Raw genomic sequence first — 57,671 nt, forward strand, 5'->3', positions numbered from 1 at the left:
GAAATCCCTGCGCATTCAGATCCAATTAAATATGAAGTGGATAAAGACACAGGTGCTATTTTTGTGGATCGCTTCATGGCGACCTGCATGCATTACCCCACTAACTACGGCTATATTAATCAAACATTGTCAGAAGATGGTGATCCAGCTGACGTACTAGTGATGACACCGTTTCCACTTCTAGCGGGTTGTGTTATCAAATGTCGCCCTGTTGGCGTACTAAAAATGACTGATGAATCAGGTACCGATGCTAAAATTTTGGCGGTGCCGGTTGATAAATTATCTACGATTTATCGTGGTATCAAAGACATTGGCGACGTTGATGAGTTGACGCTAAATCAAATTGAGCATTTCTTCTCACATTACAAAGATTTAGAGCCTGGTAAATGGGTGAAAATCGACGGTTGGGAAAATGCTGAATCCGCTAAAGCTGAAATCGTCAGCAGCGTTGAGCGCTATAAAACAGAAGGTTAATTTTCATATTCTCAGAATATGACTCTGCACCAAAAAAAGCCGACTTTATGTCGGCTTTTCTAATATTCACTCTCTGGTCCCTGTGAGATACTTCCCATCTCCTTTTTCTAGTTGAAAGCCATGAAATCGTTACGCGCCCTAACAGCAAACCCGCAATTCTTTCTATTGGCCATGGCATTTGTTATGCCACTGGTTTTTTCCGTATGGAATGCCCTGTTAAACAACTTTGTGGTAGAAAAAGCCAGTTTTGACGGGGCACAAATTGGTATGCTGCAAAGCTTGCGTGAAGTGCCGGGCTTCTTAGCTTTCACCGCTGTATTCGTGCTGTTAGTGCTCAAAGAGCAAACCTTTGCGTTAGTCTCATTAGCGGTGATGTGTGTCGGTGTAGCATTAACCGGTTGGTTGCCGTTTGAACTTGGCTTGTATTGCACCACGGTGTTGATGTCTATCGGTTTTCATTATTTTGAAACCATCAATCAGTCGTTAACATTACAATGGCTTGATAAAGACAAAAGTGCGCATTTTATGGGGCAACAGCTTGCGGTAAAGAGTTTTGCCTCGTTGCTGGCCTACGGTGCTATTTGGTTACTGATGGAGTGGGTTGGTATTTCCTATAGGGCAATGTACATGCTTGCTGGTGGCGTAGGGTTACTGATCGTGATTTGGTTATGGTTCGCGTTTGATAAATTCAATCAAACGTCTGTCCAACACAAGCATATGTTTTTACGCAAACGTTATTGGTTGTATTATGGTTTAGTGTTTTTCAGTGGTGCTCGGCGGCAAATCTTCATGGTGTTTGCCTCCTTTATGATGGTAGAAAAATTTGGTTATTCGGTAGGGGATATCAGCCTACTGTATATGCTCAACTATGTATTTAACTTATTCTTTGCCCCTAAAATTGGACGCTGGATCCACAAAATCGGCGAGCAGCGCGCGCTGTGCATTGAATATCTAGGCCTGCTGTGTGTGTTTGTTGGTTATGCCTTGGCAGAAAACAGCCAATTAGCCGCAGGGTTATATGTCATCGACCACTTATTCTTTGCCATGGCAATTGCCGTCAAAACCTATTTCCAGAAAATTGCCGACCACAGGGACATTGCTTCAACCGCGGGTGTCAGTTTTACTATCAATCATATCGCGGCTGTTGTGATCCCGGCATTGTTGGGTATTGTATGGTTAACCTCTCCTTCCTTGGTATTTTATATTGGCGCAGGGTTTGCGATTTGTTCTTTAATTTTGGCGTTAAACATTCCTTTGCAGCCTACCAGTGGTAAAGAAGTCAGAGTTAATTTATTACGTTGGGCTAACATGCCCGTTGGAATTTCGCCTAAGGAGCGTTCATGAAGTATCTAGTGTTATTGCTGACGTTGAGTTCGTTTGCAGCTTTTAGCCAAGAACCTGAAGAGTTATATTGGGAAGATATGATCCCGAAAAACTATATTGCACCTCAAGAAGACGTTAATCATAACGGCTCAATGGTGCAACAGAGTTTGAATGCGCCTGTGGTCAAAGAATTAGACGGCAAAGTGGTGAAAATCCCCGGCTTTGTGGTGCCACTTGAAGGCAGTAGTGATACCACCACTGAATTCCTATTAGTCCCGTATTTTGGGGCGTGTATACATGTTCCGCCCCCGCCGCCGAATCAAATAGTTTATGTGAAGTTTTCAAGTGGCGTGCCGATAGACAACATATACGATGCAGTTTGGGTTACCGGTAAATTAGCCACCCAAGTATGGGAAGGCGATATCGCGACTGTTGGTTACACATTGCAAGGGATTGAAGTGACTCCATACGACGGATAGTCAAAGATTTTCCTGATGTCGGCTAATCACATCGGTCATAAGCTACACTTGCATTGATCCTCGAAAAAATTAAAAGGTAACTTAATGAGTTTCTTAACGAAAATGTCGATAGCGCAAAAGTTGTACTTGATTCCGATCATTGGCTCCATTGGCTTTTTAGTCTACTTGTGGGTCACAACTCACACTGCAATGAACAACATTGAACTGCTCGAAGACGCAGACAAGGTGCAGTATCCTGCATTAGAAGCGACCAGTAGTGCCTTGGTCAAAATGGAAAAGGTCAAAGAAACCCTCAGTAGCGCTGTTACCACTGGCGATGAAGAGACACTGGCTGTTGCTAAAGTGCAGGCGGCGGATACTAAGGTTTTGTTAGATAAGATTATTTCTATCGAGCCTAGCTTGAGCGTGGAGGCGAATCGTATTAAGCAATCTTTTAATAACTATTTTAATCTTGCTTACAAAGTGTCTGAGTCAATGGTGAACAACACGGCTGATTTCTCAAAGATCGGCGAGTTATCCACCAGAATGAACAAAAGCTATGATGATGCCACTACAGCGTTAGGTGCTTTTCGTGATGCACGCGTAAATGGCTTCAAGCAAGCGATAACGGAATCTAACGACGCGTTAAAAAATATGCTGTCATTTGGTGCCATTATGGCTGGGGTGACGATTGTGTTGTTGTTTGCCACAGCCATTCCTATCGTCATGGGGATCCGCGGCAGTATTGACCAAGTTGTTAACTCATTAAAAGACATAGCCCAGGAAGATGGGGATCTTACGGTGCGCATTCAAAGCCGGAATCAAGACGAAATTGGTGATTTGGTGCATTGGTTTAACCAGTTTATGGAAAAGCTACAAGGTGTGGTCAAAGACATAGTGAATGCATCCATGCCTTTATCTCAGTTGGCCCAAAACTTAAATCAACTTACCGATGATACTAACCGCACAATCGATGTTCAGCAAAGCGCCGCTAGTCAAGCTAAGTCAGCGGTTGATGATATGACACGCAGTGTAAATGCGGTTGCTGAAAGTGCCGCTGAAGCGGCTAATGCAGCAGGTGATGCATCCGCTGCAGCAGATGATGGCCAAGCAGTGGTTAATCATACGGTACAAAGTATTCGTGAGCTGGCAGCCAACGTGGATAGTTCTGCTGAGGTTATCAAGCAACTTGAAGCAGATTCAAAACAAGTCGGGGTGGTGCTTGATGTAATTAAAGGTATTGCTGAGCAAACCAACTTGTTAGCGCTAAACGCCGCTATTGAAGCCGCACGAGCGGGTGAGCATGGTAGAGGGTTTGCGGTCGTGGCGGATGAAGTTCGCACGCTAGCGTCGCGTACTCAACAATCTACCGAGCAAATTCAACAAACGATTGAACAACTGCAAAATGCATCGCGCTCAGCGGTGAGTGTTATGGCAAAAGGGACAGAGCAAGCAACGAGCAGTGTAGATACGGCAAATAAAGCCGGTGCCAGTTTGACCGTTATTACCCAAACCATCAGCCGGATAACACAAATGAACGACCAAATTGCTCACGCAACAGGCGAGCAGCAGAGTGTGGCAGGTGTGATAAGCCACAACGTAGATGAGATACACCAGCGTACAGAAGAAACAGCTAATAGCTCAGGTCGCTTAGCCTCAGTGAGCGGCGAGCTTGCAGAGTTAGCTAAGCACTTAGAAGGAATTACGCAGCAGTTTAAGGTCTAGCGTCCCTGACGCTAAGCGAGAGCGCTTAGCGTTGAGCGAAAATCGCGTTACCTTGATTAAATTGCACCCATGAGGTGAGAATGTACTTGTCGTTTGAGATGGGTACATTGCCTCGGTGAGTATGAGTAAAGTAAGCCGGTGCAATCACCATAGTGCCTTTGCGGGGTTTAATACTTACATCTTGGTAGTAAAACTCGGTTTCCCCGCCTTCATCCACATCATTTAAGTAAAACATAAACAGCAATATCCGGTGCAGCGCGTCGGTACTCTTCGACTGTGGATACACCTCTGAATGCCAATAAGGGTAGCCACCTTGTTGTTTTTCGTACTTTTGCGCGTTGATGTTGCCTAACCTAAAAAGGTACGTCATCAAATTAGACAAATTTGGCAAACCTACTTCTGCAAAATTGTCATGGGTTAGTTTAACGGGCTGCCCTGTCTTTGAATGTTTCACCGTGAGGCCGATAGGGCCGATTAAGGCGAAAAAGTACTCTTCGAAATAGCGTAAAATGTGTTGCCCAAGAATAGGCAATAGTGCTTGATAGGGGACGTTAAATTCAGGGTGGGTGATAATGGATACATCACTACTGCGTTTTTTGTCTGTGTCTATACCGCCACCTGTACGCCCAGGTAGGATATTTTTACTGGAATCAAATTGAGTAACGAACTGATCACACAGTTCGTCACTGATTGCATGCTCAATAACCTTAATGAAAGTTTCTGACTTAGGCATTCACGCCCCGAGGTATGGCATGCTCGGTCAGCTGTGCACGGATTTCTTCATTAATAACCACAGATTTTTTCTCAGCGTAGTCGTACTGCACCATAGTGGTTGTGCCTGTGGCGCGTTTAGTGCCGTTTTGCCAAAGCTCTTGGTAGGCGTCAAACGAGCTGCCACCAATACGACTGATGTAAGTGCGTACTTGAACAGGATGGCCATAGTGCATTTGGTCCAGAAAATCGACTTTGTAGCTGGCTAAAATAAGCGGCCAATTTTTTAAATCTAATTCAGGGCTAAATATTTTAAAAATAGGCTCACGAGCCATTTCAAACCAGTCCACCAACACAGTATTACTTACATGTGCTAGGGCATCCGTTTCACAAAAACGCACATTAAAATCTTCAATAAACATAAATTAAATTCCTTGTTTAAACTGATAGCAAAGGTTTAAGAAAGCGCGCCGTATGAGATATTTCTACTTCGCAAACTTGTTCTGGTGTGCCCTGAGCGATGATTTGCCCGCCGCCTGAGCCGCCTTCTGGTCCTAAATCAATCACCCAATCAGCTGTTTTGATCACATCTAAGTTGTGCTCAATAACCACCACAGTATTGCCGTGATCGCGTAGGCGATGCAATACCTGTAGAAGTTGTTTTATATCGTGGAAATGCAAACCAGTGGTGGGCTCATCCAAAATGTACAGGGTTTGGCCGGTGTCTCGTTTAGATAATTCTTTGGCCAGTTTGACTCGCTGGGCTTCACCACCTGACAAGGTAGTGGCGGCTTGTCCTAAACGTACGTACGATAAACCGACATCCATCAGCGTTTGTAATTTGCGGGCAATCGCAGGAATAACATCAAAGAATTTGCGCGCGTCTTCAACGGTTAAATCCAGTACTTCATGGATGTTTAAACCCTTATACTGAATTTCTAATGTTTCGCGGTTGTAACGCTCACCTTTACATACGTCGCAGGGTACGTATACGTCAGGTAAGAAGTGCATTTCGACCTTAATCACACCGTCACCCTGACAGGCTTCACAACGGCCGCCTTTGACGTTGAAGCTGAATCGACCTGGCTTGTAGCCACGTGAACGCGCCTCTTGCGTACCAGCGAACAGCTCTCGCACTGGGGTGAAAATACCCGCATACGTCGCTGGGTTTGAACGTGGTGTGCGCCCAATCGGGCTTTGGTCAATATCAACCACCTTATCGAGCATGTCCATGCCAGTGATCGTTTTGTATGGTGCGGGCTCACCGGTTGTCGCGCCATTTAGCTCACGATGAGCAATACGATAAAAGGTATCATTAATAAGGGTAGATTTACCTGAACCGGACACGCCGGTTACGCAGGTCATCAAACCAAATGGAATGCGTAAATCTACGTCCTGTAAGTTATTGCCCGTGGCGCCGCACATTTCAATCCATTTATCTTGGTCGATTTCAGTGCGTTTCTCAGGAATAGCGATTGCTTCACGCCCAGATAAATACTTACCTGTTAATGAATGCTCGCTTTTCATGATGTCGTCAATAGTGCCTTGGGCCACAATTTCGCCGCCGTGCACACCGGCTCCAGGACCAATATCGAGTACAAAATCAGCGGCGCGAATAGCATCCTCATCATGCTCTACCACGATGACGGTATTACCCAAGTCGCGTAAATGCTCTAACGTGGTCAGTAGGCGTTCATTGTCTCTTTGATGCAGTCCAATCGATGGCTCATCCAGTACGTACATTACCCCAACTAAGCCGGCACCAATTTGACTGGCAAGGCGGATACGCTGAGCTTCACCGCCGGATAATGTGTCGGCACTGCGTGAAAGTGACAAGTAATTTAAACCAACATTGACCAAGAAATTCAGACGGTCGTTGATCTCTTTGAAAATCTTATCGGCGATTTTTTCTCGTTTACCTGTCAGCTCAATGTCAGTGAAAAACTGCAATGACTCGGCAATCGACATATCGGTAATGGTCGGCAGTGGCGTGTCGCCAATAAATACGTTGCGTGCTTCAAGGCGCAAACGCGTGCCATTACAGCTACTACAATGTTGCTGGCTTAAATATTTCGATAATTCGTCGCGAACAGCATTCGATTCTGTTTCACGGTATCTGCGCTCCATATTTGGAATAATCCCTTCAAAGGGATGCTTACGTTCCATAATATCGCCGCGATCGTTTATGTACTTGAAGTTGATTGAGGTGCCTTTGCTACCGTGTAGCACGATGTCTTTGGCTTTTTCGTCAAGTTCAGAGAAAGGCGTAGTCAGATCAAATTTATAGTGATCGGCCACAGCTTGCAGCATTTGGAAGTAGTAATAACTGCGCTTATCCCAACCACGTATCGCCCCGCCCGACAAGCTTAGCTCGTCGTTACTGATAATTCGGTGCGGGTCGAAAAACTGTCTTGTGCCTAAGCCGTCACAAGTTTGGCAAGCGCCTGCCGGGTTATTAAACGAAAAGAGTCTTGGTTCAAGTTCGGCCATTGAATAGCCGCAGTGCGGGCAGGCAAAATTAGATGAAAACACCACTTCTTCTTTGTGCGGGTCATCCATAAAGGCTATTTTCGCAGTGCCGGCGGACAAGTTCAGCGCGGTTTCAAATGACTCTGCCAAGCGAAGTGCTAAGTCTTCACGCACCTTGAAGCGGTCAACCACCACCTCGATATTGTGTTTTTTATGCAAATCGAGCTCAGGGGGATCTGACAAGTCACACACTTCGCCATCAATACGAGCGCGAATAAAACCTTGGGCTGCAAGGCTTTCCAATGTTTTAACATGTTCGCCTTTGCGGTCTTGAACTACAGGCGCTAACAGCATGAGTTTTTCATCTGCAGGCATGGTTAGTACGCGGTCAACCATCTGGCTAACAGTTTGCGCATCTAACGGTACATGGTGAGTTGGGCAACGCGGCTCACCCACACGAGCGTAAAGCAAACGCAAATAATCGTAAATTTCAGTGATGGTACCCACAGTTGAGCGTGGGTTGTGAGAGGTGGACTTCTGCTCGATAGAAATTGCTGGAGATAGGCCTTCGATGTGATCAACGTCGGGCTTTTCCATCATGGATAAAAATTGTCTTGCGTAGGCAGACAAGGACTCAACATAGCGACGTTGCCCCTCGGCGTAAAGGGTGTCGAATGCCAATGAAGACTTACCAGAGCCAGACAAGCCGGTGATGACAGTAAGTTTGTCTCGAGGAATATCTAAATCGATGTTCTTTAGATTGTGAGTGCGCGCGCCACGTACAGCTATCTTATCCATTATTGACCAAAGTCGTCCTCAAAAGAGTGAGTATTACATACTTGATATAAGAGCTCTATGTGGTTGAACAATTATACTTTCAATACCCAGATGATTAATGATTAGAAAGATACGCGTCATGGCGCTGATTAGATCGCCGCTGAAATATGTAAGTGGATGTTTTAAACTCGGGCATATCATTGAACTTATGCTATTTTCCCCCTCGTTAGCTGCAATGTTGCTGTCGTTTAGGGCGATAATTTTGTGGTAAACTTCGCCGCCTTGATAACCTCAAACTGATTAGTTGCTCATTTGAATAGAACCGAAATTCGCGCCTCTTTGGCTTTGGCCGCTGTTTATGTCTTGCGTATGCTGGGATTGTTTATGGTGATGCCAGTACTGGCCATACTCGCGGTACATTACCCAGATTATTCAGCCCTAATGCTTGGTTTAGCTATTGGTGGCTATGGTTTGACCCAAGCTATTTTGCAAATCCCCATGGGGGTGTTGTCCGATAAGATTGGCCGCAAACCTGTCATCGTTGGCGGGTTACTGATGTTTGCTATTGGTAGCGGTGTTGCCGCCACCGCAGATAGCATGTTATGGATTGTGATCGGCCGATTTTTGCAAGGTGCTGGGGCAATTGCCGGTGCCATTATGGCATTAGCTGGAGACGTGAGTCGCGAGCAGCAGCGGCCAAAAGTGATGGCGATTATCGGCATTGCTATTGGTTTTTCATTTTATATAGCCTTGCTAATAGGCCCTGTCATTGCGGATAATTACGGTCTGCACGGTATATTTTCTATTACAGGTATACTCGCTATTTCATGCATACCTTTGGTCATTTGGGTGGTGCCCAGCGCAATAAACTACGCGCCCAAAGGCGATACTCTACCTGTTCTTACCGATGTGAAAATCTTGTTCTTTGACCCACAGTTACGTCGTTTGAACATCAGCGTGATGTTACTGCATATGATGATCACGGTTTTGTTTGTACAAATGCCCATTCTACTCAGTGCTTTAGGCTGGCAGCTAGAAAGTCATTGGCAACTATATTTACCCATACTAGCAGCTTCTGTCGTTGGCTTAGTCGCGTTGATGATGTTAACCAAAAGGATGAGCCAAGCGGGCGTGATTCGTTTGTGCATATTATTACTAGGTGGCGCATTACTCGGTTTGCACTTTTCCCACAGTACCGTGCTTGCGGTAATGGTATTTGGCTGGCTATTTTTTACCGGCTTTAATTTCTTAGAAGCAAGTTTTCCGGCTATGGTGTCAAGCATTGCCCCAGCGGGTAAAAAAGGCTCTGCCATGGGTATTTACGCCAGCTTTCAGTTTTTAGGGGCATTTTTAGGCGGTACATTATCTGGCTTAGCCAGTCAGTATATTGGCCCTCAATGGGTGTTCGTTATTGCTGGCGGTGCCTGTGGTATTTGGTGGCTTGGTTTACGTAAGCTAGGTACCAGTGAACGCTTGAAACGCTTTACACTAAAACCAGATTTTACCCGTTATTCAGCCGATACCATTGGTGAGCAGTTAGCCACACTCGAAGGAGTGGTAGATGTGACGGTAGTGCCAGATGAGGGTGTGGTTTATATCAAGGCCGATGGTAAGCAATTCTCACTGGAAAAGGCTCATATTTTAGTCAACGGCTAAGCAGCTTTTTACGTTAATCAAGGCTAAATTTTTAAGAAATAATCTGTGAAATCACGTTATAATAACCGGCACAGTGAAAATCAATTTTGGTCGAGCTTTCGTTTAGCGGGCGAACCTTTTGGTGGTGATGGGCTCATATTTCTTCTAATGCGGAACAATAGCGAAACAATGGCGAAATTAACGCGAGTTAGCGTGAATGCGGTAAAATTGATCACTAATTAATTGAAAAATAGACATATTCATACTTAAAACCAAGTGATATTTAAACTGTAAGTGTTTAAGACCTTAGGTTTTAGGGCAGATAATAGGAGTTAAAATGGCGAGCAAAGGCGTAAATAAAGTCATATTGGTGGGCAACTTAGGGCAAGATCCTGAAGTACGTTATATGCCAAATGGTAATGCGGTAGCGAATTTAAGCATCGCGACCAGTGAAAGCTGGAAAGACCAACAAGGGCAAATGCAAGAGCGCACCGAATGGCATCGCCTGACTATGTATCGCCGTTTAGCTGAAGTGGCTGGCGAATACTTGCGTAAAGGCTCACAAATTTACGTAGAAGGTAAATTGCAAACCCGTAAATGGCAAGATCAGCAAGGCCAAGACAAATACACCACAGAAGTGATTGTCGACCAAATGCAAATGTTAGGTGGCAAAGGCGGCGGTCAATCTGAAGGCGGCTTCCAAGGGCAGCAGCGTCAACCTGCACAGCGTCCTGCACAAGGCGGTCAAAATGCTGGCGGCCAGCGCTCTGGCGGTCAAAATTCAGGCGGTTTTCAACAATCTCCTAACCAAGGTTACAACCAAGCCCCTCAAGGTGGCCAAGGCAATCAAGGTTTCAACCAAGCCCCGCAAGGCGGCCAAAATAAGCCAGCACCTATGGCTGAACCTGACTTTGATTTCGACGATGATATTCCGTTTTAATTAATACTAAAGAGTGTAGATGTTAGTTATTTAAAGCCCTGTTTTTACAGGGCTTTTTTGTATCGGTTTGATTTTTCCCAAAATACGTTGGAACGAAGATGGCGGTTTTACTGTGATTTCCCAGCGGTGGGCCAGCCGCTAAATGCTGATTTATACCCTGCCTACACGCGTTGCTCTTAGGCTTACTCATCTAGTGAGTTGGTGAGTAAAAATGATAGATAAAGACACTTATTTGTCTTCCCACAGCTTTAATTATGCAAAATCTGTTATCTCCAAACGGTCTTTCACTCATTCTCTGACGCCTTACTACAGCACTGCATAAATCGATTTAAAGCGCTCTGGTCGGCTTTCACAGCAATGAAACTTGCTTTATATACTCATGCGCAAACCCCAGGTTTGAGTTTTTTATTCTGGGTTTGGTCAGCAATACTTACAAAAATAACAACATATCGTCGGTAAGCAGTAGAAATGCCCAACTTTTTTTGCCACATTACACGACGGTTATTAACAAAAAAACAACAATCAATCTGGATGGACAAATGTTGAAACTAAACACACAAAAATTTCGCCTATGCGCAATAAGTGCTGCGGTGATGGGACTGATCAGTACAGGGGCGATTGCACAGCAAACAAGCGCTGCTCAAAACAAAAACAACGCTCAAGAAGAAGATGTTGAGCAAATCATTGTCACGGCGACAAAGCGCGCAGAGTCAATCGGCGATATTCCATTTTCAATCAACGCGCAAACCCAGAAGGACTTTGAACGAAGTGGTGCTAGTAATTTAGAAGATATTGCTCGTAACGTCGCGAGTGTGGCAATTCAAAATCTTGGCCCCGGACAAAGCCAAGTATCCATGCGCGGTGTATCTGCAGGGCAAATCGTACGTGACCAGCCGGGCGTGAAAGAGCAGGTGGGGGTTTATTTGGATGAAAGTGTTATTTCTCTATCGTTATTTACCCCTGACTTAGACTTATTTGATTTAAATCGTATAGAGACGCTGCGCGGCCCGCAAGGTACGCTATTTGGCTCAGGCTCAATAGGTGGAACGTTACGTTATATTACTAATCAACCTGAACTAGACACGTTCGAGGGGAAATTTGAAGCGAACCTGAATTCAGTATCAGACGGTGGCACTGGCGGCAATGTGAAAGGTATGGTAAACCTGCCTATCTCAGATTCTGTCGCTATGCGCGCGGTGGTTTATCGCACTGAATATGCGGGTTTTATTGACGCATACGGTCCTGATAATGCGTTTAAAGAAGATGTTAACGACGGAGACAGAACCGGTGGTCGAGTGGCGTTTGTTATCAGCCCAAATGACAAACTCACTATTACCCCGCGGATCATATTTCAAGAGCTCGAAATAAATGGCTTTAATAGACAAGACGCGTTCAATATTTTCGCCAACCCTTACACCACAACGTGGCCAGCGAAACAATTAAAAGATAGAGAGCAGTTCTTACTATTAGAAGAAGGCTTTTCTGACGATACGCTCATAGCTGATTTGACCGCAGAGTATCAAGCTGAGATTGCTGACTTTACCTTTGTCTACAGCTACACAGACCGAGATATTCTGGTGAGCCGAGATGCGAGCGCACTGTCTGGCTCAGTGAGTGTTGATTTAGGTTTCCCTGATGCGGCCGTCACGCTGCCATCGAACCTACTCGATCGTACAGAAGTGGAGCAAGACACGTTCGAGCTGCGCGCAGCATCAAACGATGACGGCGCGTTAGATTGGATAGTCGGCGTGTTTTATTCTTCAACTGACCGAACGTACAAACAAACACTGCCCACACCTGGATACGATAGCTTTACTGACGCAACCTTAGGTGCAGGGACTTCAGCGGCGGTAGCTAATGGGTTTGATGTCGATTCACCTTACAACGCTTTCTTGCCCTACGATCTGACACAGTTAGCTATTTTCGGTGAAGTTAATTATCAAGTGAACGACGATCTTAAAGTGACTGCGGGTTCGCGTTTTTATGATTACGAAGAAGAGCGTCAGTTTATTTCAGGCGGCTTGTTCGCCAATGGAGACAATCAAACCGATGCTACCGAATCTGATGGCTTTACGTCACGTATTCTTGGTCAATATCGCTTGAACGATAACGTGAACATTAACGCGCAGATTTCTGAAGGATTTAGGTTAGGTGGGGTAAACGATCCATTGAACAGAAGCTTGTGTTCTGATCAGGATGAGGCGATTTTTGGTTCATTCCAAGATTATGAAGATGAGCAGTTAACCAACTATGAGTTAGGCTTCAAATCTTCTGGCCGCGGCTGGAGCGCGAATGTGTCAGCGTTTTACAATGATATCGAAGACTTACAGGTGACGTTAGATGCAGGCTCTTGTTCTTCTCGAGTGTCGTTTAATGTGCCTGATGCCCACACGCAAGGCCTTGAATTTGAGCTTACACGCCAGTTCACAGATCAATTATTCTTCTCTCTTAGCGGTAGCATTATAGAAGCAGAATTTGACTCAACCGTGGTTGATGGCTCTGGTGCGGTACTTGGTGGGGTAGAAGATGGTAACCGTTTGGCGTCAGTGCCTGAAGAAAGTTTCTCGATTTCGTTTACTTACGATCTCGCTTCGCCTTTGTTCTCTTCAAACAGCACTTATTTCCAAGGCTCATACCAGTACGTTGGTGATCGAATCACTCAACCTAGCGACCAAGTCGCCGGTGCGGGCACGTTTGTTTCTGGCTTGGCCTTTGGTGGAGCAACGGGTCTGGAAACCACGGAATTAGATTTGGTGCTTGATGCCTACGGCACCATGAATCTTAGCTTTGGTCTGGCCTATGATGATTACGAAATTCTGTTGTACGCCAACAATTTGTTTGATGAAAATGCGTTGTTGTCATTGGACAGAGAGCGCGGAGGTCGGGCACGACTCGGTTTTACGACCAACCAACCTAGAACAATTGGTGCTACATTCCGTTACTTCTTTGAGTAACGTTGGTTAGTCATATACTCAAAAATAATCAGCAGCTAAACATTAATCGACGTTTAGCTGCGCATTCTCCTCCCTATTTCCTGTGAAATATCAAATCGACATGCTTTGTTTCATGTTAGTTGCGTTAAGCTTGGCTAAACGAGACAGAAAAAGGCGACCTTGTTGAGCGAGAACACCTGGGTCAACGGCGTTATTAACGGCTACATATCATGAACAAAACACAGCTACCCAGCAAAATATGCCCCGTTTGCCAACGGCCCTTTTCATGGCGAAAAAAGTGGCAAAAAGACTGGGAGAATGTCAAATACTGCTCGAAGCGATGCGCGGGGAATAGAAAGACTCTCGACGATAAAAGGTAGTCAATCTTAGGTTTGCTCAAATTGTATTTTTATCGCCGAAGGTTCAGATTCTTCTAGGGCGATTTACCAGGGTGTGTTGCTTGAGAATGCGCTTACTTTCTTGTTGAACGTCATCGCGTTTCTGAAACGCCCACAAAGTATCCCTTGCTCGCTTACCGGTTTGTTCAAGATCAATCATTGGGTGCGGGTATGTTCGTCCTAATTCCACTTCATATATTTGACATTCCATGGGGGTAAGTAGCCATGGCGTGTGAATGAGTGCATCCGGCAGGTCAGAAATTTCAGGTACAAAACGGCGGATGAACTGCCCTTGAGGATCCTTGTCTTGTGATTGTTTGACCGGGTTGTACAAGCGTATAAGGTTGGTCCCCGTTACTGACGCTTGCATTTGAAATTGCGGATAATGTATCCCTGGTTCAAAGTCTAAAAAGAGCTGAGCTAAATGAATGGCTCCTTCTCGCCAATCAATATTTAAGTGGTGACACAAAAAGCTCACTAACATGGCTCGCATGCGAAAATTCAGGTAACCCGTTTGATGCAGACAGCGCATCGAAGCATCCACGACGGGAATGCCCGTTTGCCCTGTTTTCCATGCCTGTAAATTAGCGTCTTTTTGTTCACCTTGCTCATATTCGTAAGCCAGGTAGGCTTTGTTGAGCGGGCGAAACTCCATGTCTGATTCACTTTCAAATTTCTGAATAAAATGGCAATGCCAATGCAGGCGAGACCGAAAGGCGTTGATGGCCCTTTGCCACCCATCTTTGTGCTTTTTAGATGCAGTTGATTGATAAACTTGGCGAGTACTTATGTTTCCCCAAGCCAAATAGGGAGAAAGCCTAGAGCAAGCTGTTCTACTTTTTATCGGGCTAGAAACTGAATAGGCGTACGCCTTTCCGCGCTCTTTTAGAAAATGATGCAAGGTGTACCAAGCGCGTTTTTCACCCCCAAGCTGAAATGCAGGACGTTGAGTTTTGTACTCTTGTGGCAATGCTTCGCTTTCATCTAGCGTCATCAAGGTGGCAAAGGTTAGCCAATTGACTTCATGTAGAGGCGTATCTGCACATTGTGCATTCATATGCTTATCCCAATTTTGCTCCCAGTCACGTCGGTGAGTGGCGCCACGGATAACGCCGCCATGATTGTATTCGTGCCAGCTTATGCCTTCAGCATCTAACATGCGCGCGATAGCTTTATCCCGTTTGTAAGTGCAGGCAAGACCGATTTCTTGATGGCTGTACACGCCAGCAATATGAAAACGTTGCATAAGTTGAGCAAACACGCTGTGGGCTTCTTCGAACAATACAATGATGCGAGCATTGTAATCGGCGAGTTGGCTGTTTAGGTCGACTATGGATTGCCACACAAACCGCCAATGACGTACATCGTAATGCGGATCTGCTATAACTGAGGGCTCAAATAGGTACATCATGACCACCGGCAGCGGTTGCTGGGCGGCAGCGAATAAGGCTTGATGATCTCTCAAACGCAAGTCTCGCTTCAACCACACCACATTGATGTGCTCTTTACCCAAGAGGCCAGTCTGCCGCGTCTGTTTGGTCTATACCGCTAACGTACGTATCCCCAGCCCATTGGCGCACAAATTCTCCGTTCGGATCATATTGTTGCGCCTGCTTGGCTAAATCGAATCGCCTATGTCCTCTAGGGTCTACGCCTACACCTGAAAGGTACTGCCAGTTCCCCCAGTTTGATGCCACATCAAAGTCGATAAGTTGTTGTTCGAAGTAAGCTGCCCCGAAGCGCCAATCAACACCGAGCTCATTTACCAAACAACTAGCGACTAACTGGCGTCCTCGATTTGACATGTAGCCAGTATGATTTAATTGCTTCATACAGGCATTCACGATGGGATAAGGCGTTTCACCTTGGCACCACATTGCGAACCGTAAAGCGATAAAGGTGGTTAAAGGACGAGTGTCTTGTATCCCAGAAAACTGAAATAGTTTTGATTGGTACTTGAACAGGTGCCATTGAAAGTACTCTCGCCATAGCAGCTCAAAGTAAAGCCAATAGGTTGAGTCATTTTTTTCATATTCTGATTCGTAGCGCCTCAGCTCAGTGAATACTTGCCTAACAGAAAGGCACCCGTTGGCGAGCCAAGGGGATAGCTTGCTGGAATAGTCCCACCCATCCAAACCGTTACGTGTTTGTTTATAATTTTTAATGTTGTGGCTGGTAAAAAGAGTGTACTCAAGTTGCGCTAAAGCAGCGTCCTCACCTCCTGTGAAGGCAAGCCCAATTGCTTTTTTCGATGGGTTTACGTCCTTAGATGACAACCAAGCTAGATCGGGAGCGGGTGGCAGAGCTGTCGGGGCTGATAAAGCAGCTGCTACTTGCAGGTCTTCGACGCGTTTTCTAAAGGGAGTGAAGCTTGCCGGCAAATATTCTATCTCAAACGGTAGCGTATCAGGTTGAAATAAGCTGTGACCGTTTTCCTGAATAAAGAGTGTATTAGGGTTACCTTGCTTTACTCTTTGCCACTGCTGGCGCTCATACACACCAGGGTGCATACCTGAGGCGACTATATCTGGAGTATAACTACCAATAAGGGCGCCAAGTACCTCTAAGGTTTCTCCCTCAAGTACGAACAGCTGTTGGCCTTGCTCCTGCAAATGACGCTGTAATTCAAACAGACTCTGTTGCAGGAACGCCCAACGTTTATCGCCCATATGCGCCGACTGAAAATGGCTACTCTTGAACCATCGTGGGTCGATTATAAATACACATAATAGCTCATCGACTTGTTCACTAAGCGCAACAAGCGCAGGGTTATCATGTAAACGCAGATCATGACGAAACCAAAAAATGCCTCGCTTTGGGAGGGCTGAAGATAGCTTTTTCAAAAATAAACACCCGTCATCTTAGAGTCAGTCAATAGCAATAAATACGTGTGCTTAAACAGATGAGATCAGCTTAGCGCCAGGAATAAGACGCCCGTATTAATGTGTGGCAGCTTTACGATCTGATATAGTTTGGAAATTAGGTAGTCAGCCCATTAAAAATCTCACGTGAGACAAGGTAATTCCATACATAAAATGAGAAATATTAGGAAGGGGACAGGGGAGTCTCGTCGCGGTAAAGAAACCCTTTTATTGATACTGGATTCCGCTAAAACCATATTGATTGAGCAAGGCTATAGTAAGTTGTCTATGCGTAAGGTTGCTGTGGGCGCGCAAATTAGCGTGGGAAATTTACAATATTACTATCCAAGCAAGAATGACTTGCTCAAAGATATGCTCGATCACAGCATTGATGAGTTTATGGATGAATTTGAACGACTAAGATTGGGGACGAATAACGATCCTGAACTGCATCTCAAATCCATTGTCAATTTTATCGTACTTGATTTAGGCAACCCCACAACGACTACGTTTTATCCTGAGTTATGGGCCTTAGCAAATCACGATGAATATGCTGACAAATTAATGGATGAAATATACGCTCGCGTGCGGGTACCTCTTGAAGATAGCATTATGCGGCTGAACCCAAAGCTGGACTTCGAGCAGGTGCAAAAAGTGGCTTTGTTTATTTCTTCATCCATGGAAGGCATGACCATGTTCGTTGGCCACGGCAAAGTGTGGAACGATTCTATTCAACACATGGCGAACATAGCAACAATGAGCTTTCTTCAGTTGGTCGAAAATATTACGCCTGAAGATATTCAAGAGAATAGTTTTATACTTGCCGCTGACAAAGGGTAATTATTTATATTGAGTGAATGCTCTAAGCTGCTGAGTTTACGCTTAATTACACTTGGCGCTTAATTGAATTTAGCACTCAAATTCTCACTAAAACTAACGCTTAAATTTCGTTTCTAAAATAACGGACGAATTAGTTCGCTCCACTCCTTCTAGGTTACCAATATTGTCCAAAATTTGACTGAGTTGCTCAAGGGATTCGGCCTGAACAATGGCAATCAGATCATATTCTCCACTAATGGCATACAGCTCGCTGACCTCACTGACTTGGCGTAGTTCTGCATTGGTTTTGGCGGTGAGCTTTTGGCGTACTTTGATGGATACATGGGAAGACACTAAGTTGTCTTGGTATTCGCTGCCATATTGCACTGCATAGCCTTTGATGACGCCGGACTGTTCAAGTTTGATCATTCTATTTTGAACCGTGGATCGCGATAGATTTAGCACTCGCGCTAAATCCGAAATGCTGGCTCTGGCGTTGGAACGCAAGATGGATAACAGTTGTTGTTCTTGCTTAGTTATCATTTTGATACTTTATTTGGTTTATTTGCTAAATAGTGTGTTCATTTTGACCATAATGCTACTGCAATTTTAATCTGTTTACCTCGATAATAGTCAATTATCTTAACGATGCTTATTAGCAACGTCACTATTTTAGGCCTTACAGGAGCGCAACAATGCAAGTAACCAGAGAATTATTCGATGACGTCATGGTGCCCAACTATGCGCCCTCCGCGATTATTCCAGTGCGCGGTAAAGGCTCTCGCGTGTGGGACCAAAATGACAAAGAGTTTATCGACTTTGCTGGTGGCATTGCGGTGAATTGTTTGGGTCATTGTCACCCTGCTTTAGTTCAAGCTTTAACAGAGCAAGGGCAAAAATTGTGGCATCTTTCTAACGTGATGACTAACGAGCCGGCGCTGCGCCTAGCCCAAAGACTCACGCAATTAACATTCGCTGAAAAAGTGTATTTCGCCAATTCAGGTGCAGAAGCCAACGAAGCTGCACTAAAGCTTGCTCGGCGCTGGGCGTTGGATGCGTATGGGGCTCAAAAGTCACAAATTATCTCGTTCAACAAGAGCTTTCATGGACGTACGTTTTTCACTGTAACGGTGGGCGGGCAAACCGCCTATAGTGATGGTTTTGGCCCTAAGCCAGGCGATATTGCACATGCAGATTACAACGATTTAGCCGGCTTAGAAGCGCTCATTTCTGATAAAACTTGCGCTGTAATGCTAGAGCCGCTGCAAGGTGAAGGGGGTATCATTTCACCTAACGCTGATTTTATAAAAGGCGTTAGGGCGCTATGCGATAAGCACAATGCGCTGATGATTTTTGATGAGGTGCAAACGGGGGTTGGTCGTACGGGGGCTATGTACGCTTATCAAAACTTAGGGGTAACACCAGACATCTTAACCACGGCGAAAGCCCTTGGTGGCGGATTCCCTATTGGCGCCATGCTAACCACGACTGAGATTGCCAAGCATTTGAAAATCGGTACGCACGGCTCAACTTATGGTGGTAACCCACTGGCATGCGCTGTCGCAGAAGCCGTATTAGACGTGGTTAGTCACGACGACGTTTTGCAGGGGGTGGCGAAGCGTGAAACGTTGTTCCGTGACGGTTTACAGCGTATCAACGACAAATATCACGTATTCGCTGAAATTCGTGGCAAAGGGTTGTTACTCGGCGCCGCATTAAATGAAAAATATAAAGGCCAAGCAAAAGCATTTTTAGTCGCAGCTGCAGAGCATGGCTTGATGTGCCTAATTGCAGGAGCTGACGTGGTGCGCTTCACTCCGTCTTTGGTGATCCCAGAGCAAGACATTGAATTAGGCTTACAGCGCTTTGAGTTGGCCGTTGCGCAAGTGGTTAAAGGCTAACTAGCATGCTGGTTATTCGCCCTATATGCGCCGCAGATTTTGCGGCATTAAAGCAAATTGCTGTCGAGTCTGGTCACGGCTTTACCTCATTGCCTGATAATGATGAGCTATTACTAAGCAAGATTTCGCGTGCTCAAAAAAGTTTTACTGAGCAGGTGGCTTCCCCTGGCCAACAAAACTATTTGTTCGTACTCGAAGATACTCAAAGCAAAGAGATTATTGGGGTTACCGGCATTGAAGCCGCAGTTGGACTGAATGCGCCGTTTTATCATTATCACATTGCCAGTCATGTGCACTATTCAGAGCGCTTAGGGGTGAAAAAGGTCGTAGAGACACTTAACTTGTGTAACGACTACACGGGGGCGTCAGAGGTCTGTACCTTGTTTGTGCGCGAAAAGTTCCGCCGTGGTTTCGCCGGACAATTATTGTCTCGGGTACGCTACTTGTTCATGGCGAATCATCCAGAGCGTTTTTCAGATTTAGTTATCGCTGAAATGCGCGGCGTTTCTGATAAAAATGGTCACTCACCTTTTTGGGCATGGTTGGAGCCAAACTTTTTTGGTATCGACTTCCCAACTGCTGACTACCTTGTGGGAATGGGTGATAAATCATTCATCGCAGAATTGATGCCGAAGCACCCAATATATGTGGCGCTATTAAGTGAAGATGCGCAAAACGTGATTGGTCAGGTGCATGAAAAAACGGCTCCGGCACTTCGATTATTGCAAAAAGAAGGCTTTTTTCATCGTGGTTACGTGGACTTATTTGATGCGGGACCAACGGTAGAAGTCGCTCTTAAGAACATTCGTACAGTGCAACAAAGTCAGCTGGCTACTGTGCTGATAACCGATAAAAGCCAGTTACCAACGACGGATTCAGGTGCTCAGAACTATATGCTTTGCAGCACAGATGTGAGCCAGTTTCGTGCCACTATCACGCCCTGTATCAGGTATGAAAATGAAAGCAATACGTTGTTAATTAGTGCTGAGATGGCCTCTGAATTAGGCTTAATGAACGCCAGCGATGTGCGCTTTATTGGGCTGTAGCGTAAAGAACTAGGCGCAAAGGTTAAACCGCCTTTGCAAGATATTATATTGAATAGAAAGGTTTTTATTTATGCATACTAATGTGAATACATTATTTGAAAAGCTGTGGGAAAGTTACCTCGCTGTTACCCCTTCAGCGGTTACCGTTCATGACTTGTTTGGCAAAACGCAAGGGCAAGGAGTGATCAACGATCACATCGCATTACGCACTTTTAACTTACCTGGTATTGGACTTGACGCGCTGGCGGCACATTTTGAGGCGTTGGGTTACAAGGCCTGTGGTGAATACCATTTCGTAGGCAAAAAGCTGTACGCTAAACATTTTGAGCACTCAGAAAATCCAGACTTACCCAAAGTCTTTATTTCAGAGCTTTTACTTGAGCAGTGCAGCGAATCACTGCAGCAAACCATTCGAAATCTTGTTTCGAATATGAGCGTTGATGCAGTGACACAAGATAACTTTTTATATTCTGGGCGCCATTGGGACATTGATTACGCGACCTATCAGCAGTTATTGCAAGAATCCGAGTTTGCGGCTTGGGTCGCTGCGTGGGGCTACCGAGCGAATCATTTCACTGTAAGCAATAACCATCTCAGCGAATTTGATTCTATCGAACAAATCAATCAAGCCGTGAAAGCGGCAGGTCTTTCCTTGAATACTGCAGGCGGCGAAATAAAAGGTTCGGTTGAGGTCATGCTAGAGCAATCATCGACCCTGGCAGATAAGCACCCCGTGGCGTTTAGTGATGGGGAGCGAGAGATTCCTAGCTGCTTCTACGAGTTCGCTAAACGTTATCCTAAGCCTGACGGCAAATTATTTACTGGGTTTGTGGCTGAATCAGCAGATAAAATCTTCGAAAGTACTAACGCGAGATAAATTCCGTGGTACGTTTACTTACCTAAAAAAGGGGCCTTAGAGGCCTCTTTTTTTTAGCCGATTGTCTAATTGTTTACGATTCGCAATGTCGCTATTGTCACCTATACTGATGCGAAATTAAACTACAAATCCTCAATTTAACTTATTGGTATCGCTAATAAATCGTGATTAAGGTAGCGATTTATATTGCTGGTGCTTTATTCTAAATTTTGCTGTAATGGCAGAGCAATGTAACAAGATATGAATTGAACAATGCGAATTAGCTGGCGCGAGTTTATAAAGCAGTACTTTAGCAAGCCATCAAAATTTCACTCGATTGGAATTGAGATGGGCGATGCTGAATTGCACCTTAATGTTATTCAAAAAAAATCTGGTGCCTATCAGTGGATAGAGCAGCACACTTTGCCTATGCAAGATTGGGCGAAACATTTGCAAGAGTACGTAGCGAACAATAATTTAGCTCGCACCCCTTGTTATATTGCATTGGGGTTAAGTAAATATCAGCACTTTCAAGTAGATAGGCCTGAAGTGGAAGAGCAAGAAATTGCTTCCGCTCTAAAATGGCAAATCAAAGAACAGCTCACCAGTACAGATGAGCATGTCTTTGATTACTACGACCACCCAGCAGTAATTGGCGGTAAAAAAAGGGTCAATGTGGTGGCTATTAGCCGCGCTCACATTCACGGGATAATCAAAGGCATTACCCGCGCAGAGTTAAAACTCAATACCATTACCATAGAAGAGTTGGCAACCAGCGAGCTTCTGCCAACGGATGATGATGCTGTTTTGACTTTGTTCCAAGAGAATGGCGGTCAGATAAATTTAAATATCGTCAAACAAGGCAAGTTATTCTTCTCACGGCGTTTGAAAGGCTATGAAAACTTGGCTAGCTTCTCGTTAGAGGAGTTCCAAATGGGGATGGGAGATACCTTGAGTGTTGAAATTCAACGCTCCATGGACTATTTCGAGAGTCAACTGCGTCAAGCCCCCGTGCGCAAGATTGTCGTTCACCTCAATTCATCTATTCAACAAGAGCTGGCGAAGGTCATCCAAGAGCTGACCTTTATGCCTGTCACCGTCATGGCGCTGCCTTTAGCGTCGCCCCAGCCAGAGAAAATGGTCAGTTTAGCGAGCTTAGGTGCTGCGTTGTCAGATGTAAAATTGAATACTGAGGCCGCACAATGAAGTCTCGTATTAACCTCTACTTACCCGAATTACACCCTAAACTAGAAGTGTTGACGCTGTCGTTTGTACTGACTGTGTGGGCAATTTTATTCACGATTGTTGGGCTGGTTTACTATCATGACTATAGTCACGGACAAAGTGTAAAAGCGGAATTAATGGCCATTGAAGTGCAAAAGCAGCAGGCAGAGGACCGACTCGCTGAGCTAAACGAAACGTTAGCGAATCGCACGAAAGATCCCAAATTGCTTGCGGCAATTGAGAGTAAGCAATTAGAAGTGAGTTTAAAGCAGCGTGTCATTGATGAGTTATCTGGGCAAGAGCAGTTTAAATCGAACGGTTTTGCAGGTTTGATGTTGGGGCTGGCAGAGCATCATTTGGACGGGCTATGGTTAACTGGAATCCGATTAGATGAGAATCACGTGATGTTGGAAGGAGCGGCAACCGATTCATCGCTTATCCCGCAATGGATGACGCAATTGAGCTTAACAGAGCGCTTAAAAGGTCAAGAGTTCTCTACCACTAAGCTGTATCGCGATCCAAATCAACAGTTGATGTTTACCCTTGGCACTAAAACGACAAGTGACGCACAACCGGGGGAGCAGCCATGAGCCAAACACTAAAAGAAAGGTATAACACGCTTTTCGCTCAGTTTCTCGCCATTACACAACGCGAACAACTACTGATTCTACTTAGTGGCGTGGTTGTCATTGGTATGGTTGGTTACCTGTTATTTATCGAGCCCGTGAATGAAACAGTTACCCGGGATGAGCAGAATATCGCCTCTATGCGTAATCAAGTGCGCAGCGTTGAAGCACAAATCGAGGTCAGTGAACATGCATTTAGTAATGACCCCAATGAGCAATTGGTGGCCTCGCTAAATAAACTCAAGCAAAGAAGCCTTGATTTAGACACCGACTTGCAACAAGAAACGGTCAATTTGGTGCCGCCTAAACAAATGCCGTTACTACTGGAAAAAGTGTTGGCCGAAAGTCAGGGCGTTACGTTAATCAGCATGCAGTCAATCCCTCCAACGCCCGTGCTTAACATGGGGGAAAAAGGCAGTGATACTGAAAGCGTTGCCAACGAATTAGCAGATATTAATTTGTACCGCCACGGTGTGCTTTTGTCATTAAAAGGCAGTTACTTTGATATTCAACGTTATTTAACGGGCATTGAAAATCTCAGGTGGCAATTTTATTGGAAGCGTTTTAATTACGTGGTCACTGATTATCCGGACGCTTCGGTTGAAGTTGAGCTGTATACCTTAAGTACCAGCAAAGCGTTTATAGGAGTCTGATGTGTATAGAGACCTCAAATTTATGCTAGGTATTTTCGTCGTGACATTGGTTTTTACGAGTGCCGCGTTTGCTCAGGTTTTAGTCGACCCAACTCGCCCATTCGACGCCACTCCCAGCACTTCAGCAAGAGGCGAAATAGCCGATACATTGATACTCAGTGCCATATTTATTAATGGTGATCACAAGCACGCCATTATTAATGGTATGAATGTTAAAGAAGGGCAGGACGTGGCAGGGAAAACACTCATTTCGATCAGCAAGGGTCGAGTTATATTGCGCGGCGCTAAAGGTTCGCAAGAACTTTATGTCAATCACTCTCAATTTATAAAAGATGCAAATGATGGATTTTAAGCTCATTACGCTAAGCGGGTTTCTGCTGGTTTTAGTCGCCTGTCAGGCAAAGCATGATACTCAGCATTATGAAAAATCGCTGGACGCTGCAATTGCCGACACTGAAAAGACAGTTAGCCCTAAAAAGCAAGGTGTACCTGATTTACCTGATGCCGTTCATCAAACGTTAATGCCAAGGTCAGAGCAAGCTGCTGAAGCGCTTTTTGGCGAACCTAAATTTGATATTAATGCTCAGCAAATCGATGCAGTGAGCTTTTTCGCTGGAATCGTAGAAGATACGCCTTTCAGCGTGGCTATTCATCCATCCGTGTCGGGTTCGATTACCTTGAATTTGAAACAGGTCACCTTAGAGCAGATTTTCGATATCGTCACTGAGATATACGGTTACGATGTGCAGCGCAGGCAAAATATTTATCGTATTTATCCCTCGGGCATGCGTACAGAAACATTCGCCGTGAATTATTTATTAATGAAACGCGACGGGGCGACGCAAACCAGTATTACCTCTGGCGGCGTCTCACAAGCACAAAACAGCAGCAGTAGTAGTAGCTCAGGCAGTTCGCTGAACAGCTTTAGCGGCAATTCTTCTTCCGGTAGTTCAAATAACTTGAATTCAGGAAGTAATGGTAACGGCACCAGTATTTCTACCAGTACTGAAACCGATTTTTGGACAGATTTGCTAGCATCATTGCAAGTCATGATTGGCGCAGAAGAGGGTCGTAGTGTGATGGTGATGCCCCAAGCCGGGTTGGTCACCGTGCGTGCTATGCCTAATGAAATACGCTCGGTTAAAGAGTTTTTGGCGATATCAGAAGAGCATGTACAGCGCCAAGTTATTTTAGAGGCGCGTATTCTTGAGGTGTCACTGAGCGATGGTTATCAGCAAGGTATCAACTGGACAGAAGTATTAGCTAATAGTGGCAGTACTGACTTTCAATTTTCCACCACTGCAGGCAGCTTAGGGGATGCTATTTCTGCGTCACTGGGGGGCATTACAAGTTTGTCGTTCGTTAATAAAGACTTCAGCGGCGTGCTGAACTTATTACAAACCCAAGGCAATGTGCAGGTTTTGTCTAGCCCTAGAGTCACGGCGATCAACAATCAAAAAGCCGTGATTAAAGTGGGGGATGACGAGTACTTTGTGACTGACGTATCCAGTCAAAGTACCGTAACTGCTGCGACTAGCTCCACCACACCGAATATTGAACTGACACCGTTTTTTTCCGGTATCGCGTTAGACGTAACCCCGCAAATTGATGCACAAGGTGGGGTGCTATTACATGTGCACCCATCTGTGATTGAAACCGAAGAACAAGAGAAGGTTGTGACCTTAAATGAAGAGCAGTTCGTGCTGCCTCTTGCCGCAAGTAACATACGCGAATCAGACACAATTATTCATGCTCGCTCAGGTGAGATAGTCGTTATCGGCGGGTTAATGCAATCAATTATTTCTGAAACAGAGTCAAAGACACCTTTACTAGGTGATATTCCGCTACTGGGTAATTTATTTAAAAACCGTCAAGAAACAGAAACCAAAAAAGAACTGGTTATCTTGCTTCGTCCCACAGTGGTAGGCGCAGACACATGGCGCCAGCAGTTGATCCGCAGCCGTAATCAAATGGCTGACTGGCTACACGTGGACTAATCGTATGTATTTATACCACTACGGTATAAAGGAATTGCCTTTTACCTTAACCCCTAATACCAGCTATTTCTTTGGCTTGCCTAGCCATAAAGAAGCGATTGAGGTGCTTCTCACTGCCATTAAAACGGGAGAGGGATTTATTAAAGTGACCGGCGAAGTGGGTACGGGCAAAACGTTGATCTGTCGCAAATTACTTAACGAACTTCCAGAACACTTTGTCGCGGCATATATTCCGAACCCTTATTTAACGCCAAGTGAATTGCGCCGCTCTGTAGCCGCTGAACTTAATGTGACATTAAGCGAAAACGCAGATCAACAAGAGTTTACGCAGCGTATCCAACGTCGTTTGATTGAAATTAACCAGCAGAATCGCGGAGTTGTTCTTATTATTGATGAGGCTCAGGCATTGCCGGTAGAGAGTATCGAAGCATTGCGTTTAATCACTAATTTAGAAACTGAGTCGCGAAAGTTATTGCAGGTAGTGCTGTTTGGTCAGCCAGAGCTAGACGACAAACTTGCCCTACCTGAATTGCGCCAGTTAAAACAGCGGGTCACTTTTTCCTATGCGCTTAAGCTCATGAATGCTGACCAGTTGTTCCAGTATGTGCGTCATCGCATGTCTGTTGCCGGATATCGAGGGGGAGATATTTTCTCTAACCGAGCGTGCAAACTATTGTTTAAAGCCAGTAAAGGTACTCCGCGGATCGTGAATGTGTTATGCCACAAAGCGCTGATGTTGGCGTATGGTGAAGGTAAGCAACAGGTGGAAATCAAGCACGTGAAATTAGCCATAGCAGACACGGAAGCAGCTTATAAAATGGGCTTCGGTATGGGTAAATTCGTTGTCGTTACACTACTTGCTATCTGCATCGCACTGGCTGGGTATATGGCGTATCGGAGGTTTACCTTATGAGTGTGGTAAACAAAATGCTGCAAGATCTTGAGGCCAGGCAAACTGGCTCTGAAGCGGTCAGCGCGGACTATCAGCCACCACAGCGCAATACAACAAGATTGGCATGGTTGATTTTATTGATGGTGATTGCGTTGCTCTTCGCCGCTGTGACATTTATGTGGCCGACAGTGACAGATGACGTATCTAGTCAGGACACGTCCAGTAACATGATCAATCCTGCATTAAGGGATATAGCTGTAGTTGAGCCTACTGAGCCTGACACGCCGGCAAAAGGCGGCATGACTTGGCTTGAACCGGCTGATAAGGCAAACATAGATTTATCTTCAGGTCATCAAAAGCAGCCTGAAACAAACTCACAAATGCAAGCGATGCCTAAAATTGACAAGAAGCCAGAGTCGCAAGTTGCTCAGCTGCAAAGTGATGAATTAGCGGAGTCTAGTCCAGTCGCTATCGATCCTAAAAGTGCCATGAGTCCTCCCTACGCTGCTGCAGAAAAAGTGATACCGCCTAAAGCGACATTTAGTAAGAAAGCCAATCGTGCTCAAAATGCGCAGGCCGGATTAAAACAATCTATTAATCAAGCCTTACGAGATGGCAAAACACTGATCGCCATCGAAGGATTGCAACAGTTACTAAGCCAAGAGCCTGATAATCTGCGCATTCGCAAGAAGTTAGCGTCCCTGTTGTTTGCTGAAAATCGCATGTTAGAAGCACAAGCCTTGCTCAGCGAAGGGCTAGCAGACGCCCCCGAGCTTCACGATTTACGCTTAATGCTCGCCAGATTATTTGCTCAACAAAACCAACAAGCGAAAGCGTTAACCCTATTGTTGGAAGTCTCGCCCTCTTTAGTACTGCACAGTGATTACTATGCTTACAGGGGAGCGTTAGCACAACAGACTCAAAACTATGCTCAAGCACAACAAGATTATCAAAGACTCGTCAATGCTGAGCCACGCAAGGCTAAATGGTGGTTAGGATTAGGCATCGCCCAGGACAGCGCAGGTGAAAATAAACAAGCGTTAATGAGTTATCAAAAAGCAGATGACGAGCAACAGTTGTCACCGCAAGTGATTACGTTTGTACGTCAACGATTGAAAGAATTGGTTGGAATAGAATGAAGCCTAAAGCCAAAATTCGCTTAGGCGATCTTCTTGTACAAGAAGGGATTATTAGCGAAGAACAATTGATGCAGACTCTTTCTGCACAAAAGCAAAGTGGCCGTAAATTAGGTTACATGCTTATTGAACTTGGCTTTATGACCGAGAATCAGTTGCTTACCTTTTTATCTCAGCATTTGGGGGTGCCATTAATTGATGTAACCCAATATCGGGTGTCGGTAGAAGCGGTATTGCTACTGCCAGAGGTTCAGGCTCGACGTTACAGAGCGTTAGTGCTTGACGATAAAGGGGATCATTTACTGGTCGGTATGAGTGACCCGGCTGATTTAGCCGCTCTTGATATTTTATCTGGTGTGTTACCCAAACCTGTTAAAGTCGCTGTTGTTAGTGACGCGCAATTGTTCCAAGCGTACGATCGTTTCTACCGTCGAACGGAAGATATCGCTTCTTTCGCCCAAGAATTAGCGGAAGAATACCAAGATGATGAAGAGTTTGATTTCGATACAGGCGTCGACAATGAGCAGGACACTGCCGTAGCCCGTTTACTGCAATCGATTTTTGAAGATGCACTACAAACCAAAGCCTCAGATATCCATATCGAACCAGACAGCGAGATGTTACGTATTCGCTTAAGGGTGGATGGCGTACTGCAAGAAAACATCATCAAGGAAAAGAACATAGCCTCAGCTTTAGTATTGAGGTTGAAGCTAATGTCTGGGCTCGATATTTCAGAGAAACGCCTTCCACAGGATGGGCGGACGAATATGCGTATCAAAGGCCACTCCATCGATGTACGGGTCTCTACTATGCCAGTACAGAATGGTGAATCAGTGGTGATGCGATTGCTTGATCAGTCAGCCGGTGTGCTTTCTCTCGAGCAAACCGGTATGCCAGCCGCCTTACTAAAACGCTTTCGAGTGTTATTGAGACGCCCCCACGGTATGATTTTGGTTACGGGACCCACAGGCTCTGGTAAAACAACCACGCTTTACGGCGCGTTAAGTGAGTTAAATCAGCCTTCTGCTAAAATTATCACAGTAGAAGACCCCGTCGAGTACCGCTTACCACGCATCAATCAAGTGCAGACCAATAGTAAGATTGGCTTGAATTTCTCCAATGTTTTACGCACAACACTAAGGCAAGATCCTGACATCATCATGGTCGGGGAAATGCGAGACCAAGAAACGGCGGAAATTGGTCTTCGAGGCGCTTTGACGGGTCACTTAGTGTTATCAACCTTGCATACCAATGATGCTATCAGCAGTGCGGTACGTCTACTTGATATGGGAGCCCCAGGGTATTTAGTGGCGAGTTCTTTGCGCGCTGTTATCGCCCAGCGCTTGGTGCGTAAAGTGTGTGAAAGCTGCAGTGAGGCATACCAACCCACACGTGAAGAATCCCTGTGGCTGAAAAGTATCGACTCTCAAGTGGTTAATGTGACGTTTCGCCGCGGCCGTGGTTGTCAAACCTGCAACAATACAGGCTATCGCGGCCGAGTAGGTGTGTTTGAGTTATTAGAAATGACAGAGAGCATGATGAATGCATTGAAAACCAATGACTCTGTTCAGTTTGGCCAAGCGGCACTTCACAGCCCTGGCTTCGTGCCTTTGGCAAAAGTTGCATTAACGTATGCCAAAATGGGGATAACCACAGTCGATGAAGTATTGAAACTGATTGAAATGGTGGCTGATGAACAAGCGCGAGAGCCCGAGCCAGGGCTTGAAGAAAACGCTGAACTTGTTGAAATGACAGAGACTCAATCCAGCCAAGCTGCCTCGCATGAGGGGAATGCAGAGTCTGGCGCATCGCCCACTTCAGCGGCTCGCTCTGAGAATAATAAACCGACTCCATCAAGTGGTGAGTTCTCTTTCGAGCTAGAGCCTCGCGACGATGGCCCAGGCGGTAACAATGGCTAATTTCACCTACAAAGCGCGTAACGCGAGTGGTGAACTGGCCTCAGGTAGCCTAGAAGCGAGTGATGCTTCTAGTGTGGCGCAAATTTTACTTGGCCGAAAATTCACTCCAATTGAAATAAAAGAAGTGAGTGATTCTGCTAACGTGACTCTGAATTTATCCATATTCGCCCCGAACATAAAGCTCGAAGATTTGGTTATTTTCTCGCGTCAAATGTATTCGCTGACCAAATCTGGCATTCCGATAATTCGTTCAGTTAAGGGCTTGGCAGAGACCTCGAACAGCGAACGCATGACAAAAATTTTGAATGATGTGTGTGATCAATTAGAGCGAGGTCGCACGCTATCTTCGGCCCTGCATCGGCATAATAAAGTTTTCGGTCAGTTATTTGTTAGCATTGTGCACGTTGGGGAAAATACCGGTAGGCTGGATGAAGCCTTTCTTCAATTGTCAGACTATATGGAGCGCGAACAGGAAACTAGAAAACAAATCAAAGCGGCTACACGTTACCCAACATTTGTAATTTTGGCTGTCGTCGCTGCTTTAATCATTATGAATATATTTGTGATACCGGTCTTCGCCAATATGTTCTCTAGCTTTGGCGCTGAACTGCCGTTAATGACTCGCGTTTTATTAGCTACATCAGATTTTTTTATTACAAAGTGGCTGCATATGCTCATCTGCATTGGCCTAGCGATCTTTTTAGTCTTTAAATATATCAACACCCCAAAAGGCCGCTTTAATTGGGATCGCGCCAAGTTACGTTTACCCATTGTTGGGGGCATATTTGAGCGCACTTTACTCAGTCGTTTTGCCCGTAGTTTTTCTATGATGTTGCGCTCCGGGGTTCCATTAACCACTGCCCTAAATTTGGTTGCAGATGCCGTCAGCAATGCCTTCATGGCTGATAGGATCGTGAAAATGCGCAAAAACATCGAAAAAGGTGAAAGCCTTTCACGGGTAGCAAGCTCAAGTAAGATGTTTACGCCTTTGGTGCTACAGATGATCAATGTAGGTGAAGAAACAGGCCGAGTAGATGAACTGCTAGGCGAAGCGGCCGAGTTTTACGAACGCGAAGTGGATTACGATTTGAAGAGCCTGACCTCTAAAATCGAGCCTATTCTTATTATGGTGGTTGCCGCTATGGTGCTGGTACTGGCCTTGGGCATCTTTACCCCAATGTGGAACATGATGGGAGCGATCCAAGGTTAAGCTATGCGTAGAAATGAAGCCTCTGATGAACGAGAACGTAGCCTCTTTAGCAATTTGATTGTAGTGGTCGTGTTCACCTCACTTATTCTGGGGTTTATCGTTTATTTTAATGACAGCAGTCCAAGTATTCGTAAGGTAGCGCTGCAGAACTTAGTAGAGCAGTTCACTAAGAGTACCTTGAACGCGCATTGGCAGTGGCAAAATGAGGGCAGACCCAGCAGTATTTTGTTGATTGAATACGATACTCAGGGCAATGAAACAGGCAGACACCCACTGTCGATGAGCCACCTAGGTTGGCCAAAGCTAGAACCAACCAGTGAGGGATGTGCTGCTTTATGGCGAGACGTACTGGATACAGAATTAGAAGTTGAAGGGTTCAAAATGTACGCTGAATTTTATGATGGTGTGCAAATTAACAATAATGCTCTGTCTTCAATCTGTCGATATAGATTATCAACAGGGCCTTATTTTGAGTACAAAGTGTATACGGGACAGGTTTCCAAAATTATAAGTTAACCTAATGGATAAAAAATATGACGAAATTAGCTAGATCACAATACCAAACCTTTGCTAAAGGCGGCGTTCAGCGTCAGCGAGGGTTTACTTTAATTGAATTGGTCATAGTCGTAGTTATTTTAGGTTTGTTAGCTGCTACTGCTTTACCGCGCTTACTTGATGTGACGGAAGAGGCTGAAGATGCCACGGTCGAGGGGGTAGCGGGTGGCTATGCAACGGGTGTTGGCTTAGTGCGAGCTCAATGGGAAATTGAAGGGCGGCCGAAGGAGAACTTTGCCACTAATCTAAGTTTTGTGACCATCGACGATATTCGTATTGGCGTTGATCAGGATACTGGATATCCCACAGGACAACTTGATACCGACAGCAGTACTGAAGATACACAGATAAGCTTGTTAGATTGTGAGAGTATTTTTAACTTAATCATGCAAAGCGCGCCGACAATTTCATCTGATTGGAATGAGCGCCCGTTTGATGACCACCGCTATTTTACTCGCCAAAGCGAAGGAAATGGCTCTGGGGGAAATGATCTTTGTTATTATTATTTAACCCAAACGATAAAAAACGATACCAATGAGCCTGTTGACAACACTGCAGGTAATGGTTTTATATACGATCCCCGTATCGGGCAAGTGATTGTTTTTAGTAATAATTAGTCAATAATTTGACACGCTACCATTTGCTAATGGCCTGTGCCAGCTCGAGTGGTTAAAATAAAAAAAGTTTAGAATTTCAAATTCAGCAAGTGGGAGAAACATTATGCAAAGCAGCAAACAACAGGGTGGTTTTACTCTAATAGAATTGATTATTGTTATCGTTATTTTAGGTATTTTGGCGGTAACCGCTGCGCCTAAATTTCTCGATCTTCAAGGTGATGCACGCGCGTCAGTGGTAAGGGGAATGGAAGGTGCCATGCAGTCTGCGAGTGATATCATTTATGCAAAATCGTTACTTAATGGGACTAATTCATCTGCTGCGGCGACGATCACTTTAAAAAATGGTGATTCAGTACGAACCGATTTCGGCTATCCTCGTCATGAATGGTTGCTTACATGGGATGAAATGCTTGATGCTAATGTCACGGTGCGAACATCTGGATCATGCATCACAGAATTTTGTGTGGATGATAGCCAAGATATCTCGACTGACTTGACCGCTGCTGGGGTGACTGCGCCGTCTCCTACAACCGCTCTAATCATTTACCCTAATGGCACTACTAATACTGGTAGCTGCTATGCATATTATACACACGATGAAAGTGCGACTGAAGAAGGTTCAGAGCCAGTACTAGGTAGTATTACTACCGGCTGTTAATTAGCTAAGCTGCCTTTGCTCGAGTAAACACAAGTTTGCTCGATGTTTTGTTTCAGCTTTAGCTGTTTTGGGAGCAAATAAAATGAAAACGTTGCTGAGCGTAAACAAGTTTCATGTTACTGCTTTGCAACGTGGTTTTACACTGGTTGAACTTGTCGTCGTGATCCTGATTATTGGTGTACTTGCAGTATCTGCTGCAAGTCGGTTTGATAGCACCGGATACGCCGAATACAGTTACCAGTCACGTTTACTATCAGCGCTGCGAGCCATGCAGCAACGCGCTATGCAAGATACCCGAGCAGATTATTGCTTCCAAATAAACTTCAATATTTCCAATCCTGGCTTTGGCCCGCCTACGCTTAGTTATCGCAACAACACCCCTGCTGAGCATACAGCGACTTGCGCTACTGCGATTAATTACACCACACCTGAATTCCTACGCACCAGTAATGGTGAAATCGCTGCTGAGGGTATTGGCCTGAGCACGTTAGACACAGGAAATGGTGCATTTAATTGGATACGATTTGATAGCCTAGGTCGCCCATTGACAAGTGCTGGCAGTTGCCAAGCCACTTGCCGCATAACCTTTCAGGGAACGCAATCCCCGGCCATTTGCGTAGAAAGCGAAGGATATATTCGTGAGTGTTAACCGAGGTGCTATCCGGTTCGGGCTGAATCTAGGCTTTACGCTAATAGAACTCGTCATAGGTATGTTGGTCTTCGCTATCGCGATGACGTTCTTCATTGGTCTTATCGTTCCGCAAACTACCCGTAGTATTGACCCTATATTTCAAGTCAGAGCGACGGAACTTGCCCAGTCACTGCTTAACGAAATTAGCAGCAAGTCGTTCGATGAGCATTCTAGTCGCAACGCCAGTGAACGTTGTGGAGATGGTAGCGCTCCAGCTTGCACGCTGCCGAATGCTTTAGGACCAGACAGCGAAAACCGAAGTGCGTATAACGATGTGGATGACTTTAACGGCTTAGATGAAAGGGACGGTACTATTCTTAGTGCGACAGGCGGCACAATAGGTATCAATGGGCGTAACTTATATCAGGGATTTCGGGCCAACGTTTCGGTCTTTTACGATGCTGATTTAAACGGTACAAACGATGGAGCAGTGGGTGCTGCGAAACTGATCACCGTAAGAATAACAACCCCTAGTAGTGAGGAGATTGTTTTTTCGACCTACAGGTACAACTACTGATGACTTCACGACATGCATTAGGCCGACATAAGGGCTTTACTTTGGTTGAGCTGGTCACAGTGATTATTGTGCTGGGTATTGTGTCTATTGGTGTCACCAGCTTTATTCGCTCTGGTGTGCAGATTTTTAATGATGTGAGCGAGCGAGATGAACTCTTAAGTCAAAGTCGTTTTGTGATTGAGCGCTTAAATCGAGAGTTGCGCAGTTCAGTACCTAATAGCGCCCGCGTCAAACTAGAAAATAGCGCCCAGTGTTTAGAGTTTGTGCCTACAATATGGGCCACTTATTACACGCGTCTACCATTAGAACCCTCTACAGAGCGAACAGTAAATACTGTTGAATTGGGTGATGCTAATGATCAGTTTTCAATCACAAGTGGTGATATGGCGGTGGTTTATCCTACCGATAGTCAAGATGTGTATGACGTTAATGAGGAAAAGCGACGGACCGTTTTATCTTGCACTGACAGCGGTGATGGTGATTGCACGACAAATGATAGCGCTGAGCATTTAGCGACATTAACCGTCGATGGTGCATTTGCCGATGTGTCTCCTGCCTCACGATTATACGTAGTGCGAAATGCAGTAAGTTACTGCATACGCGGAGGGAGCATGTTTAGACATCAAGCCTCGATAGGACAGGATCAAACAGCGTTTACCTTGGGAGGCACCTTAATGGCTGAAAATATCGTCAATGATCTTGCCAATCCAGCAGAGCTGCCATTCACCATACAAAATGCTACCTTGAATCGAAATAGCTTAATACAAATCTTGCTCGCGTTTGAGCTAAATGATGAAACAATTAACCTCAGTAGTGATATTCATGTGCCCAATGTCCCATAAACGCCTTTGCGCTGAGCAACCTCGCGGCCTGAGAAAGCAACGCGGCAGCATGTTGGTTATCGCATTGTTTATTATCATCGTTTTGGCGATTTTAGGTTTAGCTATGCTTAGAATGCTGGCAGCCTCTGCCGATAGTGTTGTCAGTGAAGTGTATGGGCAAAGAGCATTGAACGCTGCAAGAGCAGGCGTAGAGCGTTCCATTGCCGCAGCGTTTCCCGTCGTTGGGGTAAGTAATTGCATGGCCTCTGATAATTTTACCTTCACCAGTACCCCAGGACTTGCGAACTGCGGGTATCAAAGCAGTTGTGCCGTGGTCTCGGTTTTAGACGATGGTGACAGCTACCAATATTTTAGATTTACTGCTCAAGGGCAATGCATTGCGGGCGACACAGTCGTCAGTCGCAACGTATCGGTTGATGGGATCCAGTAATGAAAGGGATAAGAGCAATACACAAACGTATCGGCCGTTTTAATTCACTTATTTTGCTCTTGATGTTGAATATGCTCAGTTGTTCGCAGGTACTCGCCGACACGCTATGTTCAGACACAGAAACATCACGTGCTCGCGGGGCGTTATTTGATTCCGGCGGGGCAAGTGGTAATTATGCCAATAATGAGGACTGTGAGTTTACTATTCGTGCTCCTCAGGGAGGGGCTATTACTCTCAGCTTTTCTGACTTTAATTACGAAGAAAACTATGACTTTTTTTCTGTATATGATGGTGAAAATGTCAGTGCGCCACTTTTAGGGACTTTCAGTGGCTCAAATCTTCCGTCTGTATTGGTGGCTACCTCAGGCACCATGTTTATCGCGCATAGCACAGATGGTTCAGCTGTAAGGCAAGGCTTAGCGGCCACTTGGTCCATCAGTAGTAATGGTTGTAGTACCGAGACCTTTAATATAGCTGATCATTTTCCATCAGTCAGTTACAGCGCTTCTTCGGGCTCTGCGCCTTGGAGCTCCGATTGGCTAGAGGCTGGAGAGTCTGATGGCCCGACACGCGGGTATTTGCGCGTCAATAATTCACTTTGTTCATCCGGTAACTGTTTGCGCTTAGGGGTTGTCGCATCTGAAAATCCACGTTCCTATAGCGCGCGATTCGTGTACCGGAGGTTGGACTTATCCGATGCCGTTACTGCTCAACTTAATTTTAATTACCGAGTCGGTCACAATGCAGGTGAATCTTTAATAAGGCTTGGTATCTCCACCAACGGTGGCAGTACTTGGACGAATTTAAAAGATTACACGGTCACCGCCAGCAACTTTTCTAGTACAGCGCAAAGTTTCGATATTAGTGCTTTTATGGGCAGTAATGTTGCTATTGGCTTTCAGGTCAGTGGTACAAATTCTGAATCGGGCTTCTATGTGGATGATATCAACGTCAGTGCGGCAAAGGCGGAAGTCTGTGACGGCCCGGCGATAGCTTTTTATCAGTTTGAACAAGAAGAGTGGGCGACAACGAACAGCGTCATTGATTCTTCAGCGTCAGGATATGATGCATCACCCTTGGGGGATGCATTTCCAACATTTCCTAGTATTCAAACGTCTTGCCAAGTGATGAGTGTTCCGAAAAATTCTGATGCAAATATTAGCGCGGGCATAGACACTGAGCTTAGAGTAGACACCGATATCGGCGACAAGGGCACAATATCGTTTTGGTATCGCAGTGCATTAGCGTGGAGCAATGGGAGGGGAAGGCAGCTTTTTGATGCTTCGACTTGGATAGGCAATGCAAACTCTAAATATTTTAATCTTAGCCTACGCAATGGGACTTTACGTTTTGGCCTAGAGGACACTACCGATAATGATGCTGCTGCCAGTGTGAGTGGGTTAACCTTTGCCCCTTATGAGTGGGTGCATATTGCAGTGACTTATGATTACAGCAAAGATAGCGCTGAAATTTTTATCAACGGCCGTCAAGCCAGTCAAACATCAGACCTGGGACTGAATGGCGACATGCCAGTCTTGGACACGTTATACATAGGAGATAACCGCAGTCTATACAATTTTGCCGATTCGCCGGCTAACTCTGCAGACGGTGAATTCGATGACGTACGTATCTACGATTACGCGCAAAGCCAAAGTCAGGTCAATACAGATCTAGACAATGTCTCACCTTGTGCTGTGGCTCCTGTTGCGATTTACGAGTTTGAGCAGATGGAATTTAATGGCAGTCAAAGCATATTAGATAGCACAAGTAACCAGCGCCATGCATCGCCTTTGGGTGAAGTGGTTTCTGTGTTATCAACCGCCCAGGTTTCCTGCCGATTTGCGGATGTGCCAATGAACACAGATGCAGCGGTAATAGATACTATTGATAGCGGATTCTCACCGAATGATATTGGCCAAGCCGGGACCATATCCTTTTGGTATCGCAGTAACGAAGATTGGTCGAGTAACAATGCACGGCAGTTATTCGACGCCTCTACCGATGCTGGAAACTCTAATTCAACCGCTAAGTATTTTTATTTAAGCCTACGTGCATCCACTTTGTATTTTGGTTTAGAGGATATTGATGATAGGGACGCCGAAGCTATTGTTTCCGGGTTAAATTTTTCTGCAGGTGAGTGGGTACATGTAGCCGTGGGCTATGACTATGCGGCGAAAACAGCCGTTATTCATATTAATGGGGCTGAAGCGGGCAGGTCGAATAGTTTGAATTTGAATAACAACATCGCCCAATTTAACACATTGTATTTTGGTGATAACCGCTCGGACTATATTGTGACGAACATGACAGCGAACTCCGCCAACGGCCAGTTTGATAATATTCGTGTGAATGCTTATGTGCAAAACAGCACAGAAATTGCACAGGACATGAACGCAATCGCCACATGCCAATCTATCCATCACTATCAATTGGAGCATGATGGTCAAGGATTAACCTGTGAAACAGAAAACATCTCTATAAAAGCCTGTGCAGACGAGAATTGCACCCAATTGTATACCGAAACAAGCAGTGTAGAGTTAGCTCCAGATGGTTGGAGGGCTGGGAACCCATTGGTGTTTACTGGCGAAATTATCAATACACCTCTGGCAGTGTTAGAGCCTAAATTAGCAACATTAGACATAGTGCGTGCTAATCCATCTGCGCCTTTGCGCTGCCTAAATACTGGGTCAGGCATAGAAAGCTGCGACATCAATTTCGTCGATGCGGGATTTGAGTTTATCGGTGAACAAGTGACGGATAAGTTTTTGCCTGATCAGTTGTCACAAGCTAATTTTGTTGGGGCAAATTTGCGCGCAGTTCAAAACGATAACGGCGTGTGCAAAGCATTATTACAAGGGCAGCAAGATGTCACTTTCGGGGTGAATTGTGTTTCGCCAAATCGTTGTTTAACTGATTTTAGCGGTATCGATGTGAGTGCTTCCCCAGATGGTGAATCCACGGGTATTGTCTCTCTTACTTTTGACGCTGACGGCGTGGCATCATTGGGAACGTTTAATTACGCGGATGCCGGGCGAGTGGCATTGCGAGCCGCCGCTGAAATAAATGGGGTTTCTATTACCTCAGGTGATACCAGTGTGGATATCGTCCCCACAAAATTAACCTTGGCGGTTGCGCCGCCAGCCCTTATTTATACCGATACTGATTTCAGTGTTTATCCGTCAAGTGCGGACACAGACGTTTACCCTGCAGGCGAAGAATTTACTTTTAATATTACCGCCTATGGGGTCTTAGGGGATATCGCGTTACCTAATTATCAGCCAAGCTCATTACAAATAGCGGTTGAGCGTATGCTGCCTTTTGAATCAAACGCAGCCGAGGGTACATTAGTCTTTGGCGACGGCGCTAGTGTGTCGGGTAATGTAAATAAGCAGTTCGCAGACACACCTGAGTTAACCTTCGTCGAGGGGCAATACAATTATCAGGCAACCTTCAGTGAAGTGGGGGTTATTCGCCTAGATATTCGGGATATCGACTACCTGAGTGATAACAACAACCCAACAAGTGTCATCAATAGCCAAGATCCTATTACTCTAGGGGAGTTCACCCCAGCATACTTTGACGTTCAGGTGTCAACCGCGCCGGAGTTAGTCAATCAATGTGGTAACTTCACTTATATGGGTCAACCGATTTCTTTTTCGCCGACCACTCAAGTTGAATTAATTGCGATGAATGCCTTGGGGGAAGTCACCAAAAACTTCATCAACGGCTATTGGCGTTATAACCCAGATACCGCAGCAGCTGTAGTGATAGACGATGCCTCGGTTCATGCTGGCGCGAGCCCAGCGGTGACGCGCATTACCGGTGCCGCTTCAGCCACGATCACCGCGCCCAGTGCGTTCACTGGCATCACCCTAATAGACGTGCCTGATGGCACATTTACCTATGAAAAAGTAGCCACGGACTTTGCCGCTTACCCTTTGATAGAGCCCTTCGTCGCCGCTGTGGACATGACGTTTTTAACAACGTTTTTAAGCGGGGATAATAATGTGTGTTATCAAAGCGATTACCCGATTTCAGGATGTGAAGGATTTCGCATTAGTGATGCAACAGGCAGTAATATTACGGGAGTAGACGTCAATGTTCGCCACGGGCGTCTGGCGCTTGGGCCTAACTTTGGCCCTGAACCGGATTTTCTAGTTACCCCTGTAAGCGCAGAGCATTATCTAAATGGCCGTTGGCAGCTTAATCAAGAAGACAATTGTACAAACATCGATTTAACCGAAAGTTCAGGGCAGATCGTACTAAGTGCCCAAGGTAGCAACGATATCACCGGGCAGATTGATTCTGTGACGAGTGCTGGAACGCTAATCGGTGGTGAACTCTTAGGTAACAGCAACTTTGCCTTAACGGGCAGTGGTGCAGGCAATGGTCCGGGGGTGGCTGGTGTGGTTGAAGTGTCTTTAGATCCCAGCGTGGGTAATCCATCTTGGGCGCAATACATGAACTTTGATTGGAGCGGTGACGGTTTTATCTGCCCAGACTTAGCATTGTGCTCAGGCGCGACCGCTGTCGATGGGCCCGCTTCCATAATAACCTTTGGTCTTTACCGCGGAAATGACCGGATTATTCATTGGCGGGAAGTGTTCCATTAACGGCTAGAAATGATTCAACAATAAATGTAAATCGGCTTGGCACTTTCTATTTATTGCGTGGTCTCATCTAGATCTATTTTTAGTAGCGAAACGTCCATATTCGTCCTTTTTTGGCGACTTGATAAAAATTTGTTAGCTAAACCTCAATTAAACTAAGGTTTCTTCACTTTTTATTGCGTCAAATGAGGTGTTTACTTGCCCAAGACGGGGGGCATTGGTAAAGTTAGCGGATTATCTCTCATATCAAACAGGTTGCGGTTTTTCAATGTTCAAAAAGCTTCGAGGAATGTTTTCCAACGACTTATCTATTGACCTCGGTACAGCAAATACGCTTATCTATATAAAGGATCAGGGAATTGTACTAAATGAGCCTTCCGTTGTTGCTATTCGGCAAGAGCGTGCAGGTGGTCCTAAAAGTGTAGCGGCTGTCGGTGGTGAAGCAAAACGGATGTTGGGACGTACTCCTGGCAACATAAAAGCCATCAGACCCATGAAAGACGGTGTTATTGCTGACTTTTATGTGACTGAGAAAATGCTACAGCATTTTATCAAGCAAGTGCACGACAACAACTTTTTGCGCCCTAGCCCTCGCGTACTCGTATGTGTACCTTGTGGTTCTACACAGGTAGAACGTCGTGCGATCCGTGAGTCGGCATTAGGTGCTGGCGCGCGTGAGGTTTATCTTATTGATGAGCCAATGGCAGCAGCGATTGGCGCGGGTTTACCCGTATCAGAAGCGACCGGCTCTATGGTAGTCGATATTGGTGGTGGTACTACTGAGGTAGCAATCATCTCATTGAACGGTATTGTTTACTCGTCATCGGTTCGTATCGGTGGTGATAAATTCGATGAAGCCATTATCAGCTATATTCGCCGTAACTTTGGTTCACTTATTGGTGAGGCCACAGCCGAGCGTATTAAGCACGAGATTGGTGCTGCTTATCCTGGTGAAGAAGTGAAAGAAATTGAAGTACGTGGCCGTAACTTAGCCGAAGGCGTACCTCGAGGTTTCACACTTAACAGCAATGAAATTCTAGAAGCGTTGCAAGAACCATTAAGTGGAATTGTTTCTGCCGTTATGGTGGCGCTTGAGCAATCTCCTCCTGAACTTGCGTCTGATATTTCAGAGCGAGGTATGGTATTAACAGGTGGTGGAGCTTTGCTCAAAGATTTAGATCGCTTGTTAATGGAAGAAACTGGCATACCAGTAGTGATTGCTGATGATCCTTTGACGTGCGTGGCACGAGGTGGTGGTAAAGCATTCGAGATGATCGATTTGCACGGTGGCGATTTATTTAGCTACGAGTAACCCCAAGTAAAGGATACTAAAAAGCGGCATTAGCCGCTTTTACATTTCATATGAACTCGATTTTTCTGCGTGGTCCATCGTTACACATTAAACTGGTTTTTGCCCTTGCGCTATCAGCCGGATTAATCGTGTTTGATCATGTCTTTGATGGTTTCGCCACAACCCGTGTTTACCTCAACTCTGTGGTCAGCCCCATTCAATATCTAGCTAACTTACCTAGCGAAATGCTCAACGCCAGTGCTAGTCGTTTGGTGTCGCATCAGCAATTACTTGAAGAAAATGCTGAGCTACAACACGATGCCGTTGTGCTTAATGGCAAGTTGCAGCGTTTTGTTTTGCTGCAAGAAGAAAACGACCGCTTACGCCGTCTTCTGAACACCCCAGTGCGCGGCGATATTCGTAAAGAAGTGGCAGAATTAATGGCGGTAGATAACAACCCTTATAGTCACCAAATCGTTATTGACCGCGGTGCCATTCAAGGGGTGTATGAAGGCCAACCCGTTATTGATGATAAAGGGATCGTAGGGCAAATCATGCAGGTCGGTTCGACCAACAGCCGCGTATTGCTGATTTCGGACGTGACTCATGCCATTCCTGTGCGTGTTGCCAGAAACAATATACGCATGATTGCTTCGGGCTCAGGGAGCTTAAACGAGTTAATCATTCAGCATGTTCCCCACAGCGCTGATATTGAAGAAGGCGATTTGCTGCTTTCATCTGGTTTGGGCAATGTATTTCCTGAAGGCTATCCGGTGGCAAGAATTACCTCGATTGTCCGTGATGAAGGACGCCCTTTTGCTCAGGTCAATGCTGAGCCAGTGGCGCTGCTGGATCGTCTGAAATACTTACTCTTGTTGTGGCCAAATAATCTTGTAGGGCCAGAGCAGTCTGTTCCGGATGCAGAACAATGAAACTAAGAAACAATACCATCGGTCTGAGTATTATAGTGGCTTTGGTGCTGCAAATTATGCCGATGCCGGCCATAGTTGAACAGTATCGTCCCGACTGGGTGTTTTTGGTCCTAGGGTATTGGGCGCTTGCCCTGCCTGAACGCGTCAATGTAGGCGTTGCTTTTATCGTTGGTTTAGTACTCGATATATTGTTAGGCACCAGTATTGGCGTACACAGTTTTGCCATGAGCTTGAGTGTGTTCGTACTTGCAGCCAATTATCAGCGTTTGCGTAATTATTCGGTTTGGCAGCAAGCGGTTGTGATCGGTATTTTATGTGCGCTTTATAATTTAGTGGTATTTTGGTTAATGCATTTATTAACCGACATCTATTTCATGCTTACTTACATGTGGCCTGTGATTACCTCTATGGTAATTTGGCCATGGATATTTTGGTTACTACGTCGGGTTCGCCGTCAGTTTCGTTTGAGCTGAGCCCCACCAGACATCAGTTATGCTTATTTTAGCTTCTCAGTCACCCCGCCGCGCTGAGTTACTTAGTCAAATCGGTGTGCCTTTTACCACCTTAAGCGCGGATATTGACGAAACATTACTCCCTGGTGAAACGCCAGAAATCTATGTGCAACGCTTAGCAAAACAAAAAGCGCAAGCGGGTTGGCAAGCAAGTGCCGATATAGCAGAAAATCGACTTGCACTAGGCGCCGACACAGTTGTGGTCATTCATGAACAAGCGTTAGGTAAACCGAAAAATTTCGATGATGCTAGGCGTATGCTTCAGCAACTTTCAGGTCAAAAACATCAAGTGTTTACCGCAGTAACCATCACTTCTGGCGATCAATGTGAGAGTATATTGGTGAAAACAGATGTGACTTTTTGTGATTTAACCACGTCTCAGATAGAAGAATATTGGCAAACAGGTGAGCCACGCGATAAAGCGGGTGGCTACGCTATTCAAGGCATAGGCGGAAAATTTGTCACCCATATAAAGGGTAGTTATAGCGCTGTTGTCGGATTACCTTTGTACGAAACGAATCAACTACTTTCTCGGATGAGCCTAGCCCATGAGTGCTGAACTATTAATTAATGTTACCCCCTCTGAGTCTCGCGTGGCCCTTATCGAAAATGGTATTTTGCAAGAGGTTCACATTGAACGTCATACCAAGCGTGGCTTGGTAGGCAATATATATCGCGGTAAAGTCAGTAGAGTCTTGCCGGGTATGCAAGCCGCTTTTGTAGATATTGGCTTAGACAAAGCTGCCTTTTTACACGCTTCGGATATCGCCATTCATAGCGAAGTAGAAGATGAAGTGTCATCAAGCCACCTAGAAAAACGTGACATACGTGAGCTTGTGCGTGATGGTCAGAATATTGTGGTGCAGGTCGTCAAAGATCAAATAGGCACGAAGGGCGCACGTTTAACCACAGATATCACTATTCCATCAAGGTATTTGGTGTTCATGCCTAGCGTTGAGCATGTGGGTGTCTCTCAGCGTATTGAAGATGAAGCCGAGCGAGAGCGTTTAAAGAGCTTGGTACAAGAATATTGCAGTGAAAATGGTGGCTTTATTTTACGTACTGCTGCCGAAGGCGTGAAAGCCCAAGAGCTGCGCCAAGACGCTGATTTTTTGCGTCGTCTATGGGAAAAGATCCGTTCACGGATGAAAAAGAAAACCCATATATTATACGAAGATTTGCCTCTAGCGCGACGGGTGTTACGTGATTTTGTCGGGACTGAGCTTGACCGAATTCGTATTGATTCTAAATTGTCTTTTCATGAGTTACAGCAGTTTACCCGTGAGTATGTGCCCGAGTTACACCGCTTATTAGAGTACTACCCGGGGGATCGTCCTATTTTCGATTTATACGACGTTGAGAACGAATCGCAGCGCTCTTTAGAGCGACGGGTGGATTTGAAATCGGGTGGTTATATTATCATCGATCAGACCGAAGCCATGACCACCATCGATATCAACACCGGAGCATTTGTTGGGCACCGTAATTTAGAAGAAACCATATTCAACACTAATATTGAGGCCACCTCTGCGATTGCGCGTCAGCTTCGTTTGCGCAACCTTGGCGGGATGATCTTAATCGACTTTATTGATATGGCTGATGCTGATCACAAGAGGCGCGTTATTCACAGCCTCGAAAGTGCAACCAGTAAAGACCGAGCTAAAATTAATATTCACGGCTTTACTGCACTGGGCTTAATCGAAATGACTCGAAAAAGAACACGGGAAAGTTTGGAACATATTCTGTGTGGTGAATGTCCAGTATGTAAGGGACGCGGTTCAGTAAAAACAGTAGAAACCGTGTGTTTTGAAATCATGCGTGAAATTGTTCGAGTGAATCGTGCCTACGATGCAGACAAATTTGTCGTTTATGCGGCACCGTCTGTGGTCGAAGCCTTGTTAGGCGAAGAATCACACATGCTCGCTGAGCTTGAAGTCTTTGTTTCTAAACAAATAAAGGTGCATACAGAGTTGCTATACAACCAAGATAAATACGATGTGGTAATGATGTGAGGTCAGGCTCTTTTTATGCCGCTTATATTATTAAAAAACTATGGACTTGCGCTGCTATTTTGTTGGTGCTGGTGGCCGTGGCCATCAGTGTTGTGCGTTACACGTTGCCCTACATGGACGGGCAAAAACATCGTTTAGAGCAATGGGTCGAGGGTCGATATGGGGTCGAAATTAATATCGGCACTATCACGGCGCAGTGGAAAGGTGCAGGCCCAGCGATTGTGCTTGAAGACCTGCAGCTGGTACAAAATGCTCAATCTCCCCTCAGTTTAGATATTAAAAAAACCATCATCGAACTGGATTTTTGGGGCTCAATATTGGGGCGTCAGATCCGCTCTCAGCGCTTTGACTTAAACGGCCTGAACGTTAAGGTTGATGTCACTTTGATGAACAAAGAAGGCAGTGACTTTCCTGTTGTATCGGCCTTGAAGCAGTTGTTTCTAGAGCAACTTCAATCGTTTTCTGTAAGTGATAGTCAGTTTGAAATCAGCACCGCGCACGACCAGCAAGTCGTGTTGGTTAATCAGTTGCTGTGGAGTAACAGCGGGCTTCATCATCAAGGCGTCGGTGAATTGCAGGTCGAAGAGCTAGCAAGTAACTCCGCGTCATTCACCTTAGACCTACGCGGTGACAAAGACTCCCTTAACGGTACTTTTTATGCCAGAGCGCACGAAGTAGATTTATCCCCTTGGATAAATCAATGGCTGGCGACCCGTTACGACTTGGTTGAAAGTCGGGGCAACTTTGTTGTGTGGGCGAGTATCGAAGACGGCGACATCAAAAATGCTCAGCTTGATTTGGCCGATAGCCGTTTTGTATGGCAAAACGAAGATGCCGAAATCACAGCAGCTATATTGGGGGGGCAACTCAATGCAGAGCCCAGTAACGACGGTTGGGTTTTCAATTTATACGACCTTGCCTTACAAGCTAATGAGCGCACGCAAACATCCAATTGGTATGGCGAAATTAACCACCAAGGACAAGTACATATACAAAATGCAGACCGAGTAGACTTATCCGCTATTACCCCCTTGCTACCCCTTGTTTTGAATCCGGTCGATTTCAACCTTCTGAAGGACCTTTCGCCTAATGCCACTTTGAACAAATTCAATGTGAAATTTGATAAATCGGATACCTATGCCCAAGTGAATCTCAGCCAAATTGGCTGGCAGCAAAGCGGCAATGTGCCTGGGGTAGATAATCTTGAGTTAAACGTAAACTGGCACAACGACATGGGCCGAGTGCAAATTCGTGGGCGCAATTCTCAGTGGAAAATGGACAATATAGTCGACCGAAATATTGAATTTCAGCGGGTTGACCTTGATATATATATTCAGTCTCTTGACCAAGGTATCGAACTATATGCGCCGAAACTGAAGTTAGGCAATGATTGGCTAAACATAGATCAACACCTGCGGTATGAGAGTAACACCGGTTATCTTGCGCTTAGCGGCACGATTAGCGGATTAGATGTAGCACAAGTGAATCAACTTTTCCCTGGTGTCGTGATGGGTAAAGATACCAAAGCGTATTTGCAAAGATCCCTTAAGGCTGGGTACGTTAACGGCGCAAAAATTCTTTGGAATGGAGAATTAAGCCAGTTCCCTTACGCTAATAATCAAGGTGTATTTCAAATTACTGTTGGGGTGGAAGACGCGAGTTTCGAGTTCGCTGAAGATTGGCCGCAACTAAATGACTTGAACATTGATCTGTTGTTCGAAAACAAAGGTTTATTTATGCAAGCGAGTGCAGGCAAGTTACTAGATGTAAACTTGTCTGGGTTATCAGCAGATATACCAGATCTGGATGTGGGAGCCGTGCTAACCATTGATGCACAAGGCTCAGCTCTTGGCACTCAGGTTAACGAGTTAATGAAGCGCAGCAGCCTTGCCAGCAGTTTGGGCAAGGTCCTTGATGAAGTGCAAGTCAGTGATGCGCTTAATGTAGACCTGAATTTGGTTATTCCTCTATCAGGCAAGGATGTCGTGGCAAGCGGCGTGGTGCACTTAGCTGACAACCGTGTTTATGTACCTCGGGTTGACATGAATTTAACCCACGCTAAAGGGCAGGTGTCTTTTAAAAATGAAGTGGTTGATATGAGCGGCTTGCAAGCGCAACTATTTGACCAGCCAGTTGAGGTCGATTTTAGTGGTCGCCAGGGCAAAGAGGGCTACTTAGCGAATATCGATCTACTAGGCGATTGGAAGGTTAAACCCTTGGTTAAACGATTCGTGCCTAGTTTGGCCAGTTATTTAGATGGTAAGTCGCCGTGGCAAGCGAATGTCAAGCTGACCTTGCCCGAAGATGGTTTTAGTTATCAGGCCAGCGTGTATTCTGGATTACAGGGCATTGGCTCGCAGCTGCCTGAACCGCTTAACAAAACGGTGAATCAAAACAAGCCGCTTACCTTGGATATTTCCGGCGATGAGACTGCATCAACGGTCAATTTGAAAATGGGTTCACAAGTCAACTTTGATGGGGTATTGCCTTATGAAACGATGCAATTTTCCCGAGCCCATTTAGCCATAGGTGAATCATTGGATATGCCCATGGGGTTAGGTTTCAGTGTTGCTATGAACTTACCCTACGTGAACATTGATAATTGGTATTATGCTATTTCTTCTTTGCTGCATGATTTAACAGGCGATGAATCAGGTATCGCTTCAGACCCCAACAAAAAGCCCTTTATTGGCGAGCCACAGCGTATCTTTCTAAATGCTGATAGTGCCACCGTGGCTTCTCAGCAATTAACAGACTTAGAAGCTGTCACCAAAAACACCAATGACAGTTGGCAAATAAACGTCAACGCCAAGCAAGTCAGGGCCAATGTATCACTCTATAAAGACTGGTTAGCCAGAGGCATTACTATTTCAGCGGATTACCTAGATTTGGCCGGTTGGGAGAAAAGCGAAGGCAAGGCTGTGGAGTTTGAACCTAAGCTCGAAACCTTACCGCCAGTCGAGTTTTTATGTGAACGCTGTCGTTTTGAAGACAAAGACTTGGGTAGAGTCGACTTCAAATTATCACGCGCCGCCAATGGTATGCACATTGATTCATTGCGTTTAAATAACGACCACGGATTGTTTTACGCAAGTGGTGATTGGTTGTTTACCCCACGCGGCAACCAAACCAAGATCGAAGGTGAATTTAGCAGTTCAGACTTTGGTTTATTTCTAAAAGGTTTCGAGTTTGACTCCGGTATTAAAGACTCAAAAGCCTCAGCTAAATTCAATTTAGATTGGCAGCGCGCTCCGTTTGAGTTTGATTTTGCTACCTTAAATGGTGATATTGATTGGCGTTTGAGTGATGGTTATCTCACTGAGGTAACAGACAAAGGCTCACGGATATTTAGCTTGTTGAGCCTAGAGTCGCTGGTGCGTAAGCTGCGCCTAGACTTTCGTGATGTATTTGCCCAGGGCTTCTTTTACGACAAAATGAAAGGCAGTTTTCAGGTGGCCCAAGGCACCGTCGATACCCGTGATACCGTGGTAGATGGCGGCGCGGGTGAAATCACTATGCAAGGGTACACCAACTTAAACACCCGAGAGGTAAACTACAACATTGCGTTTGCCCCTAAAGTGACATCCAGTTTGCCGCTTATCGTCGCTTATATGGTTAATCCAGCAACCGCATTGGCCGCTTTAGCACTGGATCAGGTACTGACGTCAGCCAAGGTTATATCCAATATTAAATTCTCTTTGACGGGCACGTTAGACGACCCTAAATTAGAAGAGTTGGAGCGTGACAGTAAAGAAATTCGCTTGCCGGCACAAACCGACCCAGCGCCGGTTGATACGCCAAATGTTGGCCTTGCAATAGACCCTAATGCCCACAATACAGATATAAGCTTCCCACAAGAGATAGATCAAGAGCGCGTAGCGCTGGAGGTATCCGATGGCTAATCTTATCGCCCTGCAAATGACATCCACACCTGATGTCACAGAAAACCTGCATTTTGTTGAACAACAACTGGCTCAATTAACGGTAAACGAGCCTACCTTGGTGGTATTGCCTGAATGTTTCGCCTGTTTTGGCGGCGGCGATAAAGCTTTACTGAGTATTGCTGAGTCATTGGGTGACGGCCCTATACAGGCGCGCCTAATGGGGATGGCCAAGCAATATGGTGTGTGGCTAGTGGCTGGCAGTATGCCGTTGAAAACTGAAAACCCAGATAAATTTACCGCATCTTGCTTGTTAATCAATGATGCTGGCGAACGGGTGACTGAATATCAAAAAATTCACTTGTTCGACGTGCAGGTCGCAGACAACACTAAGACTTATTGTGAGTCTAAATATACGCAAGCGGGCAGCACACTTGTGAGTGTGCCAGACACGCCATTTGGACATTTAGGCTTGGCCATTTGCTACGACGTGCGTTTTCCAGGGTTATTTCAAGCCATGGCTGAACACAAAGCGTTAGACGTGATAGCACTGCCCGCGGCATTCACTCAAAAAACGGGTGAAGCCCATTGGCAGGCTTTGTTAAGCGCTCGCGCAATCGAAAATCAATGCTATTTGGTAGCAGCTGGGCAAACTGGTGTGCACGCCAATCAGAGACAAACCCATGGTCATTCCTGTATTATTTCACCTTGGGGTGAAACTTTAGCTGAATTACCGCAGTCCGTCGGTGTGATCAACGCTCAGCTAGAACCTGCCATACTTAATAGAATTCGCCGGGATATGCCGGTCTATGCCCATAATAAATTCAGGAGTTACCTTGTCTAATCTGGTTGAACAAAACCTGCTTACTGCCGCTAACCTCGACAGAGACCATCTTGCAAACGCGTTAGATGCCATTTATCAACATGATAATGATTTTGCTGATCTGTATTTTCAGGCCAGCCAGCACGAAACGTGGGTGCTCGAAGACGGCATCATTAAAGATGGCAGCTATAACGTCGAGCGCGGTGTAGGTGTGCGTGCTGTTAGTGGCGAAAAAACCGGGTTTGCTTATTCTGATGACATCAACCCAGAAGCGTTGATGCAAGCGGCAAAAGCCTCGCGCAACATTGCAAGTGCGGGGGGCAAGCACAAAGTGACAGGCCTTAAAAACAGCAAGGTTGACCCTAAGTACCATGCTGACAATCCTATTTTAGGTATGCAAGACGAAGAAAAAATAGCCCTTTTACGTGCGGTTGATAACTACATTCGCCAGCAAGAAAGCGCACTAAGCCAAGTGGTTGTGAGCATCAGTGGTGTTTACGAAGAAGTGTTAATTGCTGCTACCGACGGTACGTTTTGCACTGATATTCGCCCATTAGTACGTTTGAACTGTTCCGTGTTAATGGAAAAAGACGCGCGACGTGAACGAGGCAGCTCAGGCGCGGGCGGCCGCTATGCCTATGAATATTTCCTAAGCCAAGCTGATGGGCGCCCACTTTACGAAAAGATTGCTGATGAAGCCATTCATATGGCGCGGGTAAACATGCGCGCAGTGGCTGCGCCTGCGGGTCAAATGCCGGTGGTATTAGGCAGTGGCTGGCCAGGTGTACTATTGCATGAAGCAGTAGGGCATGGGCTTGAAGGAGATTTTAACCGCAAAGGCGCATCGACTTTTAGCGGGCGCATGGGGGAGCAAGTTGCTTCAGCAGGTTGCACCATAGTGGACGATGGCACATTGGCTAATCGCCGTGGTTCGTTGTCGGTCGATGATGAAGGCACCCCGAGCCAGTACAATGTATTGATCAAAGACGGCATTCTGACTGGCTATATGCAAGATAAACTCAATGCGCGTTTGATGGGTGTTAAGCCTACTGGTAACGGTCGCCGTGAGTCATATGCACATTTGCCTATGCCGCGCATGACCAACACCTATATGTTGGGTGGGCAACATGAGCCAGAAGAAATCATTGCCAGCATCAAGAATGGGATTTATGCACCCAACTTTGGTGGTGGTCAAGTAGACATTACCTCAGGAAAGTTTGTGTTCTCTACCTCAGAAGCGTATCTCATTGAGAATGGTAAGGTCACTAAGCCGATTAAGGGCGCTACACTGATCGGCAACGGCCCAGAAGCCATGCAAAAGGTTTCTATGGTGGGTAACGATTTAGCGCTAGATAAAGGCGTTGGCGTGTGTGGAAAAGATGGCCAGAGCGTGCCAGTGGGGGTTGGCCAGCCTACACTTAAAGTGGATGAACTAACCGTAGGCGGTACAGCCTAGCTAATTACCGAGTTGTTATTTTTTTAAACAACGACTTTCCAAGCAATAAAAAATGGCGCGAATATCGCGCCATTTTTGTATCTGTAGACTGTTACAACATTAATTCAACGTCACTATCGTGTTGGTCGTAGATTCAAGGCCGCTAGGGGAGGTGATCCTTACGCTCAATGTAGCTTGTGTTGCTTCAGATACATCATTCTCTAGGGTGAAGATCGCTTGCGATGCCGCATTAACCGAGGTGCTGGGCATGGTTAAATTTGTTTGACCATTGAGTTGCCCCGCACTTGAATTGACAACAACCGTGGAGCCGCTCGCTATAGGCTGGCGCGCGGTATCTGCAAAAACAACCGTAAAGGTTTGGCTGGTGTCGCGCGGTATAGCCGTTGCCGCTGTTGATGTTTGATAGTTGCTGGCAATGACGGCGGCGCTGTTATCAATAATATCGATTTGCGCTGCGGAGCTTGATGTGACCAACACTAAGGCGCGGCGCACATGCATGGTATTCGCATCACCCGTACCGCAACTGCTGCCTGAACATTGAGGGCCGTTAAAGAGGTTGTCGGCTGAATCAAAGCTACCGTTGGCGTTGTAATCAAGAAATATCTCACCCGCATCGCGGATGCCATTTTCGTTGTCATCGCGCCAGGCTTCACTGATGTCCACAAAGCCGGTTTGCCCATACAGACTGGTCGACAAGCCATTGTCCGTGTCGTCATTAAAACCTGCACCATCGTCATCATCGTAGAAATTATTACCGTTGCTATCAAATAAGGTTTCATGGCCTATAGCGGTCGCTAAAATAGTGATACGGTGGTCAGGCACCTTAGGATTCGCGCTCAACCAGGTTACAGCGCATGCGCCGGACACTGTAGTGCAACTGCCGTCGATAGAGCCACCCTCAGTGGTAAAGCTGACTGCGGTACCATCAGGCACCGGATTGTTGAAAGTATCTGCCAAACGTACCACTAGATTCACTTCTTGCTCGTTTATATCAAACGCTTCTGGGTTGAGGTTATCAGCGGAAATGGTCATGCTGTTTTGGTCAGGTAAGCCCGTGTTAACCGACAATAGGTCAGACTGGGTGATGATAGTCTCGCCTGATTCAGTTTCTACTTCGGCGGTTACTCGCACCGATGTTGGTACGTCGCCCGCAGTTACGCGCGTGCTCACTTGACCCTGCGAGTTGGTGAGGCCAGTAGCCGAAGAGAGTGTTAAACCGCCAGTTTGCGTGTTTAAGCTAAACGACACTGCTTGTTGCGCTAGTGGATTACCCAGCGCACCATTTACTTGAAATACCAAAGTTGAAACCGTAGAGCTGTTTTGACCTCCCGTGCCGCGAAGCACTAATGAGTTGGGTTCAGCCGATACAAAAGCCAATGAGCCAATGGACTCTGCTTGTATTGAAATCGCCTGAGAAACACTAAGGGGTGCGTTATTCACTACCACAGATGCAACAATAGAATCGGTGTTACCGTCTCCACCTGCGCAGCTTTGATCTTCAAACGTGGCGTTAGCCACGCCGTTTATCGTGTTAACTAGCGTGTCGATTGTGGCGAAACCGTCAGTGACACAGTTCGAGCTAAAGGTAACAGGGGTTTGGGTTAAAATACGTTGGTCATTTTCATCGACCAGCGCGATAGAAACACCCAAAGTACCACCGGCACTTATTTCCACGTCACCGGCATTATTACGTGTGCTGACTCCTAGTTGACCTTCAATAAATACGCCGTTGTCATCAAAGTAACCTAAACGGATAATCTGTTCTGAGATGGCGCCTGCAGCTTGTATTTCGTAATTAAACGACGACGCTAAATCGACATCGTTAACCACAGCGGTGGCTGTTGCTACACCTGCACCAATGTCGCTATCTTCAGCCGAAAGGGTGACTTGCGCTACGCCGTTGTTATCGGTCAGCGCTGAATCGGTGTTTAATGTGCCGCGCTGTGCACTAAAGGTAACGATAACACTTGGGATTGGCACATCGTTTTCATCGAGAATTTGTGATTGCAGCTGAATGTCAGTACCTGCCTGAAAGCGATTGACTACCTGACCACTGTTAAGCAACGCTAAGTTAACCACGGCAGATTGGCCGGTTAAGGTATCAGCACTTAAATATTCGTAATTTTCGCTGCTCGTGCTGTCATCAAAGGTAGCGGTTAACACGGCTGCGCCTACTTCACTGTTCTCACTGGAAATCGCTATTTGTGCGACACCTTGGCTATCAGTCAATTTCGTCGTACTAGAAAATGTACCAAGCGTGCCAGAAAAGGTAATAATTTCACCTTCAACAGGGTTACCGTTTTGCATCAAAGTGGCTTGTACGCAGGCGACTTGGCCTGAGGTAAAGCTTTGAGTAGATGTGGAGCATTGTTCATCATAGGTTGATACCGCCAAGGTAAAACTAGATGTGTCGCCGCCTGAATTGCCACCAGAGCCAAACGGGTCATCGCCGTTTTCCCCAGAAACTCCGCCACCACAACTGGTTAGCGTAAAAATCGCTAACCACACTACGTACATCGGTAACCGTTTGCTCATATTTATTATCCGTCTATTGAAGATTGTAAATACTTAAATAACTCGCGAGCCGCCTTGGGCGGTTTATTATCCGCTTGCTGTTTTGCCGCTTGGCGAACCAATTGGCGTAACTTTTGACGTTCTAAAATAGGATGTTCTTCAAGTACTTCTTCGATTGCACTATCACCTTGGGCTATTAGGTTATCGCGCAACATCTCCAATTTATGAAATTTTTGATTGGTTTTTTGATGTGAAGCCTGAATTTGCAGCAATGCTTGCTCGATAGGGGCGACATCTCGGTGGCGCATAAGCTTGCCAATCAACTGAAGTTGACGGCGATAACCTTCTTTCTTACGTAAAATGCGCCTCGCCAGCATTACAGCGTCGAGTAACTCCTGATCCATAGGAATTTTGGCCAGCGCAGTGGGGCTGAGATCCACTAAGGATACGCCTAGCTTTTGCAAATCATTCATTTGATTTTTAATCTGAGTCTTGCTCAGTTGTGTGTCTTCTTGTTCTACTTCGAATTCGTTTTTATCTGGAGATACGGCCATAACAATGTCTTTAATGGTACACTAGGAAAATATTGTAACCTTGTATTGGCGATTAATATAGTTAGTCGTTAGTCGCTCGGGGTAATCTGGTTTGATAATGAAGGGTGTATGCAGCAGCAATTAACTGATATCCAACAAATAGTCGAAGACGTACTTAAATTGGCCAAGGAAAAAGGCGCCACGCAAGCCGAAGCCAGCATGTCAAAGGTGCGCGGTATCGCGGTTTCCTCTCGTTTAAAAGAAGTAGAAACAGTCGAGTTTACCAACGATGGTGGTTTAGGGATCACGGTATACAAGGGGCAACGCAAAGGCAGCGCCTCAACCGCAGATTTGAGCCCGCAAGCGTTGCGCTTAACGGTGGAAAAAGCCATCGAAATCGCTAAATACACGGGGGAAGACGCCTGCTCTGGCTTAGCTGACAAAGAATTGATGGCGTTTGAGCCGCAAGACCTTGACCTGTTTCACCCTATCGAGCTAGATACTGACTTTGCCATAGAGCAAGTCATTAAAGCGGAAACCGCTGCATTAGCATTCGACCCGCGCATTACCAACTCTGATGGCGCGTCTTACAATGCGAATCTGGGCACCAAGGTATACGGTAACAGCCACGGTTTAAATGTGGGTTACAACAGCAGTCGCTACAGCATGAGCTGTGTGGTCATTGGTGAACAAGATGGCGATATGCAGCGTGATTACAGCTATACCGTTGAGCGTCAAGCAAACCTTATGGCAAGCCCTGAGCAAATAGGCAAAGAGTCGGCTGAGTTTACCTTAGGTCGCTTGGGCGCTCGTCAAATCAAAACAGCCAAAGTTCCCGTGTTGTTTGACAAAGAAATTGCCTCTGGTTTGATTGGGCATTTCATCAGTGCAATCAGCGGTGGCAATTTATACCGTAAATCGTCATTTTTAGTGGATAAACTCGGTGAGCAAGTGCTGCCTAGCTGGTTCAGCATCAGCGAACGCCCTTTTATCATGCGTGGTTTAGCCAGTTCAGCGTTTGATCATGAAGGTGTGCGTACCAAAGACAGTGAGATCGTCACCGACGGTATCCTTAATCAATACCTGTTAACCAGTTACTCTGCCCGTAAGATGAAAATGCAAACCACTGGCCATGCTGGCGGTATTCACAACTGGCTCATTAAGCCTACGGGGCAAAGTGATAAGCAAATGTTAGCTGAGCTTGGTACAGGGTTGTTAGTCACTGAATTGATGGGCCAAGGAGTGAACGTGGTCACGGGCGATTATAGCCGCGGTGCGGCGGGATTCTGGGTCGAGAATGGTGTGATTCAATATCCAGTGCACGAAATCACCATCGCGGGGAATCTGGCCGATATGTTGAAGAATATCGTTGCTGTGGGTTCAGAAATAGAACGCCGCGGCAGCATTCAAACTGGCTCTATCTTAATTGATAACATGCAGGTCGCTGGCGATTAGTATCAACTCCATTTGGTATGAATAGCGGATATTAAAAATAAAGGGCAATCACAGCAATGTGGTTGCCCTTTGTTTTAATCAATTAAGTGAACTTGTAAAAAGTCGGCAAGTTGCTGATAAAAAGTAACTTGATTGACTACTTTGGATATTCCATGCCCTTCATCTGGAAAGCGCAGATAGGTAACGGACAACCCCTTTGCTCTCAACGTTTTTACCATAATGTCTGATTCCGCAACAGGATCTCTTGGGTCATTAACACCATGCTCGTAAAACATTGGTGCGTTGATTTTATGCACCGTATTAATGGGTGAGTTTTCTGCATAAAACTTCTGCCAACGTGTCTCGTTTATATCACCATATTCAATCCTGTCTGAGGCTTTCAACGCAGGTGATGCAGTTTTCAATGCGGTGACCCAATCAGCGACACCAACGATGGATACACCCGCAGAGAAGGCATCAGGATACGCCCCCATTACGGCATTAACCATGTAACCACCGTACGAGCGACCCATAACCGCGGAGCGATCTACGTTGACCGTTCCTTCTTTTTTAAACCAAGCCAAGGCATCCACTAAATCACGTACGCTATCTAAGCGCTTTTCTTGGTTATCCAATTGAGCATAAGTTTTTCCAAATCCAGTCGAGCCTCGCACGTTTATATCGAGTACTGCTACGCCTTTGCCGAGTAAGTACTGGATAGCTGGTTTCCAACTGGCGCGTGATTGTGAAGTTGGCCCGCCATGCACGTTGAAGATTATGGGAGGCAATGTGTCTTGTTTGCTTATTGGTAAGTATAATAATCCGAAAATGGTTACGCCGTCCCGTGCTGGCATACTGACTGCAATGGGAGATAACATCTCTGCATTATCGACACCCGCCATGTTAGGTGCGAGTAACAGTTCAGTTTGCTGATTGGTTAAATCTACCAAATACAGACTCCCCGGCGTAGCGGGGCCGGTTATACGGACTAATAAATCTTTACCTTGTTCAGCGCAAGAAAGGGAGTATACCCCTTGGGGTAAGGGTATTTGTTGTTGGTTATCACGTTGTAAATGGTAAATATGCAGCTTGTCAAAGCCATTCTCATTCGTTGTCCACACCAAATACGTGCCTTGCTTACAAACCTGTACATTTTCAATATCGTAATCACCACTAAATAAAGTGCGCTCAGTAGCAGAGCTCAAGTCGTACTGGCGTAACGCATTCATCTCTTGCCCTTCATTTGACGTAAAATAAAATGATTCACCTGAGCCTGACCAAACAAAATTTCCATAACTTGAAGGTATCTGAGGTTTGAATACTGAGGACATTTTGCCGTTACTGGTGTTAAGCAAATATACATTCGCCCCGTCTTCACCTACGGCTTCTGTGACAATAAGATGTTCGCCGTTCGGCTGCCATTGATGAGGTCTAAAGAAATACTCCGCTTGATACATGAGACGAGGTGTTAGCTTATTGCTCTGGGCATTAAAATCGACAACATAAATATCAAAGTCTCGGCCGTTGCGTTCTGTCGATGAATACGCAAAGTGACGCCCGCTGGTATCAAACCACCCAGGAACTCGGTAGGCGTCACTAAAGGGAAGCACAATTTTTTCATGCAGGCCGTCAATAGATATCAAATTGAAAGCTTCTCGCTCATCACCGTTGTTGTCTGCACCATAAATGAGCTCTTTGCCATTGGGGTGCCACAGATAATGTGTAATGCCATTACCGAAGGTTAATTGAGTCACTTTTTTATCTTTTATGTGCATTAACCAAAGTTGCGGAGCACCACTAACATCACTCATATATGCGGCAATCGTACCTTGGGGATTAAGAGAGGCGTTATATGGCCCTCGCGCCAGGATTAAGCGTGAAATATCGTACGGTCTATCGCTGGCTGTACCTATGTTGATAGGTTTAGTTTGGGGGGTATCTTGGGGGTATGGCCACTCTTTGCTTAATAATGATTGAGCAAACAACAAAGTGATGAAAAAAATCATTTTCATGTTCATCATCCTTAATGAGTTTATCTAAAATTGATGTACACAAATATTGAAGGGACGGTTCCCCTCAATATTGAATCACGCGGTTCCTAGGCGATTAAGTCGTGAATTTTATTCAGCGACGGCAAAGGTTGCGTGTCTTGATAGAATAGACGATTCAAGCGCCCTAGCAAATTTACGCTACGACTTGGATCGTGCGCTTTTTTACGATGTTCGCTGCTGGTTTCTAAAAATTCCCATGGTTTTAAATTCCATGCGGCAATTTGCTTAGGTGTTGAGCCAACCGCTGCCACGGTACTTAAAATACGCTCGGTTTTACTCTCATTAGTGGCGATTAAATCGTTTTGATAGGTGTTTTCTAAAGGCGTTGC

The 57,671-nt window shown here is 45.6% G+C and carries 48 protein-coding genes (2 of these 48 only partly in view); 38 read left to right on the plus strand and 10 right to left on the minus strand.

Annotation, left to right across the window (positions count from 1 at the left end; genetic code table 11):
- The 4 genes from ppa to AC0VYA_RS00740 form a co-directional block, all read left to right on the plus strand.
- Positions 1-474: the 3' portion of an inorganic diphosphatase gene (gene ppa, locus AC0VYA_RS00725; protein WP_011573078.1), read on the plus strand. The gene continues 60 nt to the left of window position 1, outside the view; the window shows 474 of its 534 coding nt (coding positions 61-534); the start codon falls outside the window, past its left edge; its stop codon occupies positions 472-474.
- A 120-nt stretch (positions 475-594) separates the two neighbouring features.
- Positions 595-1,818, plus strand: coding sequence for an MFS transporter (locus AC0VYA_RS00730; protein WP_475489745.1), 1,224 nt, complete (start codon positions 595-597; stop codon positions 1,816-1,818).
- Positions 1,815-2,276, plus strand: a complete 462-nt coding sequence (locus AC0VYA_RS00735) for a DUF3299 domain-containing protein (RefSeq protein WP_011573080.1) — start codon at positions 1,815-1,817, stop codon at positions 2,274-2,276. Before AC0VYA_RS00730 ends, AC0VYA_RS00735 begins: the two co-directional genes overlap by 4 nt.
- Positions 2,277-2,360: 84 nt before the next feature.
- On the plus strand, positions 2,361-3,980 hold the full coding sequence (locus AC0VYA_RS00740) for a methyl-accepting chemotaxis protein (RefSeq protein ID WP_011573081.1): 1,620 nt from the start codon (positions 2,361-2,363) through the stop codon (positions 3,978-3,980).
- 25 nt (positions 3,981-4,005) lie between these two features.
- On the opposite strand, the gene AC0VYA_RS00745 is transcribed toward AC0VYA_RS00740, so the two are convergent.
- The 3 genes from AC0VYA_RS00745 to uvrA are packed head-to-tail and all read right to left on the minus strand — an operon-like array spanning position 4,006 to position 7,958.
- Entirely contained in the window at positions 4,006-4,713 is a 708-nt protein-coding gene (locus tag AC0VYA_RS00745; protein WP_475489746.1) for a 2OG-Fe(II) oxygenase, read from the minus strand.
- A complete protein-coding gene (locus tag AC0VYA_RS00750) occupies positions 4,706-5,113 on the minus strand; it encodes an acyl-CoA thioesterase (protein WP_011573083.1) in 408 nt (135 codons plus the stop codon). The genes AC0VYA_RS00745 and AC0VYA_RS00750 overlap by 8 nt, the downstream gene beginning before the upstream one ends.
- 16 nt (positions 5,114-5,129) lie before the next feature.
- Entirely contained in the window at positions 5,130-7,958 is a 2,829-nt protein-coding gene (gene uvrA / locus AC0VYA_RS00755; protein ID WP_011573084.1) for an excinuclease ABC subunit UvrA, read from the minus strand.
- 291 nt (positions 7,959-8,249) lie between these two features.
- On the opposite strand from uvrA, the gene AC0VYA_RS00760 reads away from it, so the two are divergent.
- The 4 genes from AC0VYA_RS00760 to AC0VYA_RS00775 all read left to right on the plus strand — a co-directional run bounded on the left by AC0VYA_RS00760 (position 8,250) and on the right by AC0VYA_RS00775 (position 13,825).
- A complete protein-coding gene (locus AC0VYA_RS00760; protein WP_011573085.1) occupies positions 8,250-9,593 on the plus strand; it encodes an MFS transporter in 1,344 nt (447 codons plus the stop codon).
- A 316-nt stretch (positions 9,594-9,909) separates the two neighbouring features.
- A complete protein-coding gene (locus AC0VYA_RS00765) occupies positions 9,910-10,512 on the plus strand; it encodes a single-stranded DNA-binding protein (RefSeq protein ID WP_011573086.1) in 603 nt (200 codons plus the stop codon).
- 539 nt (positions 10,513-11,051) lie between these two features.
- A complete protein-coding gene (locus tag AC0VYA_RS00770) occupies positions 11,052-13,466 on the plus strand; it encodes a TonB-dependent receptor (protein WP_475489747.1) in 2,415 nt (804 codons plus the stop codon).
- Between the two features lie 209 nt (positions 13,467-13,675).
- Entirely contained in the window at positions 13,676-13,825 is a 150-nt protein-coding gene (locus AC0VYA_RS00775) for a DUF2256 domain-containing protein (protein ID WP_475489748.1), read from the plus strand.
- Between the two features lie 43 nt (positions 13,826-13,868).
- Here AC0VYA_RS00775 and AC0VYA_RS00780 read toward each other — a convergent pair whose 3' ends face one another.
- Positions 13,869-15,356 (minus strand): FAD-binding domain-containing protein, encoded by a 1,488-nt coding sequence (locus tag AC0VYA_RS00780; RefSeq protein WP_475489749.1) that lies wholly within the window; start codon positions 15,354-15,356, stop codon positions 13,869-13,871.
- Positions 15,349-16,686, minus strand: coding sequence for a DASH family cryptochrome (locus tag AC0VYA_RS00785; protein WP_475489750.1), 1,338 nt, complete (start codon positions 16,684-16,686; stop codon positions 15,349-15,351). The genes AC0VYA_RS00780 and AC0VYA_RS00785 overlap by 8 nt, the downstream gene beginning before the upstream one ends.
- Positions 16,687-16,869: 183 nt before the next feature.
- Here AC0VYA_RS00785 and AC0VYA_RS00790 point away from each other — a divergent pair, with 183 nt between their 5' ends.
- Positions 16,870-17,544, plus strand: coding sequence for a TetR/AcrR family transcriptional regulator (locus AC0VYA_RS00790; RefSeq protein ID WP_475491010.1), 675 nt, complete (start codon positions 16,870-16,872; stop codon positions 17,542-17,544).
- Between the two features lie 93 nt (positions 17,545-17,637).
- Here AC0VYA_RS00790 and AC0VYA_RS00795 read toward each other — a convergent pair whose 3' ends face one another.
- Positions 17,638-18,066, minus strand: coding sequence for an Lrp/AsnC family transcriptional regulator (locus AC0VYA_RS00795; RefSeq protein WP_011573100.1), 429 nt, complete (start codon positions 18,064-18,066; stop codon positions 17,638-17,640).
- 152 nt (positions 18,067-18,218) lie between these two features.
- Here AC0VYA_RS00795 and AC0VYA_RS00800 point away from each other — a divergent pair, with 152 nt between their 5' ends.
- The 28 genes from AC0VYA_RS00800 (at position 18,219) to tldD (ending at position 50,810) form a co-directional block, all read left to right on the plus strand.
- Positions 18,219-19,424 (plus strand): aspartate aminotransferase family protein, encoded by a 1,206-nt coding sequence (locus AC0VYA_RS00800; protein WP_475489751.1) that lies wholly within the window; start codon positions 18,219-18,221, stop codon positions 19,422-19,424.
- 5 nt (positions 19,425-19,429) lie between these two features.
- A complete protein-coding gene (gene astA / locus AC0VYA_RS00805) occupies positions 19,430-20,470 on the plus strand; it encodes an arginine N-succinyltransferase (RefSeq protein ID WP_475489752.1) in 1,041 nt (346 codons plus the stop codon).
- 70 nt (positions 20,471-20,540) lie between these two features.
- A complete protein-coding gene (locus tag AC0VYA_RS00810) occupies positions 20,541-21,347 on the plus strand; it encodes a 2-oxoadipate dioxygenase/decarboxylase family protein (RefSeq protein WP_475489753.1) in 807 nt (268 codons plus the stop codon).
- A gap of 252 nt (positions 21,348-21,599) precedes the next feature.
- Positions 21,600-22,532, plus strand: a complete 933-nt coding sequence (pilM, locus tag AC0VYA_RS00815; RefSeq protein WP_475489754.1) for a type IV pilus biogenesis protein PilM — start codon at positions 21,600-21,602, stop codon at positions 22,530-22,532.
- Positions 22,529-23,140, plus strand: a complete 612-nt coding sequence (locus AC0VYA_RS00820; protein WP_475489755.1) for a PilN domain-containing protein — start codon at positions 22,529-22,531, stop codon at positions 23,138-23,140. Before pilM ends, AC0VYA_RS00820 begins: the two co-directional genes overlap by 4 nt.
- A complete protein-coding gene (gene gspM / locus AC0VYA_RS00825) occupies positions 23,137-23,829 on the plus strand; it encodes a type II secretion system protein GspM (RefSeq protein WP_475489756.1) in 693 nt (230 codons plus the stop codon). Before AC0VYA_RS00820 ends, gspM begins: the two co-directional genes overlap by 4 nt.
- A 1-nt stretch (position 23,830) precedes the next feature.
- Positions 23,831-24,181, plus strand: a complete 351-nt coding sequence (locus tag AC0VYA_RS00830) for an MSHA biogenesis protein MshK (protein WP_475489757.1) — start codon at positions 23,831-23,833, stop codon at positions 24,179-24,181.
- Positions 24,171-25,826 (plus strand): pilus (MSHA type) biogenesis protein MshL, encoded by a 1,656-nt coding sequence (gene mshL / locus AC0VYA_RS00835; protein WP_475491011.1) that lies wholly within the window; start codon positions 24,171-24,173, stop codon positions 25,824-25,826. The genes AC0VYA_RS00830 and mshL overlap by 11 nt, the downstream gene beginning before the upstream one ends.
- A 4-nt stretch (positions 25,827-25,830) precedes the next feature.
- On the plus strand, positions 25,831-26,739 hold the full coding sequence (locus tag AC0VYA_RS00840; RefSeq protein ID WP_475489758.1) for an ExeA family protein: 909 nt from the start codon (positions 25,831-25,833) through the stop codon (positions 26,737-26,739).
- Entirely contained in the window at positions 26,736-27,857 is a 1,122-nt protein-coding gene (locus AC0VYA_RS00845; protein WP_475489759.1) for a tetratricopeptide repeat protein, read from the plus strand. Before AC0VYA_RS00840 ends, AC0VYA_RS00845 begins: the two co-directional genes overlap by 4 nt.
- Positions 27,854-29,773, plus strand: coding sequence for a GspE/PulE family protein (locus AC0VYA_RS00850; protein ID WP_475489760.1), 1,920 nt, complete (start codon positions 27,854-27,856; stop codon positions 29,771-29,773). The genes AC0VYA_RS00845 and AC0VYA_RS00850 overlap by 4 nt, the downstream gene beginning before the upstream one ends.
- Positions 29,766-30,983: a type II secretion system F family protein gene (locus AC0VYA_RS00855; RefSeq protein ID WP_011573112.1), complete on the plus strand. Its 1,218-nt coding sequence runs from the start codon at positions 29,766-29,768 to the stop codon at positions 30,981-30,983. The genes AC0VYA_RS00850 and AC0VYA_RS00855 overlap by 8 nt, the downstream gene beginning before the upstream one ends.
- Positions 30,984-30,986: 3 nt before the next feature.
- Complete coding sequence (locus AC0VYA_RS00860; protein ID WP_011573113.1) at positions 30,987-31,499, plus strand: hypothetical protein; 513 nt, start codon at positions 30,987-30,989, stop codon at positions 31,497-31,499.
- A gap of 17 nt (positions 31,500-31,516) precedes the next feature.
- On the plus strand, positions 31,517-32,155 hold the full coding sequence (locus AC0VYA_RS00865; protein ID WP_011573114.1) for a type II secretion system protein: 639 nt from the start codon (positions 31,517-31,519) through the stop codon (positions 32,153-32,155).
- Between the two features lie 103 nt (positions 32,156-32,258).
- Entirely contained in the window at positions 32,259-32,813 is a 555-nt protein-coding gene (locus AC0VYA_RS00870; RefSeq protein ID WP_473477449.1) for a prepilin-type N-terminal cleavage/methylation domain-containing protein, read from the plus strand.
- An 82-nt stretch (positions 32,814-32,895) separates the two neighbouring features.
- The gene (locus AC0VYA_RS00875) at positions 32,896-33,462 is read left to right on the plus strand and encodes a prepilin-type N-terminal cleavage/methylation domain-containing protein (RefSeq protein WP_475489761.1); all 567 of its coding nucleotides are present in this window, start codon (positions 32,896-32,898) and stop codon (positions 33,460-33,462) included.
- The gene (locus AC0VYA_RS00880) at positions 33,452-34,021 is read left to right on the plus strand and encodes a type IV pilus modification PilV family protein (RefSeq protein ID WP_475489762.1); all 570 of its coding nucleotides are present in this window, start codon (positions 33,452-33,454) and stop codon (positions 34,019-34,021) included. Before AC0VYA_RS00875 ends, AC0VYA_RS00880 begins: the two co-directional genes overlap by 11 nt.
- Entirely contained in the window at positions 34,021-34,863 is an 843-nt protein-coding gene (locus tag AC0VYA_RS00885) for a PilW family protein (RefSeq protein WP_475489763.1), read from the plus strand. Before AC0VYA_RS00880 ends, AC0VYA_RS00885 begins: the two co-directional genes overlap by 1 nt.
- Complete coding sequence (locus AC0VYA_RS00890; RefSeq protein WP_475489764.1) at positions 34,853-35,293, plus strand: pilus assembly PilX family protein; 441 nt, start codon at positions 34,853-34,855, stop codon at positions 35,291-35,293. Before AC0VYA_RS00885 ends, AC0VYA_RS00890 begins: the two co-directional genes overlap by 11 nt.
- The gene (locus tag AC0VYA_RS00895) at positions 35,293-39,906 is read left to right on the plus strand and encodes a DUF6701 domain-containing protein (RefSeq protein WP_475489765.1); all 4,614 of its coding nucleotides are present in this window, start codon (positions 35,293-35,295) and stop codon (positions 39,904-39,906) included. Before AC0VYA_RS00890 ends, AC0VYA_RS00895 begins: the two co-directional genes overlap by 1 nt.
- A 265-nt stretch (positions 39,907-40,171) precedes the next feature.
- A complete protein-coding gene (locus AC0VYA_RS00900; protein WP_006992360.1) occupies positions 40,172-41,215 on the plus strand; it encodes a rod shape-determining protein in 1,044 nt (347 codons plus the stop codon).
- Between the two features lie 50 nt (positions 41,216-41,265).
- Positions 41,266-42,126, plus strand: a complete 861-nt coding sequence (gene mreC, locus AC0VYA_RS00905; RefSeq protein WP_011573121.1) for a rod shape-determining protein MreC — start codon at positions 41,266-41,268, stop codon at positions 42,124-42,126.
- Positions 42,123-42,599: a rod shape-determining protein MreD gene (gene mreD / locus AC0VYA_RS00910; protein ID WP_011573122.1), complete on the plus strand. Its 477-nt coding sequence runs from the start codon at positions 42,123-42,125 to the stop codon at positions 42,597-42,599. The genes mreC and mreD overlap by 4 nt, the downstream gene beginning before the upstream one ends.
- Positions 42,600-42,618: 19 nt before the next feature.
- Entirely contained in the window at positions 42,619-43,197 is a 579-nt protein-coding gene (locus AC0VYA_RS00915) for a Maf family protein (protein WP_475489766.1), read from the plus strand.
- A complete protein-coding gene (rng, locus tag AC0VYA_RS00920) occupies positions 43,187-44,650 on the plus strand; it encodes a ribonuclease G (protein WP_011573124.1) in 1,464 nt (487 codons plus the stop codon). The genes AC0VYA_RS00915 and rng overlap by 11 nt, the downstream gene beginning before the upstream one ends.
- A complete protein-coding gene (locus AC0VYA_RS00925) occupies positions 44,647-48,552 on the plus strand; it encodes a YhdP family protein (RefSeq protein WP_475489767.1) in 3,906 nt (1,301 codons plus the stop codon). The genes rng and AC0VYA_RS00925 overlap by 4 nt, the downstream gene beginning before the upstream one ends.
- Entirely contained in the window at positions 48,545-49,375 is an 831-nt protein-coding gene (locus AC0VYA_RS00930) for a carbon-nitrogen hydrolase family protein (protein WP_475489768.1), read from the plus strand. The genes AC0VYA_RS00925 and AC0VYA_RS00930 overlap by 8 nt, the downstream gene beginning before the upstream one ends.
- On the plus strand, positions 49,368-50,810 hold the full coding sequence (gene tldD, locus AC0VYA_RS00935; RefSeq protein WP_475489769.1) for a metalloprotease TldD: 1,443 nt from the start codon (positions 49,368-49,370) through the stop codon (positions 50,808-50,810). The genes AC0VYA_RS00930 and tldD overlap by 8 nt, the downstream gene beginning before the upstream one ends.
- Positions 50,811-50,909: 99 nt before the next feature.
- On the opposite strand, the gene AC0VYA_RS00940 is transcribed toward tldD, so the two are convergent.
- Both AC0VYA_RS00940 and yjgA read right to left on the minus strand, forming a co-directional pair.
- Positions 50,910-53,345, minus strand: a complete 2,436-nt coding sequence (locus AC0VYA_RS00940) for an Ig-like protein, group 1 (RefSeq protein ID WP_475489770.1) — start codon at positions 53,343-53,345, stop codon at positions 50,910-50,912.
- A 5-nt stretch (positions 53,346-53,350) separates the two neighbouring features.
- Positions 53,351-53,878, minus strand: a complete 528-nt coding sequence (yjgA, locus tag AC0VYA_RS00945) for a ribosome biogenesis factor YjgA (protein ID WP_011573129.1) — start codon at positions 53,876-53,878, stop codon at positions 53,351-53,353.
- A 108-nt stretch (positions 53,879-53,986) separates the two neighbouring features.
- Here yjgA and pmbA point away from each other — a divergent pair, with 108 nt between their 5' ends.
- A complete protein-coding gene (gene pmbA / locus AC0VYA_RS00950) occupies positions 53,987-55,312 on the plus strand; it encodes a metalloprotease PmbA (RefSeq protein WP_011573130.1) in 1,326 nt (441 codons plus the stop codon).
- Positions 55,313-55,386: 74 nt separating this feature from the next.
- Here the strand turns inward: pmbA and AC0VYA_RS00955 are convergent, their stop codons facing one another.
- Positions 55,387-57,303 carry a S9 family peptidase gene (locus AC0VYA_RS00955; RefSeq protein ID WP_475489771.1) on the minus strand — a complete coding sequence of 639 codons (1,917 nt, stop codon included), beginning with the start codon at positions 57,301-57,303 and terminating at the stop codon, positions 55,387-55,389.
- 86 nt (positions 57,304-57,389) lie between these two features.
- Positions 57,390-57,671, minus strand: partial view of a hypothetical protein gene (locus AC0VYA_RS00960; protein WP_475489772.1) — the 3' end only. The gene runs 831 nt beyond the window's last position; 282 of the gene's 1,113 nt are visible here — the last part of the coding sequence; its start codon lies beyond the right edge, outside the window; the stop codon is at positions 57,390-57,392.

The organism is Paraglaciecola sp. QJM3NY_14 (genome assembly GCF_056173245.1).

Bases quoted from the DNA above. Each gene is read 5' to 3' on its own strand.
- AC0VYA_RS00730 (WP_475489745.1), top strand. From the start codon at position 595: ATGAAATCGTTACGCGCCCTAACAGCAAACCCGCAATTCTTTCTATTG.
- AC0VYA_RS00735 (WP_011573080.1), top strand. From the start codon at position 1,815: ATGAAGTATCTAGTGTTATTGCTGACGTTGAGTTCGTTTGCAGCTTTT.
- AC0VYA_RS00740 (WP_011573081.1), top strand. From the start codon at position 2,361: ATGAGTTTCTTAACGAAAATGTCGATAGCGCAAAAGTTGTACTTGATT.
- AC0VYA_RS00745 (WP_475489746.1), bottom strand. From the start codon at position 4,713: ATGCCTAAGTCAGAAACTTTCATTAAGGTTATTGAGCATGCAATCAGT.
- AC0VYA_RS00750 (WP_011573083.1), bottom strand. From the start codon at position 5,113: ATGTTTATTGAAGATTTTAATGTGCGTTTTTGTGAAACGGATGCCCTA.
- uvrA (WP_011573084.1), bottom strand. From the start codon at position 7,958: ATGGATAAGATAGCTGTACGTGGCGCGCGCACTCACAATCTAAAGAAC.
- AC0VYA_RS00765 (WP_011573086.1), top strand. From the start codon at position 9,910: ATGGCGAGCAAAGGCGTAAATAAAGTCATATTGGTGGGCAACTTAGGG.
- AC0VYA_RS00770 (WP_475489747.1), top strand. From the start codon at position 11,052: ATGTTGAAACTAAACACACAAAAATTTCGCCTATGCGCAATAAGTGCT.
- AC0VYA_RS00775 (WP_475489748.1), top strand. From the start codon at position 13,676: ATGAACAAAACACAGCTACCCAGCAAAATATGCCCCGTTTGCCAACGG.
- AC0VYA_RS00795 (WP_011573100.1), bottom strand. From the start codon at position 18,066: ATGATAACTAAGCAAGAACAACAACTGTTATCCATCTTGCGTTCCAAC.
- AC0VYA_RS00800 (WP_475489751.1), top strand. From the start codon at position 18,219: ATGCAAGTAACCAGAGAATTATTCGATGACGTCATGGTGCCCAACTAT.
- astA (WP_475489752.1), top strand. From the start codon at position 19,430: ATGCTGGTTATTCGCCCTATATGCGCCGCAGATTTTGCGGCATTAAAG.
- AC0VYA_RS00810 (WP_475489753.1), top strand. From the start codon at position 20,541: ATGCATACTAATGTGAATACATTATTTGAAAAGCTGTGGGAAAGTTAC.
- pilM (WP_475489754.1), top strand. From the start codon at position 21,600: ATGCGAATTAGCTGGCGCGAGTTTATAAAGCAGTACTTTAGCAAGCCA.
- AC0VYA_RS00820 (WP_475489755.1), top strand. From the start codon at position 22,529: ATGAAGTCTCGTATTAACCTCTACTTACCCGAATTACACCCTAAACTA.
- gspM (WP_475489756.1), top strand. From the start codon at position 23,137: ATGAGCCAAACACTAAAAGAAAGGTATAACACGCTTTTCGCTCAGTTT.
- mshL (WP_475491011.1), top strand. From the start codon at position 24,171: ATGGATTTTAAGCTCATTACGCTAAGCGGGTTTCTGCTGGTTTTAGTC.
- AC0VYA_RS00840 (WP_475489758.1), top strand. From the start codon at position 25,831: ATGTATTTATACCACTACGGTATAAAGGAATTGCCTTTTACCTTAACC.
- AC0VYA_RS00845 (WP_475489759.1), top strand. From the start codon at position 26,736: ATGAGTGTGGTAAACAAAATGCTGCAAGATCTTGAGGCCAGGCAAACT.
- AC0VYA_RS00850 (WP_475489760.1), top strand. From the start codon at position 27,854: ATGAAGCCTAAAGCCAAAATTCGCTTAGGCGATCTTCTTGTACAAGAA.
- AC0VYA_RS00855 (WP_011573112.1), top strand. From the start codon at position 29,766: ATGGCTAATTTCACCTACAAAGCGCGTAACGCGAGTGGTGAACTGGCC.
- AC0VYA_RS00860 (WP_011573113.1), top strand. From the start codon at position 30,987: ATGCGTAGAAATGAAGCCTCTGATGAACGAGAACGTAGCCTCTTTAGC.
- AC0VYA_RS00865 (WP_011573114.1), top strand. From the start codon at position 31,517: ATGACGAAATTAGCTAGATCACAATACCAAACCTTTGCTAAAGGCGGC.
- AC0VYA_RS00870 (WP_473477449.1), top strand. From the start codon at position 32,259: ATGCAAAGCAGCAAACAACAGGGTGGTTTTACTCTAATAGAATTGATT.
- AC0VYA_RS00875 (WP_475489761.1), top strand. From the start codon at position 32,896: ATGAAAACGTTGCTGAGCGTAAACAAGTTTCATGTTACTGCTTTGCAA.
- AC0VYA_RS00885 (WP_475489763.1), top strand. From the start codon at position 34,021: ATGACTTCACGACATGCATTAGGCCGACATAAGGGCTTTACTTTGGTT.
- AC0VYA_RS00890 (WP_475489764.1), top strand. From the start codon at position 34,853: ATGTCCCATAAACGCCTTTGCGCTGAGCAACCTCGCGGCCTGAGAAAG.
- AC0VYA_RS00895 (WP_475489765.1), top strand. From the start codon at position 35,293: ATGAAAGGGATAAGAGCAATACACAAACGTATCGGCCGTTTTAATTCA.
- AC0VYA_RS00900 (WP_006992360.1), top strand. From the start codon at position 40,172: ATGTTCAAAAAGCTTCGAGGAATGTTTTCCAACGACTTATCTATTGAC.
- mreC (WP_011573121.1), top strand. From the start codon at position 41,266: ATGAACTCGATTTTTCTGCGTGGTCCATCGTTACACATTAAACTGGTT.
- mreD (WP_011573122.1), top strand. From the start codon at position 42,123: ATGAAACTAAGAAACAATACCATCGGTCTGAGTATTATAGTGGCTTTG.
- AC0VYA_RS00915 (WP_475489766.1), top strand. From the start codon at position 42,619: ATGCTTATTTTAGCTTCTCAGTCACCCCGCCGCGCTGAGTTACTTAGT.
- rng (WP_011573124.1), top strand. From the start codon at position 43,187: ATGAGTGCTGAACTATTAATTAATGTTACCCCCTCTGAGTCTCGCGTG.
- AC0VYA_RS00930 (WP_475489768.1), top strand. From the start codon at position 48,545: ATGGCTAATCTTATCGCCCTGCAAATGACATCCACACCTGATGTCACA.
- AC0VYA_RS00940 (WP_475489770.1), bottom strand. From the start codon at position 53,345: ATGAGCAAACGGTTACCGATGTACGTAGTGTGGTTAGCGATTTTTACG.
- yjgA (WP_011573129.1), bottom strand. From the start codon at position 53,878: ATGGCCGTATCTCCAGATAAAAACGAATTCGAAGTAGAACAAGAAGAC.
- pmbA (WP_011573130.1), top strand. From the start codon at position 53,987: ATGCAGCAGCAATTAACTGATATCCAACAAATAGTCGAAGACGTACTT.
- AC0VYA_RS00955 (WP_475489771.1), bottom strand. From the start codon at position 57,303: ATGAAAATGATTTTTTTCATCACTTTGTTGTTTGCTCAATCATTATTA.